The 43,668-nt window shown below is 40.3% G+C and carries 37 protein-coding genes; 3 read left to right on the plus strand and 34 right to left on the minus strand.

Going from position 1 to position 43,668, the window contains the following annotated elements:
* A partial coding sequence (locus tag WSC_RS22125) for a hypothetical protein (protein WP_040394052.1) occupies nucleotides 1-311 on the plus strand: 311 nt, incomplete at its 5' end.
* On the opposite strand, the gene WSC_RS0107260 is transcribed toward WSC_RS22125, so the two are convergent.
* From WSC_RS0107260 to WSC_RS0107400, 29 genes are all read right to left on the minus strand, one after another.
* Nucleotides 308-2,779, minus strand: coding sequence for a tetratricopeptide repeat protein (locus tag WSC_RS0107260; RefSeq protein ID WP_016955256.1), 2,472 nt, complete (start codon nucleotides 2,777-2,779; stop codon nucleotides 308-310). The genes WSC_RS22125 and WSC_RS0107260 overlap by 4 nt on opposite strands.
* 29 nt (nucleotides 2,780-2,808) lie before the next feature.
* Entirely contained in the window at nucleotides 2,809-5,040 is a 2,232-nt protein-coding gene (locus WSC_RS0107265; protein WP_016955257.1) for a DUF3857 domain-containing transglutaminase family protein, read from the minus strand.
* A gap of 87 nt (nucleotides 5,041-5,127) precedes the next feature.
* Nucleotides 5,128-5,961 (minus strand): thymidylate synthase, encoded by an 834-nt coding sequence (locus WSC_RS0107270; protein ID WP_016955258.1) that lies wholly within the window; start codon nucleotides 5,959-5,961, stop codon nucleotides 5,128-5,130.
* Complete coding sequence (lgt, locus tag WSC_RS0107275) at nucleotides 5,958-6,773, minus strand: prolipoprotein diacylglyceryl transferase (protein WP_016955259.1); 816 nt, start codon at nucleotides 6,771-6,773, stop codon at nucleotides 5,958-5,960. Before lgt ends, WSC_RS0107270 begins: the two co-directional genes overlap by 4 nt.
* 18 nt (nucleotides 6,774-6,791) lie before the next feature.
* A complete protein-coding gene (locus WSC_RS0107280) occupies nucleotides 6,792-7,595 on the minus strand; it encodes a sulfite exporter TauE/SafE family protein (RefSeq protein ID WP_016955260.1) in 804 nt (267 codons plus the stop codon).
* A 40-nt stretch (nucleotides 7,596-7,635) separates the two neighbouring features.
* Nucleotides 7,636-9,906: a phosphoenolpyruvate--protein phosphotransferase gene (gene ptsP, locus WSC_RS0107285; protein ID WP_016955261.1), complete on the minus strand. Its 2,271-nt coding sequence runs from the start codon at nucleotides 9,904-9,906 to the stop codon at nucleotides 7,636-7,638.
* Nucleotides 9,900-10,424, minus strand: coding sequence for an RNA pyrophosphohydrolase (rppH, locus tag WSC_RS0107290; RefSeq protein WP_016955262.1), 525 nt, complete (start codon nucleotides 10,422-10,424; stop codon nucleotides 9,900-9,902). The genes ptsP and rppH overlap by 7 nt, the downstream gene beginning before the upstream one ends.
* Before the next feature lie 127 nt (nucleotides 10,425-10,551).
* Nucleotides 10,552-12,084 (minus strand): response regulator, encoded by a 1,533-nt coding sequence (locus WSC_RS0107295; protein WP_016955263.1) that lies wholly within the window; start codon nucleotides 12,082-12,084, stop codon nucleotides 10,552-10,554.
* A gap of 57 nt (nucleotides 12,085-12,141) precedes the next feature.
* Complete coding sequence (locus WSC_RS0107300) at nucleotides 12,142-12,651, minus strand: type IV pili methyl-accepting chemotaxis transducer N-terminal domain-containing protein (protein ID WP_016955264.1); 510 nt, start codon at nucleotides 12,649-12,651, stop codon at nucleotides 12,142-12,144.
* Between the two features lie 102 nt (nucleotides 12,652-12,753).
* Entirely contained in the window at nucleotides 12,754-13,140 is a 387-nt protein-coding gene (locus WSC_RS0107305) for a MerC domain-containing protein (RefSeq protein WP_016955265.1), read from the minus strand.
* 164 nt (nucleotides 13,141-13,304) lie between these two features.
* Nucleotides 13,305-13,757, minus strand: coding sequence for a 50S ribosomal protein L9 (gene rplI, locus WSC_RS0107310; RefSeq protein WP_016955266.1), 453 nt, complete (start codon nucleotides 13,755-13,757; stop codon nucleotides 13,305-13,307).
* 29 nt (nucleotides 13,758-13,786) lie between these two features.
* The gene (gene rpsR / locus WSC_RS0107315; RefSeq protein WP_016955267.1) at nucleotides 13,787-14,014 is read right to left on the minus strand and encodes a 30S ribosomal protein S18; all 228 of its coding nucleotides are present in this window, start codon (nucleotides 14,012-14,014) and stop codon (nucleotides 13,787-13,789) included.
* Between the two features lie 10 nt (nucleotides 14,015-14,024).
* Nucleotides 14,025-14,333, minus strand: a complete 309-nt coding sequence (gene priB, locus WSC_RS0107320) for a primosomal replication protein N (RefSeq protein ID WP_016955268.1) — start codon at nucleotides 14,331-14,333, stop codon at nucleotides 14,025-14,027.
* 2 nt (nucleotides 14,334-14,335) lie between these two features.
* Complete coding sequence (gene rpsF, locus WSC_RS0107325; protein ID WP_016955269.1) at nucleotides 14,336-14,713, minus strand: 30S ribosomal protein S6; 378 nt, start codon at nucleotides 14,711-14,713, stop codon at nucleotides 14,336-14,338.
* A 169-nt stretch (nucleotides 14,714-14,882) separates the two neighbouring features.
* Entirely contained in the window at nucleotides 14,883-15,200 is a 318-nt protein-coding gene (locus WSC_RS0107330; protein WP_016955270.1) for a peptidylprolyl isomerase, read from the minus strand.
* A gap of 283 nt (nucleotides 15,201-15,483) precedes the next feature.
* Nucleotides 15,484-16,245, minus strand: coding sequence for a tetratricopeptide repeat protein (locus tag WSC_RS0107335; protein WP_016955271.1), 762 nt, complete (start codon nucleotides 16,243-16,245; stop codon nucleotides 15,484-15,486).
* 190 nt (nucleotides 16,246-16,435) lie between these two features.
* On the minus strand, nucleotides 16,436-17,731 hold the full coding sequence (locus WSC_RS0107340) for an adenylosuccinate synthase (protein WP_016955272.1): 1,296 nt from the start codon (nucleotides 17,729-17,731) through the stop codon (nucleotides 16,436-16,438).
* 99 nt (nucleotides 17,732-17,830) lie between these two features.
* Nucleotides 17,831-18,013 (minus strand): DUF2065 domain-containing protein, encoded by a 183-nt coding sequence (locus tag WSC_RS0107345; protein ID WP_016955273.1) that lies wholly within the window; start codon nucleotides 18,011-18,013, stop codon nucleotides 17,831-17,833.
* Between the two features lie 51 nt (nucleotides 18,014-18,064).
* Nucleotides 18,065-20,812, minus strand: a complete 2,748-nt coding sequence (locus tag WSC_RS24020; protein WP_016955274.1) for a hypothetical protein — start codon at nucleotides 20,810-20,812, stop codon at nucleotides 18,065-18,067.
* Nucleotides 20,813-21,005: 193 nt separating this feature from the next.
* Nucleotides 21,006-22,631, minus strand: coding sequence for a B12-binding domain-containing radical SAM protein (locus tag WSC_RS0107355; RefSeq protein ID WP_016955275.1), 1,626 nt, complete (start codon nucleotides 22,629-22,631; stop codon nucleotides 21,006-21,008).
* Nucleotides 22,632-22,759: 128 nt separating this feature from the next.
* Nucleotides 22,760-23,632 carry a protease modulator HflC gene (gene hflC, locus WSC_RS0107360; RefSeq protein WP_016955276.1) on the minus strand — a complete coding sequence of 291 codons (873 nt, stop codon included), beginning with the start codon at nucleotides 23,630-23,632 and terminating at the stop codon, nucleotides 22,760-22,762.
* 1 nt (nucleotide 23,633) lies between these two features.
* A complete protein-coding gene (hflK, locus tag WSC_RS0107365) occupies nucleotides 23,634-24,815 on the minus strand; it encodes an FtsH protease activity modulator HflK (protein ID WP_016955277.1) in 1,182 nt (393 codons plus the stop codon).
* A gap of 14 nt (nucleotides 24,816-24,829) precedes the next feature.
* Nucleotides 24,830-26,116 carry a ribosome rescue GTPase HflX gene (hflX, locus tag WSC_RS0107370; protein WP_016955278.1) on the minus strand — a complete coding sequence of 429 codons (1,287 nt, stop codon included), beginning with the start codon at nucleotides 26,114-26,116 and terminating at the stop codon, nucleotides 24,830-24,832.
* A gap of 26 nt (nucleotides 26,117-26,142) precedes the next feature.
* Nucleotides 26,143-26,397, minus strand: a complete 255-nt coding sequence (hfq, locus tag WSC_RS0107375; protein ID WP_016955279.1) for an RNA chaperone Hfq — start codon at nucleotides 26,395-26,397, stop codon at nucleotides 26,143-26,145.
* A 69-nt stretch (nucleotides 26,398-26,466) separates the two neighbouring features.
* Nucleotides 26,467-27,390, minus strand: a complete 924-nt coding sequence (miaA, locus tag WSC_RS0107380; RefSeq protein ID WP_026016717.1) for a tRNA (adenosine(37)-N6)-dimethylallyltransferase MiaA — start codon at nucleotides 27,388-27,390, stop codon at nucleotides 26,467-26,469.
* An 8-nt stretch (nucleotides 27,391-27,398) separates the two neighbouring features.
* Entirely contained in the window at nucleotides 27,399-29,306 is a 1,908-nt protein-coding gene (mutL, locus tag WSC_RS22135; RefSeq protein WP_016955281.1) for a DNA mismatch repair endonuclease MutL, read from the minus strand.
* Nucleotides 29,306-30,541, minus strand: a complete 1,236-nt coding sequence (locus WSC_RS22140; protein WP_157447220.1) for an N-acetylmuramoyl-L-alanine amidase — start codon at nucleotides 30,539-30,541, stop codon at nucleotides 29,306-29,308. Before WSC_RS22140 ends, mutL begins: the two co-directional genes overlap by 1 nt.
* A 115-nt stretch (nucleotides 30,542-30,656) precedes the next feature.
* Nucleotides 30,657-31,115 carry a tRNA (adenosine(37)-N6)-threonylcarbamoyltransferase complex ATPase subunit type 1 TsaE gene (gene tsaE, locus WSC_RS0107395; RefSeq protein ID WP_016955283.1) on the minus strand — a complete coding sequence of 153 codons (459 nt, stop codon included), beginning with the start codon at nucleotides 31,113-31,115 and terminating at the stop codon, nucleotides 30,657-30,659.
* 23 nt (nucleotides 31,116-31,138) lie between these two features.
* Nucleotides 31,139-32,659 carry an NAD(P)H-hydrate dehydratase gene (locus WSC_RS0107400; RefSeq protein ID WP_016955284.1) on the minus strand — a complete coding sequence of 507 codons (1,521 nt, stop codon included), beginning with the start codon at nucleotides 32,657-32,659 and terminating at the stop codon, nucleotides 31,139-31,141.
* Between the two features lie 103 nt (nucleotides 32,660-32,762).
* Between WSC_RS0107400 and queG the strand changes: the two genes are divergently transcribed.
* Entirely contained in the window at nucleotides 32,763-33,914 is a 1,152-nt protein-coding gene (gene queG, locus WSC_RS0107405) for a tRNA epoxyqueuosine(34) reductase QueG (protein ID WP_016955285.1), read from the plus strand.
* An 83-nt stretch (nucleotides 33,915-33,997) separates the two neighbouring features.
* Here the strand turns inward: queG and WSC_RS0107410 are convergent, their stop codons facing one another.
* The 4 genes from WSC_RS0107410 to WSC_RS0107425 all read right to left on the minus strand — a co-directional run bounded on the left by WSC_RS0107410 (nucleotide 33,998) and on the right by WSC_RS0107425 (nucleotide 39,388).
* Complete coding sequence (locus WSC_RS0107410) at nucleotides 33,998-36,748, minus strand: CHASE domain-containing protein (protein ID WP_016955286.1); 2,751 nt, start codon at nucleotides 36,746-36,748, stop codon at nucleotides 33,998-34,000.
* Between the two features lie 141 nt (nucleotides 36,749-36,889).
* Nucleotides 36,890-37,387: an acetolactate synthase small subunit gene (gene ilvN / locus WSC_RS0107415; protein ID WP_016955287.1), complete on the minus strand. Its 498-nt coding sequence runs from the start codon at nucleotides 37,385-37,387 to the stop codon at nucleotides 36,890-36,892.
* Nucleotides 37,387-39,105, minus strand: coding sequence for an acetolactate synthase 3 large subunit (locus WSC_RS0107420; RefSeq protein WP_026016720.1), 1,719 nt, complete (start codon nucleotides 39,103-39,105; stop codon nucleotides 37,387-37,389). Before WSC_RS0107420 ends, ilvN begins: the two co-directional genes overlap by 1 nt.
* Before the next feature lie 76 nt (nucleotides 39,106-39,181).
* On the minus strand, nucleotides 39,182-39,388 hold the full coding sequence (locus WSC_RS0107425) for a DUF1289 domain-containing protein (RefSeq protein WP_016955289.1): 207 nt from the start codon (nucleotides 39,386-39,388) through the stop codon (nucleotides 39,182-39,184).
* A gap of 122 nt (nucleotides 39,389-39,510) precedes the next feature.
* Here WSC_RS0107425 and WSC_RS22145 point away from each other — a divergent pair, with 122 nt between their 5' ends.
* Complete coding sequence (locus WSC_RS22145; protein ID WP_016955290.1) at nucleotides 39,511-40,335, plus strand: EAL domain-containing protein; 825 nt, start codon at nucleotides 39,511-39,513, stop codon at nucleotides 40,333-40,335.
* Here WSC_RS22145 and hrpB read toward each other — a convergent pair.
* Nucleotides 40,332-42,848, minus strand: a complete 2,517-nt coding sequence (gene hrpB / locus WSC_RS0107435) for an ATP-dependent helicase HrpB (protein ID WP_016955291.1) — start codon at nucleotides 42,846-42,848, stop codon at nucleotides 40,332-40,334. The genes WSC_RS22145 and hrpB overlap by 4 nt on opposite strands.
* Nucleotides 42,849-43,668: the final 820 nt, after the last annotated feature.

The raw sequence follows: 43,668 nt of genomic DNA on the forward strand, positions 1-43,668 counted from the left end.
AGACATGGGATCAATCTAACTTGGTCGGTTATATCAAAATGCTCAGATTAAACTTTTTCTCAAATCACAATTCAGTTAATCCAGACAAATCTATGTGTTTAACTGTACCTGTATATTTTAATTGGCAACTAAAAGCAGGCGACTATGTCAGTGTTGATTGTATTATGAATAAAACTTGTCATGGTGTAGTCAAGAAAATTTGCCAAGACAATAACAAGTTAACTTTTGTGCAGGTACAGTGCCGCCAGTCGCAGCACTGTGTTGGATGGTTTTTATTAAAAAAAGTCAAAAAACAATATTGGTTGTTTTAACTTTGTTGAGCTAACCAATCTTGCAAGCTAGCTACTTTGTTTTCGACTAGTTTTTGATCTAATTTTTTCGATAATTGAGTAAATTCATCTAACTGGGCTTCAGACATTTCATAACCATTGTTTTTGGCAATTGTCATCCAGGCTAACGCATCTAACTCAGATGCTTTCACCACTATGCCTCTGGCATACCAAAGTGCTAGTTCATATTGAGCATCAGCCTCTTGCGCTTTCACTGCTGTATATAAATAATCCAAGGCTTTTTGTTCATTTACTTCTACCCCTAAACCTCGGCGATAGACTTGCGCCAAACTAATATAACCATAAAAACCACCCGCTTTGACTGAAGCTTCATATAGCTCTAATGCGCGCTGATAGTCTTTTTTAACACCTTGACCATTTTCGTATAAATCACCTAAGTTGTTCAGCGCAATAGGAACACCTTGCACTGCGGCTTGGCTATACCAGTATGCGGCTTCTTGGTAATCAACCGGCGAGCTAATAAAATGGTAATAAATGCCTAAAAAACTTTGTGCTAAAGCATGGCGTTTGTGCGCAGCGGTAAAAACGTGTTTTATCCCTCTAACTTCATCTTTAGTTGCCCCTTCGCCATAAAATAAGCCCATACCATAAAAGTAATGAGCATCGCTATACCCTGCTTCCGCTGCCCGGCCAAACCAGTAAATTGATGAAGGTAAATCTTGGTTTAACAATTCACCATAATAATAAAGTTTACCTAGTTCATGCATAGCAGGCGCATATTCCAATTCAGCCGCTTTGGTGATGAGCTCCACCCTTTGCTGGGCATACGATTCACTATTCTCATCTAACACTTGCTCTGCAGCTAAGAACAAAGCGCGTGGATGCTCACCAGCTTTTTTTAACCAAGTGTTTGCGATAGCTAAATCCGCTTCAACACCTAATCCTTTTAAGTAGATATCCGCCAATAACACATATGCATCAATTACCTTTTGCGCTGCAGCTTTGTTGGCAAATATCAGCGCTTGCTGTTCATTTCGTTCGAGTACATCGCCGTTGAGGTATTCTTTTGCAACTTCGAGCTGAGCTTGTTTGTCACCCGCTTCAGCCAACTGTAACTTTTGTTGCCAGCTAACTTTTACTTCTTGTATTTTTGGGTGTTGAGCTAAGGCTTTAGCCCATAGATATGAGGTTTGTCGATAAGCTTTAGACTGTTCGGTTTGGCGTAAATATTTAATGCTTTTGTTGTAGTCTTTTTTAATCAACGCATTAATCGCAACTAAATAATTTAAATCACTTTGAGAACAAGAATCGGCAACCTCGTTAAGAATTCTGTGCTCTCTTAATTCGGTTGGATACTCTACATAAGACAATATACGTTTATTGTCAGGATAAACCGTTTTGCTGTAGTCAAAATTACCGGTTAACTCTAAAACATAATCCACCATCAAGGTGGTAAAAATATCTAGCGCTTGTGGCTGAACAATTTTCGACATTTCTTCAGCAATCGACTTCATCAATGGCTGATCGTTCGCCATCACAGCACCAATAAACTGCATTTTTAACCCTAATACATTGGAATATTCCAATTGCATAGTTTCACCCAATTCAATTGTTTGTTGGGCGTTATCCGACAAAATACTGTTTTCGGCTAATAACAAGGTACTCCAATAACTCGGACTGCTCTGCTGAACTTGATTGGCTAAATGAGCAGACAAAGGCAATAAACCTAGTCTTTGATATTGCACGGCCGAATATTGTTTATAGCCAGGGTTTTCTGGCTCTAATGCACTGGCTTTGGCTAAATGACCAGCTGATTGCTGAATAAACTCAGCATTATCATAAACACAACCTAACGACTCGGCTTTTTGGTTATAAGCTTCGGCCAATTGATACGCAAATTCAGCCAAGTTTGGTTCCATATTTTGTGCTATCGCAGCGGCAGCAATCGCAAGCTCGTGTTCACCTCGTTTAACTTTAACTTCCGACAAAGCTTTCCAGTTCATTGCAGAATATGGGTTTTGTTGCATTGATTGATACAACAAGTTTTCAAGCTTTTGTAAATAAGCCGGTTGATTCGCTTGTGCTTTTGCTTGGGTTTCTTGGGCGATTAAAAACTTAAGATACGCAGGTGAGATTAATTCGTTGTATAAAGATTTATCCAGTTGCTTGAATAACTTTTCTACTTGAGTCAAATCTGTCGCTTTGTTTACCAAAGCAAGACTAATTAAAACTCGGTAGTAATAAAATTGTGCACGCACATTGTTTGGCTCACGCTGATATAAATTCGCTAGATAAACCTCAGCTTGCTGCAAACTGCTGATATCTTGTTGGTCAATTAACCAAGCCTGATACAAGTTATAACCTTGGGAAAATAACTCAGATCCAGCTAAATTAGTTTGTTTATTGCTAGCGAATTTATTGCTGTTAGAGGTTGTACCACAAGCAACTAAAGCAGTTAATAACAGCCCTTGAATTATCAATCTTACCATAAAGAATTTCCTATTAATTTTGGCTGTTATTAAGGCTGATAACCAAGTTCTGCCGCTTTAGCAAACGACTGTTTCGACGCTTCGATTTGTGTAGCAAACCCTTGCGCCGTTGCCAGCACATACCAAGCTTCACCATTGTTATTGTCTAAATCAACCGCTTTTTTCGCAGGTACAATCGCGTCACTAAATTTACCTTGCTGCAATAATTTACGTGCTTCAACTAGATAGATTTGCACACTGTCGCTGCCAAACTGATCTTTGGTTTGTTGTTTAACAATTTGCTGCACTTTATTCGGCTCGGTGCGTAAACTGACTAACCAAGCATCCAAACGCGACATTTGTTGTACTTTGGCATAATAGTCTTGGTATTGTTGTGCATTGATATTGATGTCTTTATGGGTAAATTCAATTGAAACCACATAATCGTCACCTTGTTTTTCACCCGTTTGAATTAGGTCAAAATAGGCATTTTGCATAGATGGGCTTGATTGCACCAAACTCGCAACTTTTTCCGCGCCCCCAATAAATTTGGCATTCAACTTAAGTGTGTAGGCATATTTATCTATGTACGGATTCACCCGTTCTTCTGGTATAGGTAAATTATTAAAATCGGCAAACATACCTAACAATTGGTTTAAATTGGCGCCATGAATTGGATTTGGATCATCTTGTTTATCAAAGTTGAATTTGGCAGATAAGGTCACTGGCGTAAATAAGGCTTCGGTGTTTAATACTTTACCATCTAAATCAAACTCTAACCCTTGGCTGTATAAACCTTTAAAAAACTGTTGTGTCGCAGCATTTTGTTCAGAACTATGTTTATACCAACTGCGAATATGTTGCTCAAACATCCCTGAAAGTTCAATATCAACTTGCGCTTGGCTCGCACCTTGTTTATCAAGTTGGTAAACCATATTCAAAGTAGCTAAGTTTTCCGCAAAACCATCTTCGCCTATATCCAATAAACGACCACCTTGGCCATTAACAATTAATGCGTTTTGCCCAACCATAAAGTTGGACATACCCGGAAATAATCCTCTATCGCCGGTTGTATCTAACCATAATTCTTTATGACCATCTTGTGCTGGAATGTAAACTATCATGTGGTCAAATATCAATCTGACTAACTCAGTATCACTGTCGCCATTTCTCGGCGTTTCAACCAACGCAGGATAACTTTCTATGCCCAATTCACGTAACATAGCTACAGCCAAAACAGTTTGGTCTTTACAGTCACCATAGCCTGCTTTTATCACTTCATCTGGGTAATGAGGATCGTAACCACCTCGACCTAAGTGGGCAAAAACGTATCTGACTTTATCTTGTAAATGTTGATAAACAGCTTGTACTTTTTGCTGATAATTTGCGCCTTGCCCTAAGGCTAATTCAGCCACTGCAGCTTTAACATTAATACTTGCTGGTAGTTTGTCTGCAACCTTGTTCCAAGTCCATTCATCAACTACAGTCCAATCTTTTTGGGTGGAAATCATCATTTCAGGACGGACTTTATGCCCTCTTGGCATACGGCGCTCTACAACAATTTCTGGCACCTTGCTCATCTGCCAAGTGCGAGTTAACCATTCACCAGTTTGCTGATCAACAGACTGTTCAGGATGGTTCTGAAATGATTTGTGATAAATAGTTTTGTCGGCCAGCGTAGTAAAACTAAATTGATAGTTATGCACATAGTCAGCGCGCCAACTATCTTTTGCGACTTTTTCTTGAAACCAAAACGGCGTAGAACGCTCATTGTATAACTCAGCAAAAGCTAAATTGCGGCTTTTTTGCGTATATTGAAATTCAATCACGCTGCCTGCATGTACCTCAGGTAGAGAAAAAACCAACTCGCTGCTATCTGAATAAAAATCTTGCCCACCACCTGTGACACGGCGTTGCAATGCATCTTCAGCCAATGGGTTCAGTTTACCTTGCGGCGATAAACTATTGGCAAAATCTAAATTCATGTCTGAATAATAATGATTAAATGGAATAACAATACGGCCATAATCGCGTGCAGCGGCTAGGTCATTAATCCGAATTGAATAGTATGAAGTACGTTGCCAATGGCCATCCGCTTGTAACTTGGTTTGGCTAATAGAGTACAAAACTTCGGCAGAGGGAGCGGCTTGTTTAATAGAAACTTGTTCAGATAAAGCTGGTGCTAACCGAGCAATTGTCTGTTCGGCAGTTGCTTGTGATGCTCTGGCGAAAAAAACGCTAAATAACCCTATAAGTAAATAAACATAAACAGATTTTTTCATACTATCCTTATCCTGCAATCGTCCTGAGCTATAGCTTATAGCCAAAGTGTTAACTATAAGCATAGCACAAGGTTTTAATCCACTAAGCTAAACTGAAATCGGCGCTTTAATGTGTGGATGTGGGTCGTAACCAACCAACTCAAAGTCTTCAAACTTGAAGTCAAAAATAGACTTAACTTCAGGGTTAATTTTCATTTTTGGCAAAGCTCTTGGCTCGCGACTTAGTTGTAATTTAGTTTGCTCTAAATGATTTAAATATAAATGAGCATCACCCAAAGTATGCACAAAATCACCTAAACCTAAATCACACACTTGCGCTATCATCATAGTAAACAGAGCATAGCTGGCAATATTGAATGGAACACCGAGGAAAATGTCTGCACTGCGTTGATACAACTGGCAGCTCAACTTGCCATCAGCCACATAAAATTGAAATAGTGTATGGCAAGGTGGTAAAGCTTGTTTGCCGTTAGCGGCGTTTTCATCTGGTTTAACCCCAGCATCAGGTAATACTGCTGGATTCCATGCGCTGATAATTAAACGACGCGAATCTGGGTTATTTTTAATTTGTTCAATTAATTCGGCTAACTGATCTATGCTACCACCATCAGCTGTTGGCCAACTGCGCCATTGCGCGCCATATACTGGACCTAGTTCACCTTCTGCTGTTGCCCAATCATCCCAAATTTTTACCCCATTGTCGTTTAAATATTTAATGTTGGTATCACCATCAATAAACCACAATAATTCATGAATGATAGAGCGTAAATGACACTTTTTCGTGGTCACAAGCGGAAAACCTTCAGCTAGGTTAAAACGCATTTGATAACCGAACACGCTGATAGTGCCTGTGCCAGTTCTGTCTGCTTTAGTTGTGCCTGTATCTAATACATGCTGCATTAGGTCTAAATACTGTTTCATGCTTGTTTTACCTGCTGTTGTGAATTCTGTTTATGATAGCTCCAAATAATCAAAGCTAATCCGGCAATTATCATTGGCATTGATAATAACTGACCCATGGTTATCCATCCACCCATAAAGTCTTGCAAGTGTGCGTCCGGCTCACGGAAATATTCTATGATAAAACGGAAAGATCCGTAACCTAATGAGAATAAACCCGCAACTGCGCCAGCCGGCGGCGACATTTTGCGATATAGGTTTACCAAAATAAATAACACCAAACCTTCTAAGAAAAATTCGTATAACTGCGATGGATGACGAGCAACACCACCAGCATTTGGAAATACAATCGCCCAAGGCACATCGGTTTGTCTACCCCAAAGTTCAGCATTGATGAAGTTACCAATACGGCCTGCGCCTAAACCAATTGGCACCATAGGCGCGATAAAATCGGCCACCTGCACAAATTTAGTACCACTTTTATGCGCAAACCAAAACATAGCGGCAATCACACCTAAAAAGCCGCCGTGGAACGACATGCCACCAGTCCATATTTTAAAGAGATACGCTGGATCAGCCAAAAAAGTTTCAAATTGGTAGAAAAACACATATCCAATACGACCACCCAAAATCACCCCAATAAAACCATAAAAGAGTAAATCACTCAGTTGCTCTTTGCTCCAAAAACAGTCTGGGTCATTGACACGTTTATTGGCTAAATACATAGCACCAACGAAGCCAATTAAATACATAAGACCATACCAACGAAGTGCCAATGGGCCAATTTCTATGATCACAGGATCAATTTGTGGAAACTGCAAAAATTCTTGCACTGTGTTACTCCAAATAAATTAAAAACTAACAAACATCTTGATAGCAGACGCTGTTAACGCGAGCCCTAAACAACTGCGAATAACTCGCTCGGAAAAAAAGGTCGCCATTTTTGCCCCTAAAGGCGCAAAAACAACCGAAGTTGCAATAATGCCAAAAAATGCTGGTAAATAAATATAACCAATAGTGTAAGGTGGCATATCTGTTTCGTTTGCACCGGCAATAATGTAACTAAACGAACCAAATACAGCTATTAGTAAGCCACAAGTTGCAGAAGTTCCCACAGCTCGGCGAGCTTCTAAACCAAGCCAAATAAGTGCTGGCCCTAACATAGTGCCACCACCAATTCCGACCAAACTTGAGATTAACCCAGTAATAAAACCAATTAATGACAACCAAGAACGGCTATGACCATAATCAGCAACCGGCCTAACATAACGCTTACCAAAGGTGACATAAATAGCTAACGCGGCGCAAAATACCCCAAAGATGACAGAAAGACCTGAATTGTCCATTTGTGAGCCAAGTGTTGCCCCTAACATAGCGCCAAACATTAAACCCGGAAACAAACTAAATACCGCAGGCCAAACCACATTATTGTTTTTTCGATGGGAATAAGTTGAAGAGATAGCGGTAAACACAATAGTTGCTAACGAAGTACCAACAGCGATAACCATAACTTTATCAGCTTGAATACCAACCCAAGGCAATACAACAGATAATAAAGGTACGACAACTAAACCACCGCCAATACCTAAAAAACCAGCCAAGATCCCGGCTATTACGCCCGTCACCAGAAATATGGCCGCAAACATGAACTCCATTAGTTAAAACTCCACGCGCACTATTTTTTGCTCATTATGACTATTTACCGGCGCGGATGAAACCACCTAAGCCAAGTTGATCTAATTTTTCGCTGACAACTCGCTTGATGGCTTGAGGATCGGTTAAAAAGGCGATTTTATGCTGTAAATCTTGAATATCTGACAGGCTAATATGGCGCAAAATCCATTTAGCTTTTAATAAATTTTGTGCACTCATACTAAACTGACGATAACCTAATGACATTAAAATAAGCAAACCTACAGGTTCACCAGCCATTTCGCCACATACACTAACGGGCGTTTTGAATTTATTACATTGCGCAGCAATAAACTTTAGTGCTTCCAATACACCAGGGTGATAATAAGTGTATAGATTAGCAACTCGCGCATTATTTCTATCAACGGCTAATAAATATTGGGTTAAATCGTTACTACCGACAGAGAAGAAATCTACTTTTTCCGACAATAAACCTATTTGGTAAATAGCAGCTGGTACTTCTAACATCACACCCACTTTGGGTTTAGCTAAACTTTGTTGTAACTCTTCTTCTAGTTCTGAATGTGCTTGTTTTATTAAACGTAAACATTCATCCACTTCTTGCACTGAGGTGATCATAGGCAATAATATTTGTAAATTGCCACGACCAATATTGGCTTTAAGCATAGCCCTAACTTGCACAAGCAATATTTCAGGGTGATCTAGCGTCATACGAATGCCGCGCCAACCTAAAAATGGATTATCTTCTTTAATTGGGAAATAAGGTAAAGGTTTATCGCCACCAACATCCAATGTCCGCATGTTAATTGGTTTGCCCGGATAAGCATCTAGAGCTTTTTGGTAAAGCGCGCACTGTTCAGATTCTGACGGGAAACAATTGCGCACCATAAACGGAATTTCCGTGCGGTATAACCCTATACCGTCAGCATCTATGCCACGCACTACTTCAAAATCGGCGGCTAAACCTGTATTAATTGCTAAAGAAACTTGTGTGCCATCTAAAGTCTGCGCGGGTTTATCGGCAATGCTTTGAACTAAGTCATCAAGCTCTTGCTCTTCAACCATTAATACTTGATATTCTTTTAAAATCACAACATCAGGGTTGAAAAACACTTGGCCGCTATAACCATCTATTATGGTCTCACGTCCTTCTAAATGGGTTAAAGGTAAATCTTCTAAACCTAGTATCGCAGGTATCCCAAGTGCACGCGCTAAAATCGCTGCATGTGAATTATTTGAACCACGGACAGAGCAAATACCATGTAATTTTTCGCGCGGAATTTCCGCTAGCATGGATGCAGTCACTTCTTCGGCGACTAAAATAACTTGTTCAGGAAGCGGCCTATGTGCCAATTCTTTTTTGATAATATTGGTCAATACACGCTGGCCAATATCTCGGATATCCGTGACACGCTCACGAATATAGCTGTCTTCCATTTGGCTAAATTCGCTACACAATTCTTCAATAACGATTTTGAGTGCGGTTGCCGCATTCCAGCCACTATGAATTTGTCCTTGAACACGCTCACCTAAAGTATCGTCATTGAGCATGTAATGGTAAACATCGAAGATAGCCGAGGTATCACTGGGTAATATCGATGACATTTTGCCAGATAAAATTTTCAGCTCTTGCTGGGTTTTTTTCACAGCTTGTTTAAAACGAACAATTTCGCGACCAATGTTATGCGTGCGTCGTGGCACAATATCGGCAAAACTAACATGAGGTTTAATCACATACGCATGACCTAGCGCAATACCGGACGAGCCAGCAACCCCTTTCAGCGAGCGGGCGCGGGATTTTAACGCAGGATTTTCAGCTCTATCTAACGCTTCGCGTGCTTCTGCATGTGCAATTGCAGAACCAAGTTGTGCAGCCAAAGTAACCAAAAAGGCCACTTTGCTCTCGTCAAAATAACTTTGGGTGGAATGCTGTACACTGATAACCCCAACAACTTGGCGCTGATGAATAATAGGCGCACCCAAAAATGAGTTGTAGGCGTCTTCTTTAACTTGCGGTGTGATTAAAAATCTAGGGTGGAATCTTGCATTAGCAACGTTTACTGGCTCTTCTTTTTCGCCAACTAAACCAACTAATCCTTCGTCAAAACCAATGGCGACTGAACCAACAGAGTTGGGCGATAAACCATCGGTTGCCATTAATAAATAATGGCGGTTTTCATTATCAGCCAGATAAATTGAACAACACTCAGTTTGCATTGCTTGTTTTGCAAGTTGTGCAACGCGCTCCAGTGCTTTTTCAAGCACCGGCTGGCGATTAACTTCATCAACAATGCGTTTGAGCGTTGTTAACATCTGCGATTAAATCTCCGTTTTTTATTATCTTTTTGCTGTTTACGACTTGGCATAGCAATTGGTGCAAACTCTTTCATCACTTTGCGATAAACATCGCGTTTGAAAGAAACCACTTGGCGAACTGGATACCAGTAACTGACCCAACGCCATTCATCAAACTCAGGGTGTGTTGAACGTAATAAATTCACTTCACTCTCTGGGCATCTTAACCTTAACAAAAACCACTTTTGTTTTTGACCGATGCACACAGGGCTAGAATCTTTACGAATGAGCCGTTTCGGTAATCTGTACTTATGCCAATTACGGGTAAAATACAAAATTTCAACATCTTGTTCGCGCAATCCCACTTCTTCATACAGTTCGCGATACATGGTTTGTTCTGGGCTTTCGCCTTTATCCATACCGCCTTGTGGAAACTGCCACGAGTGTTGACCGAAGCGTCTGGCCCAAAACACCTGACCTTGCCGGTTGCAAATTACTATGCCGATATTGGCACGATAGCCATCGGCATCAATCACAATCTTACTCACATATTCTTAATTTTTATATCACTTGATTCTTTCACAAACTTGTCACATGAGCAAACAAACTCATTTAGTTTTGCCGCTATTTTGTAATTTTTTTAGTTAATCTCTTCACTTGTGGTCAATTAAAAAACCGCGCGAGCACTTTAGCTAGTTTATCCGGCTGAATAGGTTTACTAATAAAGCCATTCATTCCAACATCAAAACAGAGTTTTTCATCCGTTCTGTAGGTATGTGCGGTTAATGCAACTATCGGCACTTGGCTGCCAGACTCTCTAATTTTGCGTGTCGCTTCAATGCCATCAAGTATCGGCATTTGTATGTCCATAAATATAAGATCAAAGTTCATTTTAAAAGCCGTATCTGTTGCGACTAATCCGTTTGCCGCAACTTGCACATCCAAATTATAGTTTTCTAACATACTGGTGATGACTTCTTGGTTTATTTCATTGTCCTCAGCGACTAAAACTCGTTTCCCTGGCCAAGTATTACGTATGGTCGCGATTGGCATTTTTTCAACTAAATGTTGTAGCAATTGCTCAACATTGACAAATCGAGGTAAATACGGAAATTTTGCTTGATACAAACCAGCATTAAACTGTATTTTTTGCCCTTTCACCTGACTTAACTGCGCATCTGCATCAAAATTACTCGAATCAACCAACACAACTGAATAATTATCCTGTAAAGATAATTCGGCTGCATTGGCATAACTTGCTAAATTGGCATGTAAACAACTAAAAACTGACTGATAATAATGAATAAATAGCGGATCTTGGCTAATAACTGCATAAGACATTTTGCCGACCATCTGAATCTGACTAGCTGATGGCAAATAGTCAGGACACCTTTGCGCTAGAGGGATAGTGATGTGCACATTTGTACCTTGCCCCAGACGGCTACTAATCTCTATATGTGCATTGAGTAACTCTACCGCTCTATTAACAATGAGTAGGCCAATACCTATACTGTTATCCGCCGCTTTAAAGCCTTTTTTTACTATGTTGTGCTGTTTAATTGCCTTAAGCTGAGCTTCGCTTATGCCAATACCACTGTCATGAATTTGTGCAACAAGTTCGTTGTCTTCTTCAACATATCCTAAATGCAGTTGCACGCTGCCAACTTCAGTATAATTCACAGCATTGGCAATTAATGGCTCAAATATATTACGCAACACCTTTTCGTCTGTGTACAGCTTTGTAGGTACAGCAGGCGCAATGCTTAAATTAAACTGAATATCTTTAGCTTCCGCAACTTGCCTATAGTTATTATGTAATTCAGACAAAAATTCATTTAGAAGTAACGGAGCCAATTCAACTTTAACTTTACTGTGGGTCAATTCTGCGTAATTTGATATGCCGTCAATAATAGTCAACATGTGGCTAGACGAAGTTTTTGCTTTTTGCACAAGCATTTTAGCTTCGTTAGGCTGACGCTCAATAAGCGCTAACATACCATCCACACCGTTTAAACCACCACGCAAAGCTTGTGTAGCACGAATGAGCAGCTCAGACTTTAGCCTATTTGCATACTCAATTTTCTGTAAAGCTTTATTATTGGTTTCGCTATTTAAATAACCACCATGCAAGGCTAACTGCACCCTCTTTTCTAACGGTTTAATACCTTTGCGTATGCACAACCACAAACACAGCATAAAACCTAACAAATAAATTAATAAGGAGAATTTAATTTCAGAAGCGCGACTTTGCGCTTACTGCTCGATAAGACTGACGGCCAACTCTAAATTGGTCAATAACTCAGAGTGAACTTGCTTCAACTGCAAAAAATCAACCTTGCTTTCGGCATTTTTAACTTTCTCTAATAAACTAAAATATCTATGTACTAACGCACTAATTCCTGAGCGACTGTCAAAATATAGTTTTTCGACTATCGGCGCATAATGACGATCAAACAAGTTAAATGAGTTAGGTTGAATAAGTATGTTGAGTGCGGCGTCAAAGGCTGTTTGCACTTCGGACAATGCTTGCAAGTCCGCCTGCGCTAAAGTTTGGAATGACGATTGTAATGCGTAAGATTGAATTTGCTGGGATAACATGCGCTGACGACCAGCTAGGTTCAAGTAATATGCATATTCGTCTTGTTTATCCATTAAAACAAAAATATACATTTGCCCAACAAGGGTATAAATAAAAGCGATTAATAAAAACAGCCAATGCAGCTTTTTAAGCTTTTGAAGAAGATGTTTGTAGTTTTGACTCAACTAAATTAACCATAAAGCAATCCATATCTATGTAATTTAGTTTAGGCAAAGGTATTTGATTATTCGAGTAAAAAAGTGAGTTTTTTTATTTGTACTAAATTGTTAGCAAGACTGACAACTGCGACACAAGCGTATATTCAAAATATGTGCAAAGATAATTAACACTGCACCAATTGTAACTATAACAGGCTCGTATGTTTCACCTAATAAATCTTTACTAGCGTAAACAAAACCACCAAGCGCAAGTGAATAGAAAGGATAGAGTTTTCTGTGATAACGATGAAAACCACTGAATATTGCGATGAATCCGACAACCATAGAGGCAACTAAAACAAAGTGCTCGAACGCTTCTTCAGCAACAACACTTAAACCTAATAATGGTAAAACCGGCAGTAATACAGGTAAAAATATGCAATGCAAAGCGCACAAAGATGTTGCGGTAACACCTAACTTGTCTAACCAATTGTTGCGATTTAAATCTGATTGCATAACACTTCAACCTAATTAAGAGGTGTGACAATATAACATAGCATCAAATGTAATGCTATAACATCTAGCCGCTCAAATTAAATTTTTCTGACGCTAGATGTAGAAACACCGCTCAGCAAAGCGGTGTTCCTGGGGTCTTGAATCTTTGGGTACGTTATCAGGCTTTAAGCTTCAGCAATAACTTCAAGCTTGATAGTAGTAGTTACGTCAGCGTGTAGTTGTAAATCGATGTCGAATTCACCAACTTCACGTAAAGTGCCGTTAGGTAATTTAACTTCAGATTTTGCAACTGCAACACCAGCAGCGGTGATTGCATCAGCAATGTCACGAGTACCGATAGAACCGAATAACTTGCCTTCGTCACCCGCTTTAGAAGCGATAGTTACAGAGCCAAGTTCAGCTACTTTCTCAGCACGAGCTTGAGCTGCAGCTAAAACGTCAGCTAATTTAGCTTCTAACTCTGCGCGTTGTTGCTCAAAGTGTTCAACGTTTGCTTTAGTTGCAGGAACTGCTTTACCTTGTGGGAAAAGGAAGTTACGTGCGTAACCAGCTTTTACAGAAACTTGATCACCTAAAGTGCCCAAGTTTGCAATTTTGTCGAGAAGAATGATATCCATCTTGCTACCTTTAAATTTTAACTTGGGAATTAAGCGTGTAAATCAGTGTATGGCAACAATGACAAATAGCGAGCACGCTTGATTGCACGCGCTAATTGACGTTGATATTTCGCACTTGTACCTGTGATACGGCTAGGTACGATTTTGCCACTTTCAGTGATGTAGTTTTTTAATGTAGCGATATCTTTATAATCGATTTCGCTTACGCCGTCTGCCGTGAAACGACAAAACTTGCGACGTCTGAAATAACGAGCCATTGGCTTTCTCCTAATCTAATTTTTCTATCATCTGAGCATGCAGTACAAGTTGGGCTAAGCCGTTGGCAGTTTCTTGCCTTTGGATAAATCCAGTTACTCTTACCAAATGTCCAGACTGTAAAATTTGAGTTTGTTGCTGTATTGCTTGTCCGCTGGCAATGACCTTTATTCGACACCAAACTTTGCGTGGCATGTCCGCTTCGTACTGTTGTGAACTATGTTCAACAACAAAATAACAATGCGGTATTCCAGCTGGGCTTGTTTTACGAACTGGCTCTTGCGTCAGTCGACCTGCAATAATCAGTTGATTATCAAACACGCTTATTCAGCGGCTTCTTCTTCAACCTTTTCAGCTCTTTCGCTACGACCACGACCGCTTTCTTCTTTCTTAGCCATTGGAGATGGCTCAGTTACAGCGGCTTTTGTGCGCATAATGATGTTACGTAATACTGCATCGTTAAAACGGAAAGCCGTTTCTAACTCTTCGATTGCAGCAGTAGGCGCTTCAACATTTAATAACACATAGTGTGCCTTATGTAGCTTTTCGATTGGATAAGCTAATTGACGACGACCCCAGTCTTCCAAACGATCAATTTTACCACCAGCTGATTCGATGATACCTTGGTAACGCTCGATCATGCCAGCAACTTGCTCGCTTTGGTCCGGGTGAACCATAAATACGATTTCGTAATGACGCATAATTGCTCCTTACGGTTAGTTAGCCCCGAGAACAGCTCAGTCAAACTGTCTATGGAGGCAAGGAACGTGAATTTTGACTGATAAGAGGGCGCGGATTTTACGCGACAATTGGTTATTTGACAAGCAATTTATCGCGTAGGCTAGCAGCTAGATTGAGCTTAACTTTGAGTTAGTTTTTTAGGTAATGAACTTTAATTAAATGATAACCAAATTTGGTTTTAACCGGTCCTACAACTTCTCCCGGTTTTGCTGCAAAAACGGCCGCGTCAAAGGCTGCAACCATAGTTCCACGACGAAACTCGCCTAAGTCACCACCTTTTTTGCCACTTGGACAATTTGAGTACTGGCGCGCTAAGCGGCCAAAGTCGACACCTTTGTCTAACTGCTTTTGTATTTCGGCAATTTTGTCTGGATTACGGGTCAGAATGTGTTGTGCCGATGCAACATTAAATTTGCCAGAACGTTTTTTACCTGCGTAAACAACCATTTGTTTTTTCCACTTCGATAGATGAGCAATCATGCCTAAAATTCAACACTAGAGTTTCATGCAACCAAGAGCACTAAAGCATAATTTTCGCAAAACCGCTGTGAATACAATCCCTGTACGCTTCGCTTTTTCATCCATGAAAAAGAAATTTTGCTCTAAATTATCGCTTTAGTACTCTCTGAGTCAAATTCTAAAAGACGGCTAATTTAAAAAAATCTAGCTCGAATGAACTCCAAGCTGAAAGCCATAACGGGAGACTATTTTTCCTGCAAGTATTCTCTCATTAGTTATGTAGTTTTTTCAAAGATTGTTTTGCTGTCTGATTTCCTTGGTTGGCGGCCATTTCAAACCAATATTGTGCTTTATCCAAGTTTTGATCTATCCCCTCACCGTCTCGATACATCTCAGCCAGATTCACTTGCGCAAAACTATGGCCCATCTCAGCAGCTTTAGTGAATAACTCAAAAGCTTTTTCGAAATCTTGTACACCACCTTCACCACGGTAGTAGTCAACCGCTAGTGCATTGAGTTTCTGCGCATTTTGTTGCTGGCGCTGCTTGCGTTTAGAGCCTTTGGGTAAAACAACAATGCCGCCATATAAATGTCGATTATCAATTGGTCTATCTATGGTATAAAGCAGTTGTTGCTGAAAATACTTAGCAAGTTCAGTTCTTGGTAGCCAGAGCATTTGTGACGAAAAGTACTGTTCCAAAATTAACTTATCACCACGAATCGCTTTAATAATATGCCGCTGAGTTGAATAAGTGTAACGACTGCGGACAACACCAATGTTTTTAGGGGTGACTGCCTCAACTTTAAGCAAACCATATTTATAATGGTCATCTAGTAACTCTTCTGGCCAATAGATAGGTTGCAACAATGAAAAGTCAGTGTGGTAAAAATCGTTTATCTGTGGATGAGTTAACCGCTTGTGCGCTAACCCTTGCTTGAGATCCGAGCTATGCTTGTAGTAAGCCAAAGCAAGTATAATTACGCATAATCCAGCAACAATTCTAAGCAACGTTGTTCTATATTTTTTAGTCATAAGACCGCGCCTCCATTCCAGTCTAGCTATCCAAAGTTCTGGTTGATTAATAATCACTACACAAAAACAATTTTAATGATTAAAGACACATTTCCGGTGAAACCTTGGCCAATTATGAACTTTTAAGCAGTACAAACGAAAAAACCGGCCTAGGCCGGTTTTTAAAATGCTGCTTTTAGCTATGTACTATTTATGCAAATGGGTTTTGCAAAATCATAGTTTCGTTGCGGTCAGGACCGGTAGAAACAATATGAATTGGTACTTCTAAAATCTCTTCAATACGTTTGATGTAGTTACGCGCTGCTTGTGGCAACTTGTCGAACTCTGTTACACCATAAGTATTGTCGTCCCAACCTGGCATAGTTTCGTATACAGGCGTTACTTTTTCGTAGCCTTCTGCAGCCATAGGTGGAACATTGCTTACGTTACCATTTGCGTCTTGGTAACCAACACAAATTTTAATTTCTTTAAGGCCGTCTAATACATCTAACTTGGTCATACAGAAACCAGTGATAGAGTTAATTTGCACTGCGCGGCGCATCGCCACTGCATCAAACCAACCAGTACGACGTTTACGACCTGTAGTTGCACCAAACTCATGACCTTTAACACCTAAGTGTTGACCAACTTCACAATCAAGTTCTGTTGGGAACGGGCCTGAACCTACACGTGTAGTGTAAGCTTTAACAATGCCTAATACGTAATCTAAGTAACAAGGACCAAAACCACAACCAGTTGCAACACCACCAACTGTAGTATTAGAAGAAGTTACAAATGGGTATGTACCATGGTCAATGTCTAATAAAGTGCCTTGAGCACCTTCAAATAAAATTGATTCGCCGTTTTTACGAGCTTGATCTAATACTTCAGTTACATCAACTACCATTGAAGTTAATACTTCACGATATTGCATAGCCGCTGCTAATACGTCATCGTATGAAACAGCTTCTGCTTTGTAGTAGTTAACTAACGCAAAGTTGTGATATTCCATCACTTCTTTTAATTTGCTCGCGAACTGCTCAGGGCAGAATAAATCGCCAACACGTAAACCACGACGCGCAACTTTATCTTCGTACGCAGGGCCAATACCACGACCTGTTGTACCAATTTTGTTGTTACCACGTGCAGCTTCACGCGCCTGATCAAGCGCTACATGATATGGCAGAATTAACGGACAAGCTTCGCTGATCTTCAAACTTTCTTCTACTTTAACACCACGAGCTTTAAGCTCATTCATCTCTTTCAATAGAGCTTCTGGTGAAAGTACAACACCGTTACCGATAATACAGGTTACATTGTCGCGTAAAATACCTGATGGTATTAAATGCAATACGGTTTTTTCACCATCGATAATTAAAGTATGACCAGCGTTGTGACCACCTTGATATCGAACAACATAACTCGCTTTGTCTGTGAGTAGGTCTACAACCTTACCCTTACCTTCGTCACCCCATTGAGTGCCAAGAACAACTACGTTTTTACCCATAATTCTGTATCATTTCATAAAAGCAGGGCGCGGATTCTACCAATTTGCGCCAGTAAAATCATTAATAAAAGGGAATAAATTATAAGTTTAATTTAACCACTAATTTAGCCACAGAATAATAGTACCAATTAGTAACAAAAAACCACCAATTATACGCATTTGCTGTGCTGGCATTTGTGCCATTTGAATTAAATAGTTACGCCATTTATTCGGAAATAAAAATGGCCCTATGCCTTCAATTATTAACACTAACGCAATTAATTTTAACCAAGCAAATTCCATAAGCGCCCTTAGCAAAAAACTTTGGGCGCATTATCCTTTAATTGGCTAGATTTACCAAACTCGGCTTGAGCCTGAAGCAAAATTAAATTGCTGAAGTTCAGTCCAAATAAAATCTATCGTGCTTTGATGGTTATCATGCACTAGTTGATGAATGCTATCAGGTACAACAAAATCACTTGGTGCTTTTTGCTGATACATAGCCATATAAGTGACTAAACTTGCTAGATAGTAGATAGTTGCCCGACCATGCGGTGAGTTGTCTTCGTACAAATCATCCACCGGAATATCTTTTAGTGCAGTTTGGGTGAGTAATTTGGCAATGACAGGCCCAACCGGGATCATTTTGACATTTGCATCAGGGCGCGATTGCACGAGTTGATCGTGATAATCCAACCACCAACGATGGAAACCACCCGCTTGCTCATTTAACGTTTGTTGGTGATATTCAGCTAACCTTTGCTCTGATGGTGGGAAAGTACCGCCCATATCAGGCCAATTTTCATATATGTATACTTGAATGCCAGGTTCTTGTGTGCGCAACCAATCAACAATTTCTGTTGTCGCTGACAGCGGTGATTTTTGCTCTGGGTTATCACCATCATAGGGTTCACTTGCTGCTTTATATTGGGCAAAATTGGCTGCGGTTAATAACACAGTATTAAAATCTACATCTGCAAAAGTATCGCCTGTATCTTGATCCCACGCGCCCGGTACTTGGTCAAAACCCCATTGTGCATTGGGTGGCAAGTTGGCATGTTGCAGTAAAAAGCCATATTGACCACTGACGGAAAAACTATCACCTGAGTGTACAGCCATTTGGTGCATCCAATGCGGCACTGTCGTTTCGTCTGTTTCAGTTAAATGCAAAATTAAACTATGACCAAAAATATAGGTTTTTAAGTTTTTATCACCTGTTTGTGGCGGGTCGACCGGGTCTGGTGTTGGATCTACCGGATCTGGCGTAGGTTGCGGATCTGGCGTTGGCTCAGGTGTTGGTACAGGATCAGGCACTTGCTCAAAATCCGGTTGTTGATAGCTGTAAGTGCTACTCGCGGTTTGCAAAGCACGTAATTTAGGTGTTTGATTAATATCTTGGCCATAATATTCCATTGTCCCCCAAGCACCGAACTTGCTATCTGCAGGGCCTATATGACTAAAAGCCGCGAATATAGAGCCACCGGCGGCAAACCAAACTTTGTAGTATTCATCATAAATATTTTGCATAACTTGATGGCGTTGAAAATCAGCCAACTTAGTCATTAACACTTGGTCATCACAAAATTCTGCACCACATAAAAAGTGCTGACCGCCTTCATAAGCAATTAGCTCCATTTTGTATTGATTGGCCAGTTGTTTATGCTGCTCTATCCCACCTTTAACTTCATCCGAGTGAATTTGCTCGATAGCAAAATCTTCTAGCTCATCAAATGAAGAATTAACGATATAATCACGTGATACTTGGTCGGCTATATGAAAATCACCACCAAAATAAGGCGCTATCGCCAAGGCATCAAAACTTTGGTTATGTGGATTAATTGCTGGATCATTTAACGCTTGTAGTGACATTTCAGTACGCGCAGCCCATGAGCCTTGCCCTGCTAATACAGTGATCACTCGATGCGACTCGCCCCCAAACACTTGTTTAAAGGCATTAAAAATTTCTAATGAGCGTTTGGTTTGATAACGTCGTGATGAGGTTTCACCATCACACTCACCATTGTCTAGTTCAACTCTAGCAACAGAGTCAGCACAAGCGGTTTGGCTTAACCAATGGGTTTGTTCAAACAACCAATTCCACAGTTCGTTGGAATACTCCAAAATAACGTATTTATCATCGTCCAAGGTATCCAATACGATTTGTGCATAAGCTCGAATATAATCATCGTCAACTTTATGACCAAAAGTTAACCATGGATGCACATCTAAGTGATTGACCATTTGCATGAGTACTTGTGGTGGATGACCAGCAAAATGACTGCCATCACACACATTGCCTGGGCAATCATTGTTGGTGTAATAATTGATTGGTGTGATGTTTTCATCACTTTCCGCTGCATTTCCGTTGGTAAACATCATATCCATTAAACGCACAAACGAAACATCGGCTAAACTCGGTTTTAGCTCATCATTAAAGGCTTGTGTTTGATAACTAGCTAAGTCGTCTTCATGGATGATTTGTATAGCATGAATTGGATCCTTTATATCAGATTGGCTAATGCGTAAAATTTTATCTGCACCGACTTGGGTACCAAAATCGTAGACTCTATGACCATCAGCAGGTGTTTGCTGCAAACTTGCGCCTAAAATGTCGAACTCGCCCGAGCCTGCAAAAAATACATGGTACAAACCTGTGTTGTCACGGCTACCTGCACTAATAGGGGTTTCAACTCTTTGTAATTCATTGGTGCCATTTACTGCAAAAGGTACATGTGTTGGGTAACCATCAGCTCTTTTAGGTATTTGACTGAAATAAATATCGTTTTCCCAGCGAGTACCTGTGCTATCGGCGGTTTTCCACGGATCGGCCGCACGCATTAAATCTTTGTAATATTGACTGGCAGAATAATATACATCACCGCCTAAATTCATACCCATTAAAGATTTGCCAGCAAAAGCTGCAGCAAATTTACCTGCCCCAGCATCCACTGATGGTACAGTTGGATTATCAACCGGCGGATTGTCGCTTGGTGGGGTGTTTGGCTCTGGTTGTTGTGTTGTATCCTGCTCGTCAATTTCGACCGAAACTTTACAAGCTGTTAGTCCTAAGCATACTGCTAAAAATGCTGACCTGAGTTTCATTGTTTTTTCCTTTACCACTAATTGGAAGCTATTGTGTGTAATTCACCGCCATAAAATGTCTGGCGGCACAATAACTTTGGTAAAAAACAATGATTACAACAAGCTGTGATATAAGTTAATGCGAGCTAGCTCACATTAACTCTTCACTTGAAATATTTTTAGTTAACTAGCTCACACTTAATCTGTTCACACCCTAAACTTTATGCCTATGCTGACGCTGTAACAATTTAGACTGAGCAACTTGTTTGGCGGACTCAAGTTCATTAGCGACTGGCATAGACAAGGTTAAGGTTGAGAAATGGCTCTTTAACTTAGACGCAGCATAGTCTTGCTCAATAGCAGCAACGACCGCCTGGTGTTTTTCTGGAAATAACACCTCAGTTGCTTGAGCAAATAACTCATATAAACGTTTTAAGTTTATTTGATGCGTTTGCCCTGTTTGCTCAAATAACCAATTGGTTAGTGCCATAAATTCATCAAATGGATTCGAGTCCATTAATATAGGCAGCGCATGTTTAAAACGGCCAGAGTTGCCTATCATGTCCCAATAACGGGCAAATCGATTAACCAACTGCATAGTTGCAAAGTCAACTCGGTCGGTACTTAAAATATTAAATGGTGGCAATGGGCTAAAGCGCAAATCGAAGGTTTCAGTATGGCGAATAATCGGGCTACCTTTTAAGCGTTTTAAAATACCTAATTGAATTTCTTGTGGGTTACAAGCATACAGTTCATTAAAACTGTCTCGGAAGGATTCGAGCGTTTCGCCCGGCAAACCAAAAATTAAATCAGCATGAATATGTGCACTGGTATTTTCGCGCAACCACTTAAGGTTGTCTTTTGACTTATCATTGTTTTGTTTGCGACTAATATTAGCTTGCACTTGTGGTTCAAAAGTTTGAATACCCACTTCAAATTGCAAACTATCTTCAGGGAATTGCGCTAAAAATTCTTTTAACTTGCGCGGCAAATGATCAGGCACAACTTCAAAATGCAGATATAAATCATCCGTCATTCTATCCAAGAAAAACTGCATAATTTTAATTGAAGTATTGATGTTCAGATTAAAAGTTCGGTCAATAAACTTAAAATTACGCGCGCCACGTTGATAGAGAATATCCATTTGTTCAAGGAAAATGTCTAACTCAAAAGGATTGGATGCAGTGTCTAATGACGATAAACAAAACTCACACTTAAATGGGCAACCGCGTGAAGCTTCGACATACAACAAACGATTTTTTAAATCTTCATCTGTGTAGTATTGATAAGGCAATTGCAAATCAGCTAACGCAACAGGTTTAGATTTAAGCACTTTTTGTTCTGGCTCATTGTTATTAATAATGTCTAAACACAATTGATAAAAACTGATATCTGCCGCCCCCGTCAAAACATAATCAGCTGATTGAGCAATCACTTGCTGCTCTGTTTCATAGCTCACTTCAGGGCCACCTAACACCACTTTTACTTCTGGCGCGATAACTTTAAGCAGGCTCACCACATTAGTGGTTTCAACTATGTTCCAAATATAAACACCAAAACCGACTATGTTAGGTTTAGCCGCTAAAATTTGTTCAACAATATCTATAGGTCTGGTTTGAATAACAAACTCTTGAATTTCGGTATTTGGCTGCAGCTCTTGCATATTGGCGTACAAATAACGCAAACCTAAACTTGCATGGATATATTTAGCGTTAATGGTCGCTAAAATAATCTTAGTTTGACTAGGCTGATTGGCTTCAGCTAGAGGACTAGCTTGGTTGCTATCGGCTAAATTTATTTGGCTAATAGCCATTGCTGAGTCGGCGGCTTGCTCGGTCATATCTGTTCTTAACTACACAAAAATCAGCGCGCATTTTAGCCTAAATCGGTCGGAAATAAGAGTATAAAAACAAAAAAGCTGCACAAGGCAGCTTTTTAGAATTAAATCAGTTAACTATGGTTAGCTGATTATTTGGCGTTGTTCATGTATTTAAAGAAGTCGCCGTCAGGTTTAACCAACATAACATCGTTTTTGCTGTTAAAGCTCTGTTTGTAAGCATCTAAGCTACGTAAGAATGAGAAAAACTCAGGGTTTTGGTTATAAGCATTTGCGTAAATACGCGCAGCTTCTGCATCCCCTTCACCTTTCACCGCACGTAAATTACGCTCAGCGTCTGCAACCATAATGGTAATACGCGCATCAATGTCGGCTTTGATAAACTCAGCTTGTTCTTTACCTTGTGATCTATGCTCAGCTGCAACCGCGTTACGTTCAGCACGCATACGATCATAAATAAAGCTACTGACTTCATCTGGTAAGTTGATTTTCTTAACACGTACGTCAACCACTTCAATGCCTAACTCTGCAGCACTTTCTTGCATACCAGTTAAAGCTTTATCCATGAGTTCATCACGCTCACCAGAAACAATTTCGGCAATAGTGCGCGAACCAATTTGGCTACGTAAACCATTACTGAATTTACGATCTAATAACCCTTCAGCATTCGATTTAATACCACTGGTTTTAAGATAATAAGTTTCAAAGTCTTTAATGCGCCACTTCACATAAGAATCAACAATTAAGTCTTTTTTCTCTGAAGTTACAAAACGGTCTGCTTCACCATCCAAAGTTTGAATACGCGCATCTAAAATACGCACTTTTTCAATTAATGGAATTTTGAAGTGTAAACCTGGCGCGTAAATTACTGTGGTATTTTGGCTATCACGTTTTACTTTACCAAACTGAATAACAATACCACGTTCACCTTCGCCAATAACAAATAGCGACGAATAAACCAATACAAATAAAACAACAATTGTACCGATAATTAAATTTTTCATATTAACGGCCTCCTGCAAAACGGTTGCTATCACGCAAGCCTGATGATTGGCTTGAACTACGTGAAGATGAGGTCACCGGTGGTGAATATTGGCCAGAGTCTAAGCCTGACTGATTATTTTGCTCTTGGTTACGATTTTGCTGTTGTTGCAAAATTTTATCCAAAGGCAAATAAATCATATTGCCGCTGCCTTCTGAATCCAAAACGATTTTGGTGGTATTTGAATATACTTGTTCCATCGTTTCTAGATATAAGCGGTCACGCGTTACTTTTGGCGCAGCTTCAAATTCAGGTAAAAGTTTCTCAAAACGAGCAACTTCACCGCGCGCTTCTAAAATGACCCGCTCTTTGTAGGCTTTGGCTTCTTCTTCCATACGGCGCACTACACCACGAGCTTGTGGCTCACGAGCTTTCGCATATGCTTGCGCTTCTTGGATATAACGATTTTCATCTTCTTGGGCAGCAATTGCATCATCAAAAGCAGGTTTAACTTGCTCTGGTGGGCGTGCTGGCAAGAAGTTGACGTCAACAACTTGAATACCTAAGTTGTAACGTTCAATTGTTTCTTCAAGCAATTGCCAAGTTTGTTGGCGAACTTCTTCACGACCTGTGGTTAATACGTTGTCCATAGTTGAATGACCAACAACATAACGCAATGCTGAATCAGTTGCTTGACGTAAACTATATACAGGCTCTGTCACGCTGAATAAGAAGTGACGTGGATTTTCAATGCGATATTGAACCTCCATCTCAACAATTACGACGTTTTCATCTTTGGTCAGCATTTTGCCGCTAGAAGTTAACGAAGCAACACTTTCAACGTTTACCGCAATTACTTTATCAATAAAGGCAGGCTGCCATTGTAGGCCTGGCTCGATAATGCTGTGGAATTGACCAAAACGCAGAACCACGCCTCGCTCAGCTTCTTTAATTGTGGATAAACCTAAATATCCCCAAACAAAGAACAAGATAACTGCCACTAAAATTAACCCTGAGCTGCTAATACCGCCACCCGAGTTATTATTGTTAGAAGCGCTACCACCACCTTTGCCGCCAAAAGATTTTTTTAGCTTGTTCATGGTGTCTTTATATATTTCATCGAGATCTGGTGGTCCTTGATCTTTACCACCTTTGTTTCCCCACGGGTCTTTGTTGTTACTATTACCCGGTTCATTCCAGGCCATAATGCCACTCCAACTTAATCAATAATAAAATTCTCTAATTGGCCTTGATGTGTTTTGTTCAAACGATTCCAATCTTCGCTCGACATTTTTACATCAACCAACCAATCACCTAATTCGCTATAAGATTCTTCGACAATACAATCTAGCTGGAAAAATACCCCACGCCATTGCTGTTGAGCCGGCGGAATTGCTAGTTTGTATTCAACCATACTGCGCGCTAAATGTTCAGTTAGCGCTTGTAATAACAGTTCACAACCTTCACCTGTACGTGCGGACAACCATACACGTACAACTCGGCCTTCATCATCTCTGTCAATATGCGGCCGCACGTCCTCAAGTTGGTCTATTTTGTTGTAAACCAATATTTGGGTAATGTCGTCAGCTTCAATTTCTTCAAGAACCTTATTTACCGCACCAATATTTTCCGCTCTACGCTCGTCCGCAGCATCTATTACATGCAGCTGAATATCCGCATCTCGCGTTTCTTGTAAAGTTGCTTTAAAGGCTGCAACTAGATCATGGGGGAGATGCCTAATAAAACCAACCGTGTCGGCTAAAATACTATCGCCTACCTCATCTAACGTTATTTTGCGTAAAGTTGGATCAAGTGTTGCGAACAATTGATCCGCAGCATACACGTCAGATTCAGTTAAGCGATTAAACAGGGTAGATTTTCCGGCGTTGGTATATCCAACCAAAGAAATAGTTGGTAATGCGGAACGTTTACGCGCTCGTCGCCCCTGATCACGTTGCTTAGCTACTTTTTCGAGACGTCTCTCAATGTTTTTGATACGTCCACGAATTAAGCGTCGGTCGGTTTCTAACTGGGTTTCACCCGGCCCACGTAAACCTATACCACCTTTTTGCCGCTCTAAGTGAGTCCAACCACGGATTAGCCTTGTTGAAATATGCTTCAACTGCGCTAATTCAACTTGCAAATTCCCTTCGTGGGTACGAGCTCGTTGGGCAAAAATATCTAGGATTAACGTAGTGCGATCTAAAACGCGGCACTTCACTAGAGCTTCAACATTTTTCTCTTGTGAGGGGCTTAATGCATGATTAAAAATCACTACATTAGCTTCTAATGCCACAACAGCTTGCTGAATTTCTTCAGCTTTGCCACTACCAACAAAAAATTTGGGATCAGGTTTAGAACGGGCAGCAGTCACCACTGCCAAAGTATTTACTCCAGCAGAGGAGGCTAACAACTTGAGTTCTTCTAAATCTTCTCTTGCGACTTCGTCGTCTAAATCAACATGAACTAAGATGGCCTGGTCGCCTGCTTTATATCTATCAAACAAGCAGAAACCCTCTTAATTTTAAAATGTTATTCAACTTCTGATTCGTTAAAATTCGCTTGTGCATTTGGATTAGTCTGGAATGGACGCGCAGGCACCACAGTCGAGATCGCATGTTTATAAACCATCTGGCTAACTGTATTTTTTAGCAAGATAACAAACTGATCAAATGATTCGACTTGCCCCTGTAATTTGATCCCATTTACCAAATAAATTGATACTGGAATTCTTTCTCTTCTCAACGCATTTAAAAACGGGTCTTGTAATGATTGTCCTTTGGCCATGTTCGGCTCCTTATTATTTTATTATTAATAGCATTTTAGTGTTTAACTTAGTACTAAACTAGCGCTATTTCAATTAATTAACGAAATTGTTTTTTCTATCAACCCTGATTGTTCACTGTCTAACCAGTTTATCTGTGGCCAGTTACGTAACCACGTCATCTGCCGTTTTGCTAATTGACGTGTGGCGACTGTGCCACGGAACACCATTTCATCATATTCTATTTTTTTTGCAAGGTAATCCCACATTTGTCTGTAGCCTACACAGCGTATAGAGGGCAAATCTTCATGTAGATCACCTCGTTCGAACAATTTTATAACTTCTTGTTCAAAACCTTGTTGTAACATTAACTTAAATCTGTGCTCAATTCGCTGGTGCAAAGCTTCACGACTTTTCGGTGCAATTGCGAACTGAGTCACTTTATAAGGGAATGCTTGGCCTTTATCTTCGGTTAACTCTGTCATGGTTTTACCACTAATGCGGTAAACCTCAAGCGCACGATTAATCCTTTGTGGATCGTTCGGATGAATTCGCTCAGCCGCAACAGGGTCTATTTCAGCAAGTTGCTGATGCATCACTTGCCAACCAACTTTTTCAGCTTCTGCGGCCAACTCAGCACGAACTTTTTCATCCGCAGCTGGTAACTCAGACAAACCTTCTAATAAAGCCTTGAAATACAGCATAGTACCGCCAACCAAAACTGGCAATTTATTCCGACCGTGAATTTGCTCAATAAGTTTCAATGCGTCTTTACGAAAATCTGCTGCTGAATAACTTTCTGCTGGATCTAAAAAATCAATTAAATGGTGCGGCGCGACGGCTTGCTCTTCTGCGGTTGGTTTAGCACTGCCAATATCCATGCCTTTATATACTAGAGCTGAATCGACGCTGATAATCTCAATTGGAAAATGTTTGGCAAGTTCGAGTGCCAAGGCCGTTTTACCTGACGCAGTTGGCCCCATTATAAAAATAGCTTGTGTTTCAAGCTGCTGCATTTGTACTCTCAAAATAATTTATTTAAATCAATTTGTTGGCAATGGTTAGTCATCCAACTATTAAACTCAACTGGCGCTTGATTTTTCCAACTGCTAAGCCAAGTTTTATTTAAATCAGCTTTATGCTGAATTTGTTTGACCACAGCTTGGATAAAACTTTGCTGAATGGCTGAATCTTCTATATTCGATGCTTTACCGACTATTTCAACCCAAGTTGCAATTAAATTGGCTAAATCTATGTTGCTCAGTATAGAAGGGATTTGGGTGATCACCAAAGTGGTCTCTTTTAACCAGCGCCAAGCAAAACCTAAATGCTTTAACCAATCAGCTTGGCTATCAAATAAACTTTTGTCGCTGTTGGTTAACTTAAGCGACACAGGCACAAGCAAAGGTTTAGTCACTGCATTTTGCCCTTGCGGGAACAATTTATAACAAACAGCTTGCCGTAACACGGCTTGATAATTCACTGCATATAAAGATTGCTGATTGGTAAATACCAACCAATTCTGCTGAATGCAGTCGACCAACTTCCACTCAGTTGTCGTCTGGGCAGCTATTTCATTTGTAGCTGTGAATATTTGATTTTCAGTCTCACTCGCTGGTGCAACTAACTGCGCATAATTTTCTATAATGCGCTCTTGTACTTTGGCAGCTGGCCCAGAATAACTGTTATTGTGTTTTTGCTGAAACGCAGTTGCTCTCTGTTGACCTGGAAACAACTGAGTGGCTAAACCAGATAATTCAACACCAGTACTTGTTTGACTGCTTGGGTAATTGCTGTGCTTGTCTGCTTGAGATTCAGTGACTGGCGACTGTGCGCGCTCGAAACCAGTGCTTGATGGAAAAACATCATCACTGTTGTTTTGTTCTGCCGTTGGCACGCTAGCCAATGGCTGTGCTTGTTCTTGCCAAATTTGCTGCTGACTCTCATGCAAAGCTTTATGCAAGGTTTGATAAACAAAATCATGCACAAGGCGCGCTTGGTGAAAACGTACTTCGTGTTTGGCCGGATGCACATTTACATCAACCTGTTTGGGATCTATCGTCAAATACAACACATAAGCTGGATACATATCACTTGGTAGTGAATCTTCATATGCTTGACGAATTGCGTGATTGATCAGTTTATCACGCATCATACGACCATTGATATAACAATACTGCATATCGTTTTGGTTACGTGCTGCTTGTGGTAAACCTAACCAACCTGACACTTTTATGTCTTGGTAATCACTCTGAATATACACAGAGCCTTCAGTAAAGTTTCGCCCACAAATGGCTTGAATACGTGCATCGGCATTATTTTGATTCGCCACTCTATAACTGCGCTGCAAAGCACCGTTGTGAGTTAATTTAATTTGCACATCAAATCGGCTCAATGCAATGCGTCTAACCACTTCGTCTATATGCTGGTATTCGGTTTTATCTGAGCGTAAAAAGCGTCGTCTTGCAGGTGTATTAAAAAATAAATCAGCCACTTCAACACAAGTACCGTCGGGATGCGCAGCGGGTTGTAAACTCACTTGCATATCCCGCCCTTCAGCAATAGCTGCCCAAGCTTCAGCTTGTTCAGCAGGTTTAGAAGTTAAAGTTAACCTTGAGACTGAGCTAATACTCGCGAGTGCTTCGCCACGAAAACCTAAACTTAAAATTTGCTCTAAATCTTCTAAACTAGTGACTTTTGAAGTTGCATGGCGACTGAGTGCTAACATCAGCTCTTCTTTAGCTATGCCTTTGCCATTGTCGCGAATACGCATTAGCTGGCTACCACCACGCTCAATATCTATGTCAATTTTTGTTGCGCCCGCATCTAAGCTATTTTCGACTAACTCTTTAATGACAGATGCAGGCCGCTCGACTACTTCACCGGCAGCAATTTGGTTAGCCAACTGGGGCGATAAAATTTGAATGGGCATTATGATTGTGGAATTTTTAGCGTTTGACCGATACGTAACATATCAGATTTAAGTTGATTCACTTGTCTAAGTGCTGACACTGAAGTTGAATAACGTTTGGCGATTACAGATAAAGATTCACCTTTCGCCACTATATGATCTGTGCTGCGATACATAGACGCATATAAAGTGCCTTCTGGTGGATACTTTCTAAAATGGTTTTTAATTGCTTTAGCAATCGCAGCAGATAACTTCTGTTGATGATCTCTTTGGTTTAGTTTGCGCTCTTCTGTTGGGTTAGAAATAAAACCTGTTTCGATCAATAAAGATGGGATATCTGGCGATTTCAACACGCCCAAACTCGCTGTTTGTGGCGATTTTTTATGCATATAAGTGACTTTACTTAGCTGATCGACCATTTCTTGGCTGAGTGCATAACTCGTGGTGATTGAATGATCCATCGACATATCTAACAAAGCTTTGGCTAAATATTTCTCGTTTTGTGTATCAACAATTATTTCGCCAGCACCACCTAACAATTCACCATGTTGCTCAGTTTGTTCTATCCAGCGACCAATTTCAGTATTTGCACGGCGTAATGACAACATCCATACAGATGCCCCTTTTGGTTGCGGGCTGGTAAATGCGTCGGCGTGAATAGAAATTAATAAATCAGCTTTATGTTTACGTGCGATCACTGAACGTTTGTTTACATCAACATAATAGTCACCTGTACGCACCATATAAGCAGCTAGGCCTTTTTCAGCATTAATTAAGTTGGTCACTTTTTGCGATATTTGATAGGTAACTTTCTTTTCGTACAAACCTGAAGGGCCAATAGAACCCGGATCTTCACCACCATGCCCTGCATCAACCGCGATTATGATATCTCTATCACCGATAGACAAAGCCTCTTTTTTGGCCGTTTGTTCGGTTTTTTGGCTATTGTCGGTTAAATCCACCACTAAACGATTGCCATAATTACCGATTGGCTTGAGTGAAAAAATGCCGGCTTGCAAAGCTTTGGTTAAATCTAATACCACACGCTGTGAGTTGGCGTATTCAGGTTTGCTATAACGCACACGTTTGATTAAATCACCTTTGATAAAGGTTTTGCCTAAATCAAACTTCTTATTAGTATCGCGCAAATCAATAACTAATCTATGCGGGTTTTGCAGGAAAAAATAACTGTACTGAGGTTTGTCGGCTAAATCGAATACCACACGAGTACTATCGGGAGACGGCCAAATACGCACACTTTTTCAATTTGATTCGCAGCAAAACTCGTAGGCGTAAACATAAACACCAAGAGTAACACCAGCAAACTAGATATTTTTTTATTGAATGTATGCATACTTGTATCTAATTAGATTAAGCTAATTGCTCAACAATTTTTTGCCCAATTGCGGTTAAACCAACAATCTCTGCCGAACGCTGTTCATTTTTATGTTCAATATTAATCTGAATATCAGCAGATGCCAACCAACCTTGACCTTTATCTGGCCATTCAACTAAACAAATGCTTGATTGAGTAAAATATTCTTCAATACCGATAAATTCTAACTCTTGTGGATCAGCCAAACGGTACAAATCAAAATGATAAATTGAGACATCGGCCAATTCATAAGGTTCAACTAAGGTATAAGTGGGAGATTTAACATTACCCTCATAACCAAAACCTTGAATTAAACCACGCGAAAAAGTGGTTTTACCTGCGCCTAAATCACCAATTAAATAAACCACACAAGGTGCGGAAATTAGCGCAGCGAGTTGTTTACCCAGCGCGACAGTTGCATCAGCGTCGGCTAAATCAATTTGATAACTTTGCATATTCTAAATCTTACTAACTCAAATCAAGGTTTACTTGGATTAATCACTTCACGCACATATGGCAATAAATCGCTGGCGATCATACCACGTTCACCTTGTTTTGCCGCTAAATCTCCGGCTTTTGCATGAATATTTACCGCAAGTTCTGCGGCTAAATCCGTTGCATAACCTTGCGCTAACATGGCTGCACATATGCCTGCGAGTAAATCGCCCATGCCTGCCGTTGCCATACCAGGGTTACCGGCGCGGCAAACTTTAATACCTTGTTGATTTGCAATTAAGCTGCCGCAACCTTTGAGTATTACAGCGCCCGAAAATTGTGCTTGTAATTCAGTTGCAGCTGCGTATCTATTATGCTGAATATGGTTGGTACTTTGTTTAAGTAAACGTGCAGCCTCTGTTGGATGTGGCGTTAAAATCCAATTTTTCTTTTTGTATTTATGCTCGGCTAACCAATTTAATCCATCGGCATCAACCACAGTTGGTTTATCGCTCTCTACAACCAACTGCATCAAACCATTTGCCCAACCTGTTTTGCCAAGGCCTGGGCCAATTAAAATAACCTCGGCTTGTTCAAGTAAAGTTTTAACCTCAGAGCTGATACCATTAACACCGCGTACCATAAGCTCAGGGCGGCCATTTGCAACCAGCATCACATTTTCAGGATGAGTTAACACTGTCACTTTACCCGCACCGCAGCGCAGTGCTGCTTCACCGGCTAAACGAATAGCGCCGGCCATACCTTTGTCGCCACCTATACATAATACATGGCCAAAGCTACCTTTATGGCTGTTGCGTTTACGCGCTGGTAGCGTGGTTTTTAATTGATTCCAATCACTTAATTGATAATAAGCTTGGTTTAACTGCTCAATTTGTTGCTGACAACCAAGTGATGCATAGTGAATCAGCCCACAATAATCGGCTGCATCATGGGTAAATAAACCTGTTTTTAATGCTAAAAAGGTCACTGTGTGCTGCGCTTGAATCGCATTAACATCCGCCTCACCAGTTAAGCCATTTAAACCACTTGGAATATCAGCACTAATGATTAACCGGCTAGCTTGATTGGCTTTTTGAAAAATCTCCGCCCACTCTGCCGATAAACTGCCGCTAAAACCTGTGCCTAATACACAATCAATCAGCAGATCAAATTCTGCAAAATCAGTCTCACTTGCGTTTAACTGGTTTAAGCTATTGAGTTTGCTTTTATCTAAGGCAAATAATTCAGCCTGTGCTTGCGCTGCTTCACCTTTGAATTCAGAGCAATTAGGCATGCTGATTAGCGTTACCCGCCAGCCAGCTTCAAGGGCAAGTGTAGCGACAACTAAACCGTCACCGGCGTTATTGCCTTTGCCTAACAAAATGCCGATATGAGCTGACTGCTCAAACATGGTTTCGACCAATTCAAATATGGCACGTCCAGCTTTTTGCATAAGTTGAAACAAGGATAAATTATTTAGTTCAGCGGCTTTTGCTTCAGTGCTGCGAACTTGTTCAGGCGTATATAAATTTGTAGGCCAATGGCGAATGCTCGATAGCTTCATAAAGATAGCGTCATAAAAATGGGTTATTTATAATTGTTGCTGTCTATTCTATGCCAATTTAACGTAAAATAACCAGCTATCAAGTTTTGTTAACTAGCGAATTATGCCTTTATCTGATCAACAACTCGTAGAGCTTGCACAAAATATCAAACAATGGGCAACCGAGTTGGGTTTTACCTATGTGGGCATAAGTGATTTGGATCTTAGCGAGCACGAACAACCTCTGTTAGATTGGCTAGATAAAAACTACCATGGTGAAATGGATTATATGCAAAACCATGGTTTATTGCGGGCGCGCCCTGCCGAGTTACACCCAGGCTCAGTGCGCTCAATTTGTATTGGTTTAGATTATTTACCACAATCAGCCAAGTTTGCTCAAACCCTTAAAGATAACAACAAAGGTTATATAAGCCGTTACTCACTTGGTCGCGATTACCACAAACTGATTCGTAATAAACTCAAACAACTTGGACAAAAAATTGAACAACAAACCGAGTTGAATACAGGTTTTCGCCCTTTTGTGGATTCAGCGCCTATTTTAGAAAGATCACTGGCAGAAAAAGCCGGTATTGGTTGGACGGGCAAACACACATTAATACTGAATGAAACGGGTGGCAGCTGGTTCTTTTTAGGCGAACTATTAATTAATTTACCACTTCCAACAGATACTCCCGTTGAAGATAAATGTGGAAATTGTGTAGCTTGCATGACCATATGCCCAACCCAAGCCATAGTCGCCCCTTATGAAGTAGACGCTCGGCGCTGTATTTCCTATTTAACCATTGAAAAAAAAGGGCCGATCCCTGAAGAATTCCGCCAAGCCATTGGCAACCGCATTTATGGCTGTGACGATTGCCAACTCGTCTGCCCGTGGAACCGCTTTGCTAGCTTAACAGCTGAAGATGATTTTCAGGCAAGACACAATTTAGACTCTAGTGATTTAATTGAATTATGGAACTGGCAAGAACAAGACTTTTTAACTAAGTTACAAGGCAGCGCCATTAGACGCATTGGTTACGAATATTGGTTGCGCAATTTAGCCATCGCCCTTGGTAACGCCCCAGCCAGCACTGAGATTATTCAGCAACTACAACAAAAACTCGGCGCAGTTTCTGAGTTAGTTGACGAACATATTAGTTGGGCACTGGAGCAACAGCATCAGAAAATGACTGATGTGACGTTAGATGCAGGCTTAGATAAAAAAACACAAAGGTTAGTGCGTGTGGTTGAGAAAGGCTTGGTAAGAGACGCATAGAACTCTACACGCCTTCTATCTTCAAGAAAAATCATACTCATAAGTACATTGAAAATGATGCAAAAACAGCGTGTTTGGCTAGTTTAACTCGACTTTTTTAAACAGTATTGCCGCAAACACTCAGCTAATTTATCCATATCTATTGGCTTAGCTAAATGAGCACTGAAACCGACTTCAGCAGCTCTAGCTTTGTCTGCTGGCATCACATCTGCGGTTAACGCGATAATAGGTAAATCTTGATAATTTTTCATTTGCCGAATTGTCGCCGTAGCTTCATAACCATCCATTACTGGCATTTGGCAATCCATCAACACCAAATCAAAATTTTGCTTTTGTATAGCTGCTATAGCTTGTTCACCGTCCGCCACTATAGTGACATTACAAGCAAAAGTTTTCAGCATTTCTTCAATTACCAATTGGTTTATCTGATTGTCTTCTGCGACCAATATCTGCGTATCAGACAAATCTAGAGCTTTAGGTTTAGCGATTGATTCTGGCGCACTTGTACTTGTTTCGACCGCGATTTGTACCCTAAAAGTAGAACCTTTACCTTTGACGCTAGTTACTTGAATGTCTCCGCCCATCAATTGGGCTAATTCTTTAGAAATGGCTAAGCCCAAACCTGTACCACCAAATTTGCGTGAAGTAGAAATATCCGCTTGGACAAAAGCATCGAAAATGGCGCTTTGCTCTTGCGCTGACATACCTATGCCACTGTCTATCACATCAATAAGTAACAACGCCTGTTGATTGTCGCTGGTTTGCAGATTAACCTGCAAGTTAACTTCACCACTTTGGGTGAACTTAAACGCATTGCCACATAGATTAATCAATATTTGTTCAATGCGCACACTATCACCGACATACCAGAGTTTTTCTGGTAATTGATTATCTATTTTCCAAGTTAACTGTTTTGCATGTGCACTTGACTCAAACATAATTTGAATGCGCTCTAGCAGCAGGTCCATATCAAACAAAGTGTGCTCAATAACAAGTTTGTTCGATTCAATTTTAGCTATATCTAAAATGTCGTTGACCAAACTCAGTAAGGTTTTTGACGACTGCTCAATTTTGCCAATATAACCAGAAACTTCTTGGTAACTGTTGGTTTGTTTGGCCAATTGTGACAAACCAATAACAGCATTCAGTGGCGTACGAATTTCATGGCTCATATTTGCTAAAAAACGGCTTTTGGCTAAGTTAGCTTGATCGGATTGCTCTTTAGCCTGTTTAAGCGACTCGGTACGTTCGTTAACTAGTCGATTCAACAAATGTGTTCGACTATGCATGCTTAATACTAGTGTGATAACAAAAGCAACAATCACTAACTGTGCAATCAATAAAATAAGGGAGATTTGATTAAAATAGTGATTGATAAATTCAGGTTTCACTTGCAAATACAATAACCAAGTTTGTCCTGCTTGAGTAAATTTCTGCACAACAACTTGTGGCTGGGCAGCTAAACTAACTTGCCTGTGGCCACTGTTACCATAAATGACTGTATTGTTATTTCCTGCAGTTAGCTCAAAAGTGAACATAGCTAAATGTTCGGCGCTAATTGCATGTACCACCACTTGTTCAACTGTAAACACCCCTGTAGCGTAACCTAACAGGCGCTTTTGATAAAAGGTATCACTACTTTGCTCGGCAATTAGTTTATACACAGGGGCGTATAACAAATAAGCGGGTTGAGGTTTAGTAGCTTGTACGAGTTGAATGATTGGCGTGGCTTTTACAGTAGAAGCCTGCGCACTAGCGGCTAAAGTTAACTTACGTTCTTGGTTAGAATTAACATTAAATCCGAGCGCTTGTTCATTCCCTGCTAATGGAGCGACATATTTAACGACAATCATTGGGTCACTTTCTTCCAATGGTTCGCCCTTTACATTGACAGAAAATTCATATTCCCGACGCCATTTATCAACAAATTGTGTTAGCTGTGGTTGCGAGACAATTGGGTTCCAAGATACAGCTTTTATTGATAAGTTTTCAGCCAAGATAGGTTGGACATATTGCTCAAACTGCTCTCTATCTAACATAGGCGTTTGTTCAATAAAATTAGCAATAGCTTGAATATTAACCAAGCTTTTATTAATTTGCCGATGCAAACTATTTTCAATAACTTGCAATTCTTTTTCGACGATAAATTCAGCGCTATTTTTATTGTTAAAAGAAAAAATCATGGTGATAGCTAATACCGCGACAAACAGAGCAATGGCGGTAATAACCACAAAGGATGCTTGGGTAGACTGGCCATTATCAACAGAGGGTTTGCGCAACAAGGCTAATACAAAAGGCGTTGCCAGTAGCACACCAATTGAATCACCAACCCACCAAAATAATACATTCGACCAATGATTGTCGACACTATAATTTGGATTAAACAAACTCAGTGCGTAAACACCTATATTGGCTGATATCAAACAAATAACTATGCCAATAACAAACACAAAGGTTAACGCATACCTATCAGATTTAAGCGCTAAAATATCCCCGACACATTTGCGCAATGCAAAAGCGCCTACCGCCGCCTGCAAGGTAGATCCTGCACCTATCATAACAAGCTGTTTTAGCAAATCGCCGTGAAATAATGACCAATCTAAATTACCCTGCGAAAACAAATTAAAACAAACAGAACTAATGAACACTGCCGGAAAAAAGCGCCACCACCATAAATAACAACCGACTAACGCAAAACCTGCTGGCAACCATATAGGTACAACTTGCGTTTGCGCAGAAATGTTGGATAAAAGCTCGCCACTAAAGTAATAGGCTGCGGCTAGTGCGAAATAGATCCAATTTGCTCTGTTATATTGGGGTAAACAGTTGTGCAAGCAGATGTCCTTTTAAACTTTACTGTTTTTTAAAGCTTTACGTATACAACAGAGTTTAGCTGGGAATTGTGAAAATGGCAGGAATTTAACGGCTAGTAATCGAGGAAATTAGTTTCCTCGATTACTCTACAATCAGAGATATTAGCTGCGTAGTGATTTTTCACCACGAGATAAGCCAGTTACCCCAGTGCGTGATACTTCTAATATTTCAGATTCAGTGCGAATAGCTTCGATAAAAGCATCTAACTTAGCTGTAGTACCAGCAAGTTGAATAACAAAAGTTGATGAGGTGACATCAACAATTTGGGCACGGAAAATGTCGCTTAAACCTTTCATTTCGATACGGTCTTCACTGCTTTCCGCTTTTACTTTTATCAACATAAGTTCGCGTTCAATATGCTCACCTTCAGTGATATCTTGAACTTTTAATACATCAACAAGCTTGTTTACTTGTTTGGTAATTTGCTCAATAACTCGGTTATCACCTGTAGTGGTCACAGTTAAACGCGATAAAGTTTCATCATCAGTTGGTGCAACGGTCAAATTTTCAATGTTGTAACCACGCTGTGAAAACAAACCAACGATACGTGATAAAGCACCCGGTTCATTTTCTAATAAGACGGATAAAATTCTGCGCATTATTTAGACTCCGGTTTGCTTAATAACATATCATCCATAGCACCATATTTAACTTGCATTGGATATACGTGCTCGTTTTGGTCAACTAAAATGTCCATGAAAACTAACTTGTCTTTCATCGCAAAACATTTTTCCATAGCTTCGTCTAATTCTGCCGGATCGGATACGCGAATACCCACATGGCCATAAGCTTCTACCAACTTAACAAAATCAGGCAACGATTCCATGTATGAATGGCTATGACGACCACCATAAATTAAATCTTGCCATTGGCGCACCATACCTAATGCTTGGTTGTTCAATGAAATAATTTTCACTGGAATGCCATATTGCATACAGGTAGATAGCTCTTGAATATTCATTTGAATACTACCGTCACCAGTAATACACACAGAAACCGAATCAGGTAGCGCGACTTTAACACCCATAGCAGCAGGGAAACCAAAGCCCATAGTGCCTAAACCACCAGAGTTGATCCAACGGCGCGGCTTAGCAAACGGATAATACAAAGCGCCAAACATTTGGTGTTGACCTACGTCAGATGAAACATAAGCTTCACCTTTGGTTGCTTTGTATAAACTTTCAATAACTTGTTGTGGTTTGATAACTTTGTCTGATTTTGCATAAGCCAAACAGTTTTGACCACGCCACTCTTCAATTTGCGTCCACCATGCAGCAAGTGCTTGTGCATCTGTACTATCGCCAGAAGCATCTAACATTTCAGTCATATCAGCTAATACCTGATCAACTGAACCGACAATTGGCACATGCGCTGATACAGTTTTAGAAATTGACGTCGGGTCGATATCAACATGCAAAATAGTCGCGTTTGGACAGAATTTTTGCACATTGTTAGTAACACGGTCATCAAAACGTGCACCCAGGGCAAAAATAACATCTGAGTTGTGCATGGTTTTGTTGGCTTCGTACGTGCCATGCATACCTAACATACCAACACATTGTTTATGCGTGCCTGGGAATGCACCTAAACCCATTAATGTATTAGTTACAGGTAAGTTTAAACGCTCGGCAAACGCAGTAATTAAGTCGCTACAGTTGGCTGCAATTGCACCACCACCTATGTATAACACAGGCTGTTTAGCTTCTAATAAAGTTTGTAAGGCTTTTTTGATTTGACCTTTATGCCCTTTTACATTTGGGTTGTAAGAGCGCATTTGCACTGAATCAGGAAAAACATATGGGTGTTTTTCTTTTGGATTAACTATGTCTTTTGGTAAATCAACCACCACAGGGCCTGGACGGCCAGTCGCTGCTATGTGGTAGGCTTTAGCAATAGTTGCAGGAATGTCTTCGGCTTTTTTCACTAAAAAGCTGTGTTTAACCACAGGGCGAGAACAACCAACCATGTCGCATTCTTGGAACGCATCTTCACCAATGACACTAGTAGGCACCTGACCAGACAAAATCACCATAGGGATAGAGTCCATGTACGCAGTTGCAATACCTGTAATAGTATTAGTTGCACCTGGGCCAGAAGTTACTAACACAGTACCAACTTCACCGGTTGCACGCGCATAACCGTCAGCCATATGTGCTGCAGCCTGTTCGTGACGTACCAAAAGATGCTCTATGCCTTCAGCTTCAAACAAAGCATCGTAAATATCTAGCACCGCACCACCTGGATAACCAAAAATGTGTTTAACCCCTATTTGGGTAAGTGCGCGAACAACCATTTCCGCACCAGACATCATTTCCACGATAGTTTTCCCCTAATTCAAAAAATTGCCGCAAGGATACCAATTTAATTGGTTTTTAAAAAGTATAACGCCTTGCTTAAACTAAATTATTCGCAAGTTTCTGCAGGCGTTGCTCAGCTAAAGCTAAGGTTTGTAATTTTTGTTGCTCTGATTGTTGTGTCCAACTGGTAATTTCTTTGATTGAACGACCACAACCTAAACATATGTCGTGTTGGTCTAAACAACAGTTTCGAACACAAGGCGAGCGGATTAACAGTGGATTATTTTGTTCAACTGAATGCATGTCATTAACTTTTCATAAAACTTGGCTAAAGTAGCCCAAGATTGATTCCTTAGTAAAACATCTAGTTCTTTAAATAAAGCAGGTTTTACCGTAATTGCCAATTTGACTTGAGCGTCGTATTTATGCAACCAGCCGTTTATTGTGAAATATCCGAAATAATTAATAGTGCTAACGTCAGCAGCCAACTGCAACCTATATACAACCTAGCAACTAACAGTGTATTGGGTTACGAAGCTTTGGTTAGAGGACCTGAGAATAGCCTATTACACAGCCCATATCATTTATTTAAAGCAGCGGATGCACGCAACCTAACTACAGCTTTAGAAACGCTTTGCATAAAAAAAGCCATCGAAAAATTTAGTTTATTGGATTTACCCGGCAAATTATTTATTAATGTAACACCTAATTATGTAGCAACTCAGCTGAATAATGCCAATTGGTTGATGCACTTGCTAAAGAAACAAGGCATTTCCCCCAATAGACTTGTGATTGAGTTAACTGAACAATCTCGTGCTGACGATATTGTTCAGCTAAAAGCTGCACTAAAACGCCTTAAAACCTTTGATATTCAATTTGCGATCGACGATTTAGGCGCAGGTTACTCAGGTTTAATTCAATGGAGCGAAATGCAACCTGACATCATCAAATTAGACCGACATTTTGTGCATAATTGCCACCAACAAACTCACAAACAACACTTTTTACGAGCATTATTGGAACTTGCAAATAGTACCAATGCGCTAACAATTGTTGAAGGCATAGAAAACCAAGCTGAGCTTGAGTGCATCTACAATTTAGGTTTTAATTTTGCGCAAGGTTTTTACCTTGGTAAACCGACTGCAACACCCACAATTGCCACACCAAATGTGATTAAAAGTTTGATCAGCGACGCTATTTCTCAACTTATTCAACAAGCCGAACAAAGCAGCCAAAGACTGTTAAATTAATTCTGCTTATGCTTAATTGAACGTCCCGGCTTTTCTTCCAATGGCTTCTCTGGCCAGCGGTGTTTCGGATAGCGTCCTCGCATCTCTTTAGCCACCTCAAAATAAGAACTGCGCCAAAAGTTGGCGAGATCACTGGTGGTTTGAATGGGTCTACGCGCTGGTGACAACAATTCAAAGCGCAGTGGCACTTGCCCATTAGCGAGTTTGGGCGATTCAAGCTGGCCAAACATTTCTTGTAAAATAACCGACACAGTTGGCCCTTGCGCCTCGTCATAGATAATCGGTACAGTTTTTCCGCTCGGCGTTTGATAACTTTCGGGCGCGTGTTGTTGTAATAATTGCTGTTGCTCCCAAGTTAAATTAGCCACCATCAAATCAAAAATATCAAACTGTTTGAGCTGCTTGATACTGGTTATTTTGTTGATATACGGCAGCAGCCAGTTGTCTATTTGCTCAATTAAATATTCAGCAGACATAGGCGCAAAGTCAGGCATAACGCCAGCCAGCCACTCAGCTCTTTGTAACCAAGCTTGGCAGCGTTTTGGCCAATTCAAAAAAGTTAAGCCTTGAGTTTGCACTATGTCTTTTACACAAGCACTAAATTCATCCGCTGGTATTTGACTTAAATTCTGTTCAGATAAAACAATCGCGCCATAACGCTTAGTGCGCCGGCCAATTACCGCTTCTTTTTTATCATCTAATCGGTAATGGCTTTGTTCAACCAACTTATCTGTTAGCACGCTGTCAATTTGAGCTTGTGATATTTGCCCACAAACAAAAATTACCCCATCTTTATTTTTACCATCACAGTCACATACAACCAACCAAGTTTGCCCTAACATGGCATCTGATTCACGCAAACTAACACCACGGCCATTGGCTAATAAATATGTATTTGCGCTATTAGTTGTACCGCGTAATTTGGCTAATCTGTCTGGGTAAGCGTGCAACAATAATAAACCTGCGTATTGCTGGATATCCGCTAAGGCCAACTTACTTACATCCAACTTCGTCGAGAGTTTTTGTGCAAAAGCACGCGCTAAGGTTAATACCTGACTAACGGTATTTTGGTTAAACCTCACACTCGCTCGTGCTGCTTGTTTATCTTGCGCATAATCAATTAACAATAACAACCTTTGGCTAATATCAGACGAATCAGCATTGATTAAAATATCGCGTTCCGACAACAGCGCTGCCAATAAACAACCTATGTTTTTTTCAATATCCGACTGACATCGTAATAACATACTGGCTAATCTTGGCTCTAAGCCAAAAGTTAACGCTTGTTGACCTTGGGCGGTGATTTTGTTGTTTTTATCAAGCAAATTTAGTTGTTGATTTAGCTCGCAGGCTAATTGATAGTGCAATTTAGGTGGTGGTGTTAACCAGTTTACATCGGCAAAATCAGTTATGCCCCAAGCAGCCAATTCTAAAACTAGGTTGGCTAAATCTGTACAAGCGACTTCTTCACTTTGAAATTCAGCTAATGCATGTTGCTCAGCTTCGCTCCACAAACGAATACACCTACCCGCCTGTACACGCCCTGCCCGGCCAGCTCTTTGTTTAGCCGAAGCTTTGGAGATATACCCAGTATCTAAACGAGATAAACCACTTTTAGCATCATAAGTTAAAACTTTTTCTAAACCAGAATCGATAACAGCGGTTATACCTTCAATGGTTAAACTAGTTTCAGCAATATTAGTTGCAAAAATAACTCGCCGCGCTTTGGATGTTGTTGGCTTTCTAAGGACTAATTCTTGCTGTGCGAGTGGCAATGCGCCGTACAAAGGTAATAACTCAACTGCTTGCTCTAACTTTTCTGTGGCTAACTGGATGCAGCGTTTAATGTCAGCTTGGCCAGGTAAAAAGACCAAAACATCACCTGAAGAATCTGTTAAAGCATATTGTAGTTGTTTAACCACATGCTCAGCTAAATAGCCACTTGCTTTACCTGCATAAGTTAGATCAACCGGAAAAGTTCCTCCTGCCACTTGCATAACTGGTGCATGGTTTAAATAAGCCGATATTTGCGCTGTATCTATGGTTGCTGACATAACCAAGAGTTTTAAGTCATCACGATAAGCTTCTTGCACTTCAAGCGCCAACATTAACGCTAAATCTGCATGTATTGAGCGCTCGTGAAACTCGTCAAAAATAATTAATCCTATATCGGCAAGCTCAGGATCGTTTTGCAATCTTCTGGTCAACACTCCTTCGGTGACAATTTCTAAACGAGTGTGTTGTGAAATTTTGTGCTCGTTACGTACCTGATAACCAACCGTCTGCCCAACCTTTTCGCCCAATTGGCTCGATAGGTAATGCGCAATAGATTTAGCAGCGACCCGACGAGGCTCCAACATAACTATTTTTTTATCCGCCAGCCAAGGCGCTTGCAATAAAGCCAGCGGTACAGCAGTCGATTTACCCGCACCTGGCTCTGCTTGTAATACCAAACTCTTGTGGTTGGCTAATAATTTTTGTAGTTCAGTTAAATGTTGTTGGATGGGTAACAAGTTAAAACTTTCTCGGCAATGTGTTTTATTGAGATGCGAGTCTACCGAATGAGGTGAAAAAGTCTAAATTATCTTTGTAAGAGATCGCCCATTTTTTCGTAAGAAAAACGTCAAAATAAGTCTAGTAAATTTTACACAAACAAATAAATATCTATTTAAAAACAATTAACTAACCCCAATACCATTCACAGATAAAACATCTAGAAATTTAAACAAAGGTTTAATAAGTTATACAAGTCACTGGTATTCAATTTAAAGTCGACTAGACTGAAAGCTATCAACAACGGCAAATGTGTGAGGCTGTTGCTTGGTAAACCCTATGTATGTTTGTAGTGCAAAATGTGTGTTAGTGCGCCTACCTCGAATGAAGCTATACGGAATTGGCCTGTATACATTCTAAATGGACGATCCCAAAAGCAGTGTCAATGTGTGTGATGACGCTGCTTTTCTTTTTTCTACCCGAACACTTTTGTAAATTACTTCCCTTTTAGTATTTGGTGTTTGCGTGTAGGTATGAATTTTGTTCAACCAAACTGAAACACCGAAAGTTCTCACAACCAGAAACCTTACAGTCAGTGCAATCAAGCCCACTCGTTACATAATTTTCTAAAATCGCTGTGAATCCATCCCTGGACGCTCCCAAACGTCGTCCAAGACGTTTGAAGTTTTAGAAAATCAGTAATCGAGTAGACTTTTATCAACTAATTTATCGCGGCAAGAGACAACCAGCGACACCAATGTTAGAAAGATGAATGGAAGTGTTGGGAGCAAAACTTCACAAAACATGGATAATGGAATGGACCCACTCCTCTTTAAATAC

It is taken from the genome of Catenovulum agarivorans YM01 (assembly GCF_000281085.1).
Classification (GTDB): Bacteria; Pseudomonadota; Gammaproteobacteria; order Enterobacterales; family Alteromonadaceae; genus Catenovulum; species Catenovulum agarivorans.

Bases quoted from the DNA above. Each gene is read 5' to 3' on its own strand.
- WSC_RS0107260 (WP_016955256.1), bottom strand. From the start codon at position 2,779: ATGGTAAGATTGATAATTCAAGGGCTGTTATTAACTGCTTTAGTTGCT.
- WSC_RS0107265 (WP_016955257.1), bottom strand. From the start codon at position 5,040: ATGAAAAAATCTGTTTATGTTTATTTACTTATAGGGTTATTTAGCGTT.
- WSC_RS0107270 (WP_016955258.1), bottom strand. From the start codon at position 5,961: ATGAAACAGTATTTAGACCTAATGCAGCATGTATTAGATACAGGCACA.
- WSC_RS0107280 (WP_016955260.1), bottom strand. From the start codon at position 7,595: ATGGAGTTCATGTTTGCGGCCATATTTCTGGTGACGGGCGTAATAGCC.
- ptsP (WP_016955261.1), bottom strand. From the start codon at position 9,906: ATGTTAACAACGCTCAAACGCATTGTTGATGAAGTTAATCGCCAGCCG.
- WSC_RS0107295 (WP_016955263.1), bottom strand. From the start codon at position 12,084: ATGCTGTGTTTGTGGTTGTGCATACGCAAAGGTATTAAACCGTTAGAA.
- WSC_RS0107305 (WP_016955265.1), bottom strand. From the start codon at position 13,140: ATGCAATCAGATTTAAATCGCAACAATTGGTTAGACAAGTTAGGTGTT.
- rplI (WP_016955266.1), bottom strand. From the start codon at position 13,757: ATGGATATCATTCTTCTCGACAAAATTGCAAACTTGGGCACTTTAGGT.
- rpsR (WP_016955267.1), bottom strand. From the start codon at position 14,014: ATGGCTCGTTATTTCAGACGTCGCAAGTTTTGTCGTTTCACGGCAGAC.
- rpsF (WP_016955269.1), bottom strand. From the start codon at position 14,713: ATGCGTCATTACGAAATCGTATTTATGGTTCACCCGGACCAAAGCGAG.
- WSC_RS0107330 (WP_016955270.1), bottom strand. From the start codon at position 15,200: ATGGTTGTTTACGCAGGTAAAAAACGTTCTGGCAAATTTAATGTTGCA.
- WSC_RS0107335 (WP_016955271.1), bottom strand. From the start codon at position 16,245: ATGACTAAAAAATATAGAACAACGTTGCTTAGAATTGTTGCTGGATTA.
- WSC_RS0107340 (WP_016955272.1), bottom strand. From the start codon at position 17,731: ATGGGTAAAAACGTAGTTGTTCTTGGCACTCAATGGGGTGACGAAGGT.
- WSC_RS0107345 (WP_016955273.1), bottom strand. From the start codon at position 18,013: ATGGAATTTGCTTGGTTAAAATTAATTGCGTTAGTGTTAATAATTGAA.
- WSC_RS24020 (WP_016955274.1), bottom strand. From the start codon at position 20,812: ATGAAACTCAGGTCAGCATTTTTAGCAGTATGCTTAGGACTAACAGCT.
- WSC_RS0107355 (WP_016955275.1), bottom strand. From the start codon at position 22,631: ATGACCGAGCAAGCCGCCGACTCAGCAATGGCTATTAGCCAAATAAAT.
- hflC (WP_016955276.1), bottom strand. From the start codon at position 23,632: ATGAAAAATTTAATTATCGGTACAATTGTTGTTTTATTTGTATTGGTT.
- hflK (WP_016955277.1), bottom strand. From the start codon at position 24,815: ATGGCCTGGAATGAACCGGGTAATAGTAACAACAAAGACCCGTGGGGA.
- hfq (WP_016955279.1), bottom strand. From the start codon at position 26,397: ATGGCCAAAGGACAATCATTACAAGACCCGTTTTTAAATGCGTTGAGA.
- miaA (WP_026016717.1), bottom strand. From the start codon at position 27,390: ATGCAGCAGCTTGAAACACAAGCTATTTTTATAATGGGGCCAACTGCG.
- mutL (WP_016955281.1), bottom strand. From the start codon at position 29,306: ATGCCCATTCAAATTTTATCGCCCCAGTTGGCTAACCAAATTGCTGCC.
- tsaE (WP_016955283.1), bottom strand. From the start codon at position 31,115: ATGCAAAGTTATCAAATTGATTTAGCCGACGCTGATGCAACTGTCGCG.
- WSC_RS0107400 (WP_016955284.1), bottom strand. From the start codon at position 32,659: ATGAAGCTATCGAGCATTCGCCATTGGCCTACAAATTTATATACGCCT.
- queG (WP_016955285.1), top strand. From the start codon at position 32,763: ATGCCTTTATCTGATCAACAACTCGTAGAGCTTGCACAAAATATCAAA.
- ilvN (WP_016955287.1), bottom strand. From the start codon at position 37,387: ATGCGCAGAATTTTATCCGTCTTATTAGAAAATGAACCGGGTGCTTTA.
- WSC_RS0107425 (WP_016955289.1), bottom strand. From the start codon at position 39,388: ATGCATTCAGTTGAACAAAATAATCCACTGTTAATCCGCTCGCCTTGT.
- WSC_RS22145 (WP_016955290.1), top strand. From the start codon at position 39,511: ATGCAACCAGCCGTTTATTGTGAAATATCCGAAATAATTAATAGTGCT.